This window comes from Streptomyces sp. NPDC001634, assembly GCF_040298185.1.
In the GTDB taxonomy this organism is placed as follows: Bacteria; Actinomycetota; Actinomycetes; order Streptomycetales; family Streptomycetaceae; genus Streptomyces.
Window position 1 is genome coordinate 1 of the sequence record NZ_JBEOZU010000059.1, and the last position, 56,252, is coordinate 56,252.

A 56,252-nucleotide genomic window follows, 5' to 3' on the forward strand; every position below is an offset into this window, starting at 1 on the left:
CCTGCTAGCGCGGGGGCTGGGCCGCCGCGTCCGTCCCCTGCGAGCGCGCGGGCTGGTTTGCCGGGTCCGTCCCCTGCGAGCCTGTGGGCTGGTTTGCCGGGTCCGTCCCCTGCGAGCCTGTGGGCTGGTTTGCCGGGTCCGTCCCCTGCGAGCCCGTGGGTTGGTTCGCCCGGTCTGCCGTCGGCGTGGCCGAGGTCTGCGCCGCCGCGCCCGCCGCCCCCCTGCCCGCAGGTCGCGCCGCCATGTCGGCCGTCCCCCTGCCCGCAGATCGTGCCGTTGCGTCCGACCTCCGTGAGGCGGTCGGCCCCGGGGCCGTGGGCCATGTCCCGGTCTGGGACGTCGCCTTCTCCACGGTCTCCCGGACGGTGGCCAGCTCTCGCTCCAGTTCGGCCGGTTCGGGGAAGTTGTCGTCGCGTTCCAGCAGGACGCCCGGCGGGGTGGTGCGGGACGCCAGGTCGGTCAGGATGTCGAGGACCGGTTGCGGCACCGGGTGGGCGTGGCTGTCGTGCCAGACGCCGTCGCGTTCGAAGCCGCCCGCGACATGGACGTACGCGATGGCCTCGACGGGCAGTTCGTCCAGCGCCCGGGCCGGGTCCTCGCCCCGGTTGACGTGGTTGGTGTGGAGGTTCGCGACGTCGATCAGCAGCCGTACACCGGTGCGCTCGACCAGCTCGTACAGGAACTGTCCCTCCGTCATCTCCTCGCCCGGCCAGGAGATCAGCGCCGCGATGTTCTCCACGGCGAGCGGCACGGGCAGTGCGTCCTGCGCGATACGGATGTTCTCGCACAGGACGTCGAGCGCGTCACGGGTGCGCGGGACCGGGAGCAGGTGCCCGGCCTCCAGCAGCGGCGACGCGGTCAGTGGCCCGCCCGCCCGTACGAACGCTATGTGCTCGGTGACCAGCGGCGAGCCCAGTGCCCGGGCGCGCTCGGCGAGCGCGCCCAGCCGCGCCTCGTCGGGGCGGTCCGCGCCGCCGAGGCCGAGGGAGACGCCGTGCGGGACGACGGTGACGCCGCGCTCGCGCAGGCGCAGCAGCGACTCGGGAAGGTGCCCGGGGCACACGTTCTCGGCCACGGCCTCGACCCAGTCGATGCCCGGCATGCGTTCCACGGCGTCGGCGATCTCCGGCCGCCACCCGATGCCCGTTCCCAGTCGATTCATCGTCCCCCTCCTTCACCGCGGATCCACCGGGACCCCGTCGTGAGGTCCACGGCCGTACCGGCCGTCCCCGGCCGACCCGGCCGCCCCCCGTCCGTCCTCGTCGACGGACCGTCGCTGCCGGTGTGACGAGTCATGGCCCCGGCCCCCGGTGCCGAACCCCTTCCCGGGGACGTTCAGAGCAACATTTGAGGTTCCGCCGGCGCGTACCCGGCCGGCCGTACCGGGCCACCTGTCGCCTACTGCAGCACCTTGTCCGAGTCGACGGGGTCCGGACGGTTGGTGTTGACCGTGCCCGGCTCACCCGGGGACGGGCTGGAGCTGACCTGGGGGTTGCCGCTCGCCTCCGCCGCGGGCGCGGAGGGTGCCAAGGCACCGGGGACGGGCGCCGGGGGCCCCGTCGGGCTGGACGTCATGCCGGCCGCCACGTCGTTGGCGATGGCGTCGAAGTCGACGTTCCCGGTCTTCTCCAGCACGGTGATGTGGTCGAGGACGGTCTGGTTGGCGTCCGACGCGAGCTGCCGCACCAGCGTGTTCCTCGTGCCGTTCCGGACGGCGCCGATCACCGGGAAGATCTTGCCGTGCGCGGCACGCAGCAGGTTCGCGAACTTGTACTGGTACTCCTGTCCGTTCGCCGCGCTCAACTCCTGCAGCCAGCCCTGCTGTTGCTCGTTCGGCTGATTGGGCAGCTCGACGCCGAGCTGGGCCGCCACGATCCGTACGCGCTTGTCGAGGTCGGTGTGCCCGACGACGAGGTGGTCGCCGGCCTCCTTGATCGCCTGGGTGGGCGCCCGCTCGATCGCCTGCTGTCCGGCCGGCAGTTCCCACAGTCCCGCCAGCCGGACCCGGACGATCAGATCGCGGTCCGAGGCGGTGAGCGGCCCCCACTTGGTGGCCACGGTGCCGGCGGCGACGTTCGCCTGTCCGGTTCCGGAGCGGTCGGCGTACGACCACACGGGGAACGCGAGCGCTGCGACGGTGGCAGCGAGGGCCGCCATGATCAAAGCCGTACCGTTGATACGCCGCAAGGGAGCCTCCCGGGGGAAACCAACTGGTCGTTGGGAATCGGTGCTTGGCCAGTGCCGGGAGGTACGTACGAGGCCGCCGTGGCGTTCAAGCACTCGGCAAGGTGTGCTGATAATTCGGCAAAAACCACTGGTCAGGGTCCCGTCCCAGCAGGCGCAGCGTCGCATCGAGCGGGCCCGCGCCGGGCGGTACGCCGAGCGGCGGCGCGAAGGCGAAGCCCGGTCCGCGTCGCGCCGGATCCGCCGGCGCGAGCATGGCGACGCCGAGTGCGGCCTCCAGTACGTCGGCGGGCAGCTCCGGCGTCCGGCCGAGCGCGGCGGCCACGTCCCAGGCGTGCACCACGTAGTCGACGAGGTGGAAGCCGAGGGCGATCCGCCCCGGCACCACCATGCCCAGCTCGGCCAGCTCGAACTCCCGCTCGACCGCGTCCGGTTGGGCGAAGGCGTCCAGCACGGCCCGCGCGGCGGCGCGGTAGGTGCGCAGGGGGTCACGCATGTCCTCGGGCTCCCGCCAGTGCGCCGGCTCGCTCCCCGCGCCCCGAGCGGCGGCGGCGAACCCGTGGTGCTGCGCGGCCATGTGCGCCACGAGTTGCCGCAGGGTCCACTCCGCGCACGGGGTGTCCCGCTCCCAGTCCTTCTCCTCTGCCAGTTGTACGAGCCGCACGGACTCGTGCACGGCGATCCGGTCGAGCCTGACGAGGTCCGGTTCGTTCGCTCCGGTGATGTCCATGGCGCCGAGCATAAAACTGTGCGAACGATCGTGCTAGTTGTTTGGCGTGGATCGACTGCAACAGGAAGTTCCCTGCCTGTCAGGGGACTTGGGGCAGTGAGGAAGGATCCGTTGCCGCCGCACGCAGCCGCGACACAATGGCGACCCGGGCCCTGCGATAGGCGGACTCCTCGTCGTGCAGCACCGAGACGACGTTGGCGGTCTCCATCAACGCAATGAGCTCGAAGGCGAGTTGGGGAACGTCGGTGTCGGCGCGGAGGTCGCGGGTGTCGTCGCGCGCCTCGCTGATCGTCCGCTCGACGTGGGCGGTCCAGCCGCGCTGGGCGCGGACGACGGCGTCGTGGACGGGACCGGACCGGGCGTCGTACTCGGCGATCACCCCGTAGAAGAAGCAGCCCCCGGGGAAGACGCGGCCCTGGGAGTAGTCGAGCCACAGCTCGCACAGCCGCCACAGCCGGGCGAGCCCGGGAGGGGTCTCCTCCGCCGGCCGTATGACCTGCTCGACGTAGATGCGGGACGCCTCGCGGACGGTGGCGAGCTGCAGCTCCTGCTTGGACCCGAAGAGGGCGAACACCCCGCTCTTGCTGAGCTGGAGTTCGGTCGCCAGCCGGCCGACGGACAGCGCGTCCAGCCCCTCGACGGAGGCGATGTCGACGGTCCGCCGGAGCACCAGCTGCCGGGTCCGGTTGCCCCGTTCGACCCTCCCGTCGAGCCGGGTCCCGGCCATGGCGACCTCCAGTCGTACGTGCTTCGAACGTGCGGAAAGGGTAGCCGGGCCTGCCCCCTCTCACGAGTTCAACCCCAACGGCGGAGCCTCCGCGCGCGATCTTCAGGAATACCTCCTTGCGGTGATCCTGCGCCGTGCCGGTCCCGGCGCAGGAATGAGGACCAGGAATGAGGACCAGGAGTCAGGACCAGGAGTGAGGAGCAGAGGATGAGTCGACACCGTCGCCTGCGCAGGCACCGTCCGCGCGCCGTCCTCTCCCTCGCACTGGCCGCCCTCATGGCGGCCCTCTTCGTGCCGCGGGCGGACGCCGCCGTCACGCCCTCCGAGGACGCCTGCCGCACCACCGGTGACGCGATGCCGCGCGGCGACTGCGGTCCCTTCCATCAGGTCTTCGCCGAGAACTTCGACGGGGACGTCGTACCGCTGGGCTCCTTCAGGGACTGCGACCACGACACCGACACCCCCCGCGCCTACTGCGGCGGCCTGACCGGCTCCTACCGAGCAGACTGGTGGGCCTACCCGCGCGGCTGGTACGACACCGCCAACCCGCGCAACCACTCCAACGGCAACGACCGCGTGCTCGGCGGCGAATACCGCGCCGACGACACCGTGTGGGTCGGGCCCGCCGACGACGGCGACGGCCGGATGCACATCCGGATGTACCGTCCCCGCTCCGGGGGCGACATCCATTCCGCTGCCGTCGTACCGAAGCGGATCATGAACCAGACGTACGGGAAGATCAGCGCCCGCGTCCGCGTCGTGAAGGCGGCCCCCGGCTACAAGTCGGCCTGGCTGTACTACGGCGGCACCTGCGAGATGGACTTCTACGAGCAGAACTGGACCGACACCGTCCACTTCTTCCACCACCCGTGCGACGGCCGCAGCCAGGGCCATGCCGACACCGGCAAGCCCTTCACCGACTGGCACACCGTGTCGTTGGAGTGGACGCCCGGCCATGCCCGCTACTACCTCGATGGCCACCTCTACCTGCACGACACCCGCGGCGTACCGAGCCGGCCGCTCAGCGCCGTCCTGCAGAACGAGTCCGCCCTGTACGGGGCGTATGCGGCGCCCGGTTCCTGGGCGCAGCTGGACATCACCTGGGTCACGGCCTACACCTACACGGGGCGGGCGTCGGCCGGGACGCCCAGTGCGTGACCAGCGCTTACTTGGATTCGAGTCGTCCGAGCGGGTCGGGGCCGGCCGTCAGCGCGTCACGTGCCGTCTGCCAGGCGGTATCCCCGGGGTAGAGCTCGGTGCGGAGGTAGGCCCAGGTGAGCCGTTGGACCACAGAGACTCGCTCGGGGTTCTCGTCCGTGGTCTCGGCGACGTCATATCCGGAGACCCCGCCGAGCCCGTGCTCTGCGTCGAACAGGGTGAGCAGGGACTTGGGGCCCGGGGCGAGGAAGTACGGATCGGCGTGCCAGTCCGGGCCCAGAACCGTCAGGTGGGAAGAGTCGTCCTTGTCGCCGGCGACCACGAGCGCGGGCGTCGTCATCTTGGAGAAGTCCGTGGTCAGGAAGAACGGCCAGTTCTCGGCCACGTGCCCGGTGAGGGCGTCGCCGCCTCTGCCTGGCGCGGCAAGCAGTACACCCGCCTTGATCCGGGGCTCGGCCAGGTCCACTTCCGTTCCGTCGTGCGGATCGGTGAGCCGGGCGCCCAGCAGCAGGCTCGCGGTGTGCCCGCCCATCGAGTGCCCGGCCACGGCGACCTTGCTCCGGTCCAGGCGCCCGAGGAGCTGCGGGACGGCGGCCTCGATCGCGTCGAGCCGGTCGAGGATGTGCGTCATGTCCTCGGCTCGTGAACGCCAGTACAGAGGCGCCCCGGGGGTGTCGGGATCCAGGCTCAGCGTCGTCGAGCTCAGATGGGTGGGCTGGATCACGACGAAACCGTGCGCCGCCCAGAAGTTGGCGAGGGGGGCGTAGCCGTTCAGCGAGGAGAGGTTGTTCGAGTAGCCCTGACCGTGCGAGAGGAGGATGACCGGCAGGTCGCTCCCGGTCACGGGCGCGGAGACCCGTATCTCCAGGTCCACGGCTCGGCCGGGCACTGACAGCACGACCGGACCGACCGAGAGGACGGGAACGGGTGGGCTTGAGATGCCGGCTGTGTAAGTCGATGCACTCATGATGTGTATGTCCCTTCAGTGGCCTCTGCTGCCGGTCTCATCCGGGCGGCGGAGGGTGGGGCGGTCGGCAGCGCCCGGCCTCGGCTACACTGAACCGGAGCGCTGTTCCGATTAATATACGGAGCGCTGTTCCGGTTCGTCAATGTTCGTCAATGACCGTAGGTATGGCCGTAGGAAGGAGAGCGTGGTGTCCACTGCAAGCCCGTCGGGGGATGTGCCGCCCCGAAGCAAGCGGGCCGACGCGCTGCGCAATCAGCAGACGCTGCTTGCCGCCGCCGCTGCGGTGTTCGCCACCTCCGGCGTCGATGCGCCGATCCGTGAGATCGCGGCCAGAGCGGGCGTCGGGATGGGGACGATCTACCGCCACTTCCCGACTCGGTCGGATCTCGTCGTCGCCGTATACCGCCACCAGGTCGAGGCATGCGCCGAGGCCGGCCCGAGCCTGCTGGCCGGCGCCGACTCGCCGCTCGCAGCACTCCGTCAGTGGGTCGACCTCTTCGTCGACTTCCTGGTCACCAAGCACGGACTCGCCAACGCGATGCAGTCGGACAGCAGCGGCTTCGACGCGCTGCACACCTACTTCCTGGACCGCTTGGTGCCCGTCTGCGCGCAGTTGCTCGACGCCGCAGTCAACGCCGGTGAAATCAGGCCCGGTACGCACGCCTACGAACTGATGCGCGGCATCGGCAACCTGTGCATCGGGCGTGACAGCGACCCCCGCTATGACCCCCGCCGACTGATCGAACTGCTCCTTCAGGGACTACAGCGACCTCAGTCGTCCTGAAAGCGCCGGATGGTCCGCCACCACCGTGCAGCTGCCCGGGGCGATCTCCGTGAAGCCCGCGTCCCTCACCAACGGAAGGCCCGACGTGGTGAGTTCGCCCCACCGGGACGGGGCCGCCGGGCGGACGGCGAGCGGGAAGCCCGCGTTCCGCCAGGCCGTGCGCTCCTCGTCCGCCAGCGCCCACCAAGCGAGCTGGGCGCCGTGGCCCGCCTGGGCCATCGCCTTGCCCGCCGACATCTCCAGGCCCGGGTTCAGCCACAGCACGGGGGTCCCGGGTCCGGCCTCCACCGGCGGCTCCGGGTCGTCGAGGTCCGTGCCCGACACCTGCAGCCGGGCCAGGTCCTTGGGCCAGCCGTCCAGCGGGACCGGAGGGAAGACGCGGACCTCCGCCGACTTGCCCGTGACCGTGATGCCCGGCAGCGCCTCGGCGCGACGCCACTCCGCGCTGCGCGCCCGCCGCACCACCTTGCGGATCCGTGCGTCCTGCCAGTCCCGCATCGCCCCGGCCCACTGACCCTCGCCCAGCGAGCGCTCGTCGCTGAGAATCGCGAGCACGGCGCGCGCCGCCGTCTCCAGGGCGTCCGTACGCGCCGGGGGAGCGGACCGCTCGATGCGCACGACGAGCGGCAGTACGAACTGCGGCGCCTCGTCGCGCGCGGTGCGCTCGGAGCGGAAGGGGCTGTTGTGGCCGTCCTGGCCGTCGTTCGGGGCGTCCGCCGGCGCGGCGGGAGTCTGGTCACTGCTCACGACGTCCAGTCTGCCAGGCGGAAGATCGGGAGGTTCCGGGACGGACGCCGGGCCCGCCGTCCGTATTCCGCTGCGTGCGTCCGCCCGGCCGCGCGAGGATGCCCGCATGGAACGTGATCTACGCCTGACGGGCGTCGGCCGCCGTTCCGGGCTCCGCGGTTCCTGGGTGCTGCACGGGGTCGACCTCACGGTGCCGCCCGGCTCGCTGATCCGTGTCGAGGGTGCCAACGGCAGCGGCAAGTCCACCCTGCTCCGCCTCCTTGCAGGTATCGACGCGCCCAGCGAGGGGCGTGTCACCGGGCGCCCGCGCACCGCGTACGTCCCCGAGCGTTTCCCGGCCGCCCTGCCCTTCACGGCCACCGGCTACCTCACCCACCTCGGCACCGTCCACGGGCTGTCCCGGCCCGCCGCCGCCCGCGCCGCCGACGCATGGCTCGAACGCTTCGGGGCCGCCGTCCACGCCCGTACGCCGATGGCGGAACTCTCCAAGGGAAGCAGCCAGAAGGTCGCCGTCGCCCAGGCCCTGCTCGCCGGGCCGGAACTGCTCCTCCTCGACGAGGCCTGGACCGGCCTCGACGCCGACGCCCGCGCCGAACTGGACCGCGCGGTGGCCGAACGGACCGCCGACGGTGCCGCGGTCGTCTTCGTCGACCACGATCCGCGTCGTCTCGCAGGAGCGTCCGACGCGGTGTACGGCGTCAGCGACGGCGGGCTCGAACTCCGTACGGACACACAGACACCCAAGTCCCCGGCCGGACCGTCCGTGCTCGTCGAGGTCCGGGGTCCCGCCGATGCCGAACCGCCCGCCGACGCGCGGGCGATGACCACCTCGGTGTCCCGGACCCCGTCCGGCACCCTCCGGCTCACCGTGCCCGCGAGCCACTCCGACATCCTGCTCCGCACCCTGCTCGGCGCACGCCCGCCTTGGCACGTGGTGGGCGTCGGCCCCGCCGAGCCCCTCCCCGCCCACCCCGCGCCCCACGAAACAGAGGCCGAAAGCCGCCGATGATCCCCCTCCTGCGCTACCAGGCGGCCCTCCTCGTCCGATCCCAGCGCCGGCTCCCCCCGTTCCTCCTGTACGCCGCCGTCCTCGCGATCGGCGTCCAGAACGGGCAGCCCGTGCTGGACTCGCTCGGATACGAGGCCGCCGCCGTGCTGCCCGTCGCCGCCTGGCTCGTCCGCATCTGCGCGACCAACGAGCCGCCCGCGGCCCGGAGTTGTGTCGGCGCGGCGGCCGGTCCCGGGCGTGCGCACCTGGCGTGCCTGCTCGTCGCGTTGGGCGCATCGGCGGCGTTCGGCACGGCCGCGACCGTCGCGGTGACGCTCATCAGCAGCCACACCGGCACCGATCACCGGACCCGCGTCTCCGCACTCCAGTCCGCGGGCGCAGGGCTGATCGCCACGCTCGTGTGTGTGCTGCTGGGCACGGCCGTCGGTGCGCTGACCGCCTGGCCGGTGCTGCGTTCGCCGGGGCGCGCCGTTCCGGCGCTGATCCTCGCGGCCCTGCTCGCGCTCGTGCTGAGCGGCTCACCGGCGCGTTCGGCGGTCACCGCACTGGTGACCGGCTCGCAGACGGCCAGGGTCCCGGCCCCGGTGCTGCCGCTCGTCCTCGCCGTGCTGCTCACGGCGGCCGCGACGGCCGTGGCGTGCGCGCTCACCACCCGCCGCGCACCCTGACGGACACCGTCACCCCGAGCAGGCCGTGCGCTGCGCCTCCTGCCACTGGCAGACCGGGCAGAGCGTGATCCCTTTGTGCGACTCCGGGTACTCGGTGGGTTCCCGGCACAGTACGCACTCGGCGAACGGCGGCCCGACCGCCTCGGGCGCCGGGTCCGCCGTCTCCGTACCGCAGTAGTCGCCAATGACCCCAGCGTAAGCCGCAGGCCGCGGGACACTTACCTCTGTCGGCCCGATGCGCCGATCATCTGCGAGACCTTGACGAAGCGGTAGCCCTGCCGGCGCAGCTCGGGCACCAGCGACCGGACCGCCTGCTCCGTCACCGGGGCGGCGCTGCGCGTGCAGTGCATGACGACCACGGAACCGGGCCGCACCCCCCTCATCACCTGCCGCATCACCGCGTCGGCGTCCGTCGCGAACGCGTCCCCGCTCACCACGTCCCACTCCACCGCGGTGACACCGAGCGGGCTGATCGCGCGCAGCGCCCGGTTGTCGTAGCAGCCGCCGGGGAAACGGAAGTACGGCATCGGACGCTCGACACCCGCCTTGCGGATCGCCGCGAAGGCGTGCTCCACGTCCGTGCGCATCCGTTTCTCCGGCAGGACCGGCAGTCCGAAGCAGCTGCCGGTGAAGGAGTAGTGGCTGTAGGAGTGGTTGCCGACCTCGAAGAGCGGGTCCTGCCCGATCGCCCGGGCCTCCTTGGGGTACTGGTCGGCCCAGCGGCCCGTCATGAAGACAGTCGCCGGTACCTTCAGCTTCCGCAGCGTGTTGATCAGATCCGGATTGTCGAAGTGCTCCCCGGCCTTCGCCCGGGTCCCTTGATCCGCGGTCATGTCCGCGTCGAAGGTGAGGGCGACGGTCTTCTCCCTCGTCCCGGTGTCCTTGAAGAAGAGGGGCGTCAGCCCCTGGGGTCCGGGCGCGAGCGTGGACGGCCCGGAAGTGGACACCGAGGCCGAGGTCAATGGGCGGGCCGGGTCCTGCGGAGCCTCGGACATGGCGCAGGCGGCGAGCGCCGTGCCGAGGACGCAGACGGCGACAATGTGCCGTACAGGAGGGATCACCGTACGAACGTAACGATGGAAATCGGATCAACTGCTCATATCGGGCGTGCGCCGGGCGGGAACGACCGCCACGTCACCCACCCGGCTGCCGTCGCGGCCCCTCAGCCCTCCTTGACCCCCCAGAGTTCGGTGCTCCGGCGGGCCACCAGGTCGCCGATGCGGCGCAGTGCCTCCTCGGCCTGTTGCGGTGCCAGTCGGCGGCCGTCGCGCAGCCGCAGCGCGACATGGTCCTCGGCGGCCTCCTTGGGGCCGATCACCGCCTGGTACGGGACCAGCCGGGCCGCCCGGATGCGTGCGCCCAGGGTGCCCTCGTCGGGGACGGCCGCCCGGGCCCGCAGGCCCGCGTCCAGACAGCGGCGCACCAGTCGCAGGGACGGCTCCAACTCGGCGTCCGAGACCGGCAGGACCACCACCTGGGTGGGCGCCAGCCAGGCCGGGAAGGCGCCGCCGTGCGCCTCGATGAGCTGGGCGACGGCCCGTTCCAGGCTGCCGATGATGCTGCGGTGGACCATCACCGGGCGGTGTCTGGCGCCGTCGGGGCCGATGTAGTGCAGGTCGAACCGTTCCGGCTGGTGGAAGTCGATCTGCACGGTGGAGAGGGTGGACTCACGGCCCGCCGGGTCGGCGATCTGGACGTCGATCTTGGGGCCGTAGAACGCCGCCTCGCCCTCCACGGCCTCGTACGCGATGCCGCCGCGGTCGAGGACCTCGCGCAGCATCGCCGACGCCCGGCGCCACAGTCCGGGGTCCGCGACGTACTTGCCGCCCGGGCCCGGCAGGGACAGCCGGTACCGGGCCGGGCGGATGCCGAGCGCCGCGTACGCCTCGCCGATCATCCGCAGCGCGTCCGCCGCCTCCTCGACGGCCTGGTCCAGGGTGCAGAAGATGTGCGCGTCGTTGAGGTGGATCGCCCGCACCCGGGTCAGTCCGCCCAGTACTCCGGACAGCTCCGAACGGTACATGCCGCCCAACTCCGCGATACGGAGCGGGAGTTCTCGGTAGCTGCGGGAGCGGGAGCGGTAGATCAGGGCGTGGTGGGGGCACAGGCTCGGACGCAGGACGACCTGCTCGCCGCCCAGGTCCATGGGCGGGAACATGTCCTCGCTGTAGTGCGCCCAGTGCCCGGAGAGCTCGTACAGCTCTCGCTTGCCGAGCACCGGCGAGTACACATGCCGGTAGCCCGCGCGGCACTCGGCGTCCCGTACGTACTCCTCCAGGGTGTGCCGGACGACGGCCCCGTCCGGCAGCCAGTACGGCAGGCCCGCGCCCATCAGCGGGTCGGTGTCGAACAGATCGAGCTCGCGGCCGAGGCGGCGGTGGTCGTACATCGTGGGTCTCCTCTCGACAGATGGGGTGCCCCCTGCTCGAGCGAAGTCGAGGGCTTGGGGGCGAGAGGGGCCACACGGCGAAGCCCCGGGGCACTCGCCCCGGGGCTTCGGACTTGGGTCAGCAGTCAGCGCGCCGGGACACTCTCCGGCGTCGTCGTGCACAAGGGGGCGCGCTGCATGCCGGGGACGTTAGCAGGGGGTGTGCGGGCGGCGCGCGGGATTTTCCGGCGGCCACGCGGTTCCCCCGTGGCCGCAGGGCCCACATGCTGGGCCCGGACGCACGACAGGCACCCCATCCGGAGGCAGGCATATGACGGCACCGCAGGAGGAACAGGAGAACGGGACGGACACCCCAGGAGCCGTCATCCGGCTGCTCGACTCGCTCGCCCAGCGGCTCGGCGGGCGTGCCGGTGTCGACGTCGTCTTCGGTGACGCCGTCACCCGGGACGGCGTCACCGTGATCCCCGTGGCGCGGGTGGGCTTCGGTTTCGGCGGCGGACTCGGGCGCGCCGGCTCCCGGACGATGAGCGGTGAGGGCGGTGGGGGCGGCGGAGGCGTCGAGGCACGGCCGGTCGGGTTCATCGAGCTGCGGGACGGCGGCGCCGTCTACCACCCGATCCGGGATCCGTGGGGCGATGTCGTGGCACCTCTGGCCGCGCTGTTCCTCGGCACGACCGTTCCGCTGCTGGCACGAGCGCTCCTGGGCAGGCTCGGCGGCCGGGGGCGGGTCAGTCGTCGCCGGTGAGGGAGGGCGGAGCGGTCTCCCGGGAGGGCGACGGTACGTCCTCGGTCGGGGCCGGCTCGGACCACAGCTCGGGAGGCGCCTCACCCGCCGGTGTCGACGTGGCCTGGAGCCCCGGCGCCGGTGAGGCTTCCTGTACGGAGGTCGGCGTGCCCTCGGACTCCGGTGTCCGCGCGGCCGGCGCCGAAGGCGACCGTGCCCCGTCGTGGCCTGCCGCCCCCTCCTGGGGTGCCGCCCGCTCCAGGAAGCGCAGCAGCTCCACCGGGAACGGCAGCACAAGCGTGGAGTTCTTCTCGGCCGCGACCGCCACCACGGTCTGCAGCAGCCGCAGCTGGAGCGCGGCGGGCTGTTCGGACATCACCCCGGCGGCCTCCGCCAGCTTCTTCGAGGCCTGGAGTTCCGCGTCCGCGTTGATGACGCGTGCCCGGCGCTCGCGGTCCGCCTCCGCCTGGCGGGCCATCGACCGCTTCATCGTGTCCGGCAGCGACACGTCCTTGATCTCGACCCGGTCGATCTGCACGCCCCAGCCGATGGCCGGGCTGTCGATCATCAGTTCCAGGCCCTGGTTGAGCTTTTCCCGGTTGGACAGCAAGTCGTCCAGGTCGCTCTTGCCGATGATCGAGCGCAGCGAGGTCTGCGCCATCTGTGAGACCGCGAACCGGTAGTCCTCGACCTGGATGAGCGCGTTCGCCGCGTCGACCACCTTGAAGTAGACGACGGCGTCCACGCGCACGGTCACGTTGTCCCGGGTGATGCCCTCCTGCGCGGGGACCGGCAGCGTCACGATCTGCATGTTGACCTTGTGCAGCCGGTCGACCATCGGAATGATCACGGTGAAGCCCGGTGGCCGCGGGGCCCCCATGAGCCGCCCGAAGCGGAAGACCACCCCGCGCTCGTACTGCTTGACGACCCGCGCCGCCGCGGAGAGATACACGAGTCCGGCGGCACCGGCCGCCACGATCGCACCCACCAACTCCGGAATCATGACGACCCCCTCGCAAGAGGCCCGGTATATCTGCACTTGCCACGATAGATCCGCCGGAACCCCGGAAGCGAGGGACGACCGCCCGCACGGCGAGGGCCCGCCGGTGCCGCACCGGCGGGCCCTCGCGTCGGGAGCCGTCCGGCTCCGCGTCATCAGCGGCCGGACGTCACCCGTACCGGCTCCTTCCCGGCTTCTCTAGGCCGCTCCGCCCAGTTCTCCAAGGCCGTGCGGCAGGCGTGGTCCAGGTGGTGCAGCCCGGACAGGTCCAGCTCGACCGGCCGGTCCTGCGGCAGCGCCTCCAGGCTGTCGAGGATCTTCGGCAGCCGCAGGAACGTCGCGTTGCCCGACAGATACACCTGCACCGGACCCGCGCCCTTGTCGATGACCTCCAGCCTGACGTGCGAGGCCTCCCACGCGGTCTTGACCACGGCCAGCGCGAGGCCGATGAGCACGCCCTCGAACATGCTGACCGCGACGATCGACACCGCGGTGACCACCAGGATCACCGCCTCTCCCCGGTGCTCGCGCCACAGTGCGACGATCTCCCGTACGGGGATGAGCTTGGCGCCGGAGTACACCAGGATGCCCGCGAGAGCCGGGATCGGGATGTAGGCCAGCACGGACGGCAGCAGCGCCGCGAACAGCAGCAGCCACACCCCGTGCAGCACCCGGGACGCCTTGGTCCGGGCGCCCGCCTGGACGTTGGCCGCGCTGCGCACGATCACCGCGGTCATCGGAAGCGCGCCGAGCAGCCCGCAGATCGCGTTGCCCGCGCCCTGCGCCATCAGTTCCTTGTTGTACTCGGTTCGCGGTCCGTCGTGGAGCCGGTCCACGGCGGCGGCGCTGAACAGCGACTCGGCGGAGGCGATCAGCGTGAACGCGACGATTGTGCCGAGCACGCCCGCACTCGCCAGTACACCGAAGGCGTCGACGGGCGGCGGCTGGATCGAGCCAACCAGCCCCTGCACCTCGACCGTGGCCACCGGAAGTCCGAAGACCACAGCGACGAGCGTGGCGAGGCCGACGGCCGCGAGCGGTCCGGGGACCGTCCGCACCGCACGCGGCAGGTGCTTCCACAGCATGAGGACGACGATGGTGCCCGCGCCGAGGGCCGTCGAGGCCGGTGCACTGCTGCCCGAGGCGGCGTCGGCGAGCGCCCCGGGCAGCCCGGCTATTTTCTCCAGGCCCGAGGCCGGGGCCTTGGCCCCCATCACGGAGTAGAGCTGTCCGGCGATCAGGACGAGGCCGATGCCGGCCAGCATGCCCTCCACGACGGAGACCGAGATGGCCCGGAACCAGCGCCCCAGCTTCAGGGCGCCCATGAGGAGCTGGAGCACTCCGGCGGCGAGCACGATCACGCCGAGCACCGGCAGCCCGAACTCCCGCACGGCCTCGAAGACCAGCACGGTCAGCCCGGCAGCCGGTCCGGAGACCTGGAGGCTGCTGCCGCGCATCAGGCCGGTGACGATGCCGCCCACGATGCCGGTGACCAGCCCGAGTTCGGCGGGCACACCGGAGGCGACCGCCACGCCCACGCACAGCGGGAGCGCGACCAGGAAGACGACGAGAGAGGCGGCGAAGTCCTGCTTGAGATAAGGGTATTTGGTCATCGCGCCGCTCACAGAGCCTCGAACGTGTCGGTGGCGGAGCGGTGTTCGCGAACCGCTCCGGTGTGCACCTCGTAGTACCAGCCGTGCAGGCGCAGCAGGCCCGCCGTCAGGCGCTGTTCGATGCACGGGTAGGACCGCAGGCGCAGCAACTGCGCGAGGACGTGGTTCTGCACGGCCTCCGCGACCGTAGGGTCGTCCGCGGCCGACGACCGCGGCTCGGGAGCGGCGTGCGCGAGCCAGTCACGCACGGCCGGTACGCCGGTCAGGTCGTCGCCGCGCACCAGTGCGCCGACGGCTCCGCAGTGGGAGTGGCCGCAGACGACGACGTCGCTGACGCCGAGCACCTCCACGGCGTACTCGATGGTGGCCGCCTCGCCGGTGGGGTGTTCGGAGGCGTAGGGGGGCACGATGTTGCCCGCGGTGCGCAGTTCGAAGAGTTCACCGGGCCGGGCTCCGGTGATCAGAGCGGGCACGACCCGGGAGTCGGAGCAGGTGATGAACAGGACCTGTGGGGACTGGCCCTCGGCCAGCCGGGCGAACTCGTCGGGGCGCTGTCCGTGCGCACGGGCGTGATCGATGAGGGGCTGCATTGTCAGTTCCTCCTGGCGCGCCTGTGACGGCGCGTCGGTGTACGAGAACGTGGCAGATGCGGGTACGGCGACACGACCCCACGTCGACGCGCTCGGCCGACGTGGCGTGGTGAGGGGAGGCCGGGTCAGTCCGTACCCGGTGAGCAGCTCAGCGGCGGAACACCTGAAGTGCCGCGGGGGTATGAGCGGTTGATGATCTGGATATGCGCAGCGAGGCGGGGCGGGCCGGTGGCCGCGCGGCCGTGCCGTCGTGTGCCAGGAGCACGAGGGCGGGGGGCTCCGGGACGGAGTCCGCCGCCGAGCGGTGGCGGTCACGGGTGCGCAGCGGGCCGGTGGGCCCCCCGAGATGTTCGATGTCGCCACAGGTGACGGTCTCGTCCACCTCGTCCGCGCGCTTGCTCGTGACCGCCTCCGGGGATGCGGCGGCGGTCACCTGGGTCCGGTGTGCGGAGGCGAAGGATGCCGTGGGCGCGAAGAGCTGCAGGGCCAGCAGGACGGCGGAGAGGATCGTCAGCACGAACCGGACCGTCGTACCCCGTACCATGCGCCTCCCTCCCTGCTGCGTGCGTCCGTCGTCAGTGCCTCGACGAACACGTTAACCCCGCTAACTTGTTTGCAGGGTTAACTTTACGTTTCAGGTAAAGAAGAGCCCAAAAACCGAGGTGGGAATGGCTGGAACTCGCCGCTGGGGTACGACTGTGGCGTACATCTGTTTGGGTCTGCTACGCCTTTTCGAAACGCCCGGATTCGAGGGGATCAGTCCTCGACGAGCCCCTTGGCGTCCCGGGCGAGAGCGGTGAGGCGGGAGATCGCACGGAAGTACTTCTTGCGGTAGCCGCCCTTCAGCATCTCCTCGCTGAACAGCCTGTCGAACGGCAGCCCGGCGGCGAGCACCGGCACCTCGCGGTCGTAGAGCCGGTCCGCGAGCACGACGAGCCTGAGGGCCGTCGACTGGTCCGGCACCGGCTGGACGTCGGTGAGGCAGACCGCCTTGAGGCCGTCGGTCAGCGCGCCGTACCGGCTGGGGTGCACACGGGCGAGGTGGTCCAGCAGGTGCGGGAAGTCGTCGAGCGAGGCGCCCTCGGTGGCGTATGCCGCCTTCTTCACCTGCTCGTCGGTGTACGGCGCCGGAGCCTCGGGCAGACCGCGGTGGCGGTAGTCCTCGCCGTCGATGCGCAGCGTGCGGAAGTGGGCGGACAGGCCCTGGATCTCGCGCAGGAAGTCGGCGGCGGCGAACCGGCCCTCGCCGAGCTTGCCCGGCAGGGTGTTGGAGGTGGCGGCGAGCGCGACGCCCGCGTCGACGAGCTTGCCGAGCAGGGTGGAGACCAGGACGGTGTCGCCGGGGTCGTCGAGCTCGAATTCGTCGATGCACAGGAGGCGGTGGCCGGAGAGCGTCTGCACCGTCTGCTGGAAGCCGAGAGCGCCCACCAGGTTCGTCAGCTCCACGAAGGTGCCGAAGGCCTTGAGCGCGGGCTCGGCCGGGGTCGCGTGCCAGAGGGAGGCGAGGAGGTGGGTCTTGCCGACGCCGTAGCCGCCGTCGAGGTAGACGCCGCGGGGACCGACGGGGGCCTTGGGGGCCTTCGCCTTCCCGAAGCCGAAGAGCGAGCGCCTGGCGGGCGCGGCGTGGGCGCCGCCGAGACCGGTGGCGAAGCCTTCGAGGACCCGGACGGCCTCGTTCTGGCTGGGCTGGTTCGGGTCCGGGATGTACGTCGCGAAGCGGACCGAGTCGAAGCGCGGCGGCGGCACCATCTCGGCGACGAGCCGGTCGGCGGGAACGTGCGGCTCACGGGAGCACAGGGACAGCGGGCCCGCTTCGGATATCTGAGCGATCCCTGAGGCGGCGGTGGAGGACGACACGGTTCACCACTCTAAAGGCCGTGCCACACTGCACGTCATGCGACGCCTGTTCCCTGTGACCGACGAAACAGTGGCCCGGCCCGGCGGTACGGCCCCGGACTCCGGGAAGGGGCCGGGCGCCGGGGCGGAGGCCGCCTCCGGAGCCGGTGGCCCGGTGGCCCTCTCCGGCGACCGTGAGTGGACGCTGGAGGAGCTGGCCGCCGCGTACGCATACCCCGAGCCCGGCCCCGGCGGCCCGCAGTCCTGGCTGCGCGCCAACATGGTCTCCACGCTCGACGGGGCGGCCCAGCACGAAGGGCGCTCGCAGCCCATCTCCGGCGCCGCCGACATGCGGATCTTCGGGACGCTGCGGGGGCTCGCGGACGCCGTGATCGTGGGAGCCGAAACGGTGCGGCAGGAGGGATACCGCCCGGCACGCACGCGTGAGGCCTTCGCGGCGCTGCGGGAGGCCGCCGGACAGGGCCCCGCGCCCGCGATCGCCGTGGTGAGCGCGAGCCTCGACCTGGACTTCTCGTGGCCGCTGTTCACCTCGGCCCTGGTGCCCACGCTCGTGCTCACCGGAGCCGCGGCGCCGCCGGACCGGGTGGCCGCCGCCGAGAAGGCGGGTGCCCGCGTGGTGGTCGCCGGGAACGGCAGGGGCGTGGACCCGGCGCGCGCGGTGGGGGCCCTCGCGGACCTCGGTATGACCCGGCTGCTGACCGAGGGCGGCCCTCGCCTGCTGGGCCAGCTGATCGCGGCCGGGGTGCTGGACGAGCTGTGTCTGACGGTCTCCCCGATGCTCACGGCGGGCGACGCGCAGCGGATCGCCGGAGGTCCCCCGGTCAAGGTGCCCCGGCGGTTCGCCCTCGTGTCGCTGCTGGAGGAGGAGGGGTTCCTGTTCAGCCGGTACTGCCGGACCTGACGCCCTGAGCCGCGGTCAGCACCCTTTGTGTGCCGGTTTGCCCTACTTGCTTCCATATTGCTCTGGAATCACCCGCTCCGGTTGGTCTCCGGCGGGCACACTGAAAGTCGCAGCCCTCGTGCGGTTACGGGGCAGGATGGTTTCCGCAGGGCCTCGACGGCCCACGGAGGAGTAAGAGGCCCCTCGGGGTCCTCTAAGGGCTCGAAGGAGAAGGGGCGCCTGTCGTGTTCACGAGCGTACTGATGATCGAGAAGGCCCTCACGTCTGCCGACGTGGAGTTCGTCACCACCTTGCACGGCGAGGAGCAGGTCTCCTTCCACGTCCTGCTGCAGCCCCGCGGCGACCAGGCCGACCGTCTGCTGCGGGCCATCGACGACATTGCCCTCGGCGAGCTGGACGAGGCGGCTCACGAGCGGGAGACCCCGGAGGGCAAGGACGCCGCGGCCCTCGGGCAGCAGGCCCTGGAAGTGTCCCTGTCCGCGCTGCGCACGGCGGGCAGCGACGCGGAGGGCCGCCTCATCGAGGACCATCCGCTGGACGCCCTCAAAACCCTCGTCGACGAGGTCGACGCGGACGAGGTGATCGTGCTGACCGACCCCCACTACGTGGAGGAGTTCTTCCACCGCGACTGGGCGTCCAGGGCCCGGCACAAGGTGGGCGTGCCGGTACTGAAGCTGTTCTCGCACAGCAGGGCGTGACGGACGCCGGTCGGTGTGCGTGGGCCCGGCCGCCAAGGCATAGGCTGGGCCGCTGAACGTACGCCGTCCCAGCAACAGGAGACACGCATGGCACCCGGCCTCCCCACCGCCATGGACCGACCGCACTTCATCGGCATCGGCGGCGCCGGAATGTCGGGCATCGCGAAGATCCTCGCGCAGCGCGGGGCCAAGGTGGCGGGCAGCGACGCCAAGGACTCGCCGACCGCCGAGGCCCTGCGCGCCCTGGGCGCGACGGTGCACATCGGCCACGCGGCCGAGCATCTCGCGGACGACGCCACCTGCGTCGTCGTCTCCTCTGCGATCCGCGCGGACAACCCGGAGCTGGCGCGCGCGGCGGAGCTGAACATCCCCGTGGTCCACCGCTCGGACGCCCTCGCCCGGCTGATGGACGGGCTGCGCCCGATCGCGGTCGCCGGCACCCATGGCAAGACGACCACGACGTCGATGCTGGCGGTGTCCCTGACCGAGCTGGGCCTGGACCCGTCGTACGCCATCGGCGGCGACCTGGACGCCCCCGGCTCGAACGCCCTGCACGGCGAGGGCGAGATCTTCGTCGCCGAGGCCGACGAAAGCGACCGCAGCTTCCACAAGTACGCGCCCGAAGTCGCGATCGTCCTCAACGTCGAACTGGACCACCACGCGAACTACGCGTCCATGGAGGAGATCTACGAGTCCTTCCAGACCTTCGCGGGCCGGATCGTCCCCGGCGGCACGCTGGTGGTCTCGGCGGACCACGAGGGCGCGCGCGAGCTGACGCGGCGGCTGGACGGCTCGGTGAGGACGGTGACGTACGGCGAGGCGGAGGACGCGGACGTACGGGTCCTGTCGGTCGTCCCGCAGGGCCTGAAGAGCGAGGTGACGGTGGACCTGGACGGCTCGGAGCTGATCTTCACGGTCTCCGTCCCCGGCCGCCACTACGCGCACAACGCGGTGGCGGCACTGGCGGCGGGCGTGGCCCTCGGCGTCCCGGCGGCGGAGCTGGCCCCGGCCCTGGCGGCTTACACGGGTGTGAAGCGCCGCCTCCAGCTGAAGGGCGAGGAAGCCGGCGTCCAGGTCATCGACTCGTACGCGCACCACCCGACGGAGATGACGGCGGACCTGGAGGCGATGCGGGCGGCGGCAGGCGACTCCCGCATTCTGGTGCTCTTCCAGCCCCACCTGTTCTCCCGCACACAGGAGCTGGGCAAGGAGATGGGCGAGGCGCTCGCCCTGGCGGACGCCTCGGTCGTGCTGGACATCTACCCGGCCCGCGAGGACCCGATCCCGGGCGTGACGAGCGAACTGATCATCGAGGCCGCGCGGGCGGCGGGCGCGGACGTACGGGCCGTCCACGACAAGGCGGAGGCCCCGGCGGTCGTCGCGGGAATGGCGAAGCCCGGTGATCTCGTTCTCACCATGGGCGCGGGCGACGTCACGGACCTCGGCCCGCGCATCCTTGACCGTCTGTCGAAGTAAGGGGCTGACATTCATGGCGTACGACGTCGAGAAGCCGGACGAGCAGTGGCGCGCGGAGCTGAACCCGGCGGAGTACGCGGTCCTGCGCCAGGCCGGCACGGAGCCCGCCTTCACCGGTGAGTACACGAACACCAAGACCAAGGGTGTCTACTCCTGCCGCGCCTGCGGCGCCGAACTTTTCACCTCGGACACGAAGTTCGAGTCCCACTGCGGCTGGCCGAGCTTCTACGATGCACGCAACGCGGACGCGGTGGAACTTCTGGAAGACCGTTCCCATGGGATGGTGCGGACGGAGGTCCGCTGCACGAGGTGCGGCTCTCACCTTGGGCACCTGTTCGAGGGCGAGGGATACGGTACGCCGACGGACCAGCGCTACTGCATCAACTCGATCTCCTTGCGGTTGGTCCCTGACGAGGGCTGACCGCACGGAGCGGGGTGCCTGCGGCGTCGGCCACGCTGCGCCGAACGCGACATTCATCTCTCCTCTCCGCTGGACGTCCTCGCGACAGCCGCGGACGTCGGACGGGTCGGCGTCCGAGGGGCTGTCCGCGACGGACGGTCAGGGTCGGTGCGGCGGTGGCGCGGCCGACGCACGGATCACCAGATCGACGGGCAGGAGCACCCTCTTGGGGACCGCGGTCCCGCGGTCCACGCGTTCCAGCTGGTCGAGCAGGAGCCGGGCCGCCTCCACACCGAGCTCGTGATGGGGGACGTGCACCGTCGTGAGCGGAGGCTGGAACTCGTCGACGAAGCGCATGTCGTTGAACCCGATGATCGACACGTCCTCCGGGCAGCGCAGGCCCCGTCGGCGCAGGGTGTGCAGGGTTCCCAGGGCGATGAGGTCGTTGCCGGCGACGATCGCCGTGATCGCCGGGGAGCGCTCCAGCAACTCCTCGGCGGCGGTCGCCCCGGCCGCTTCCGAGTAGGAGGGCGCGTCGACGACCGGGCATGAGCCGGGATTGATTCCGTGGGCGGCCAGAGCGGAGCGGAACGCCCGGGCGCGGACGGCGCCGGGGGAGAGGGTCCTGGGACCGGAGACATGGGCGATCGCCGTGTGCCCGAGGCCGACGAGGTGGTCCACGGCCAGGCCGATGCCGGTGGCGTCGTCCCCGGAGACGCAGGGGAACAGCGGCTGGTCCGTGGTGCGGTTGATGAGCACCACGGCGATTCCCGCCTCGTGCGCCTCGCGCAGCAGCGGGTGGTCCAGGCGGGCGGTCGCCACGATGAAGCCGTCCACCTGGCGGCCCGTCAGTGCCTGGAACAGGGTGCGCTCCTGCGCCTCGTCGTTGTCGGTGTTGGCCAGGAGCGCGGTGTAGCCGCGCGGCAGCAGCACGTCCTCCATGCCCCGCACGAGGGGCGGGAACAGGGGGTTGGTGAGGTCCGGGATGAGCACGCCGACCGTCCGGGAGCGACTCGTGCGCAGGCTCCGCGCGGCGGCGTTCGGGGTGTAGCCCAGTTGCTTGGCAGCGGCGAGGACCCTGCGGACCGTCTCCGGATTGAGCTGGCCGCTCGAGTGCGGGCTGAGGGCACGCGAGGCGGTGGCCTTGTGCACCCCGGCCGCGCGCGCGACATCGGCCATCGTTGGTCGTCTGCTCATGCTTCACCGTAGTGCGCCGCGATCAGTGCCTGCAACCGATTGCACCACTTCAACCGCAAGCAGATCTTGCATGTAGCAGTTCGTAGGGAAGGCCGCTGCGAGACCCGTTGACAAAGCCGGTCCCGTGGCGCATCTTCGTCGCAACCGATTGCAGAGACGCTCTTACCAGGGATGCCACAAGGCCATCCGGCTCCCCCTGCAACCGAGTGCATGTCTGCCGTTCAACCCGCCTCTCAGATGGAGCAGGCCATGCCCTACCTCAGCAAGGAACGCCCCACCGTGGGCTGGATCGGCGCCGGCCGGATGGGCCGCAGGCTCGCCGAGCGGCTGCTGGCCGCCGGATTCGACGTCGCCGTGTGCAACCGCACCCGGGCCAAGGCCGAACAGCTCGCCGAGCGGGGCGCCAAGGTCGTCGACCGGCCGTGCGAGCTCGCCGATCGCGACATCGTCTTCACGATGGTGTCCGCCTCCGCCGACCTGGAGGCCGTGACCCTGGGCGAGAACGGGGTGCTCACCGACCCGTCCGCCGCTCCGGGCCTGATCGTGGACAACTCCACCGTCTCGATGCAGGTGTCGGCGCTCGTGCGCGACGAGGCGGCCAAGCGCGGCACGGACTTCCTGGCCGCGCCCGTCAGCGGGAATCCCAAGGTCGTCGCCGCCGGGCAGGCGACGCTCGCGGTCTCCGGACCGCGCGGGGCCTTCGACGCCGCGCAGCCGCTCCTCGACCGCCTCGGCCGCGGCTGCACCTACGTGGGCGAGGGCGAGACCGCACGCCTGGTGAAGATAGCCCACAACGTCTTCCTCGGGGTCGTGATCCAGTCGCTCGCGGAGATCACCGTTCTGGCCCAGCAGGGCGGTGCGTCCCGCGCGGCCTTCCTCGAGTTCCTCAACGACTCTGTCATGGGCTCGGTCTTCACCCGGTACAAGTCGCCGGCCCTGGTCAACCTGGACTTCGCGCCGACCTTCACGATGCCGCTGCTGCGCAAGGACTTCGACCTCGGGCTCGCCGCCGCGCGCGAGCTGGAGGTGCCCATGCCGGTGGCCTCGGCGGCAGCGCAGCTCGTGGCGGCGGCGGTCGGTGCCGGACACCGCGAGGAGGACTTCGCGACGCTGATTCTGGAGCAGGCCCGGCGCTCCGGCATCGAGCTGACCCCGGAGAACGTCCCCGTCGACGACGGCCTGAGCCCGGCCGCCGCGCAGGAGGGCTGAACCCGATGGCCGACACCGCCGAGGCCACCCCGGCCCCGGCCCGCGCCCCCGCCTCTGGGCGGCCGATACCTGCCTACGGCCACAGCGCCGTCGACTACGAACAGCGCGTCGACTACGACCGCCTGCGCGCCTACCGCCTCTCCCGCGCCCGGGCGGCCCTGGAGTCGAGCGAATGCGGCGCCTTCCTGCTCTTCGACTTCTACAACATCCGCTACACCACGCAGACCTGGATCGGCGGGGCGCTCGGCGACAAGATGACCCGCTACGCGCTGCTGACCCGCGACGCCGGTCCCGTCCTGTGGGACTTCGGCTCGGCGGCGCGTCACCACCAGCTCTACGCGCCCTGGTTGGCGCCGGAGGACTGCCGGGCCGGCATGCTCGGGCTGCGCGGCGGCATCGCGCCGGCGGCCGGCCTCATGGCGGCGGCGGTCCGTGAGATCCGGGGCCTGCTGGAGGACGCGGGAGTCGCCGACCTGCCGGTCGGCGTCGACATCGTTGAGCCGCCGTTCCTCTTCGAGATGCAGCGTCAGGGGCTACGAGTGGTCGACGCCCAGCAGCTGATGCTCGACGCGCGCGTGATCAAGAACGAGGACGAGATCGCGCTGCTGTCCATGGCCGCGGCCATGGTGGACGGCGTCTACCAGGACATCGCCGAGGCGCTGAAGCCCGGCGTCCGGGAGAACGAGATCGTCGCGCTCGCCAACAAGCGCCTGTACGAGATGGGTTCGGACCAGGTCGAGGCGATCAACGCGGTCTCCGGGGAGCGGTGCAACCCGCATCCGCACAACTTCTCCGACCGCCTCATCCGCCCGGGCGACCAGGCCTTCTTCGACGTCATCCAGTCCTACAACGGGTACCGCACCTGCTACTACCGCACCTTCGGCGTCGGCAGTGCCACCGCCTCCCAGCGTGACGCCTACACCCGGGCGCGGGAGTGGATGGACGCGGCCATCGCCGCGGTGAAGCCGGGTGTCGGCACCGATGTCATCGCCCGGCTCTGGCCGCGCGCCGAGGAGTTCGGCTTCGGCGACGAGCGGGCGGCCTTCGGCCTCCAGTTCGGCCACGGGCTGGGGCTGGGTCTGCACGAGCGGCCGGTCATCAGCCGGCTCAACAGCCTGGAACACCCGGTCGAGCTCCAGGAGGGCATGGTCTTCGCCCTGGAGACCTACTGCCCGGCCGACGACGGCTTCTCCGCCGCCCGTATCGAGGAGGAGGTCGTCGTCACCGCTGCCGGCCCCCAGATCCTCACGAAGTTCCCCGCCCAGGAACTCTTCGTCGCCAACGCGTACTGAGTCCTCGGGGCCCGGCCCCTGTCCCCGCACGCCCGCGCGCACTGAACTCAAGGACGAGTCAGGAGAACGCACCATGAGACACCTCACCCACCCTCGCCTCACCCGCGCCGGCAGTCGCCGGCTGTCCCTCCTCGCGGCCTGCTGCGCCGCGCTCCTTGCCGCCGGCTGCGCGTCGCCCGCCGGCACCGGCTCCGGCCCGGCCGGGGGCGGACGGAGCAGCGACCCCCTCGTGATCGGCGCCTCCGTCTCCCTGACCGGCGACTTCGCCGACTCGGGGCAAGCCGTCGAACGCGGCTATCAGCTCTGGGTCGACCAGGTGAACGCCCACGGCGGCCTGCTCGGACGCAAAGTCAAGATCAAGATCGTCGATGATCTGTCCAGCCCCACCCAGGTCATCACCAACTACCAGAACCTCATCAACCGCGACCGCGTGGACCTGGTCTTCGGCCCCTTCTCCAGCCTGCTCACCGTCCCGGCCTCGCAGGTGGCCCGCCGCTACGGCTACGCCTTCCTGGAGCCGGCCGGCGGCGGACCGAAGGTCTTCGCCCAGCATCTGAACAACCTGTTCTTCGTGCAGCCCGCGCCCAGCGTCGAATCCGGCAAGGTCTTCGCCGACTGGATCCTCTCCCTGCCGGCCTCGCAGCGCCCGAAGACCGCCGCCTACGCCGAGCTCGACGACCCGTTCGCCGGCCCCATCGCGGAGAACATCCGCACGGCCTTCGAAGCCGCCGGCATCCGGACCGTCTACAAGCAGGTCTATCCGGCGGAGACACAGGACATGTCGCCGATCGTGTCGGGCATCGCGGCGGCCCACCCCGACGTGCTCGTCGCAGGTACGCAGAACAACGACGCCTACGCACAGGTCAAGAGCCTGGTGCAGCTCCGCTTCAACCCGAAGTTCGTCTTCATGTCGAACGGCGCCAACTCGCCCAAGGAGTTCCCCGACAAGGTCGGCGCCGCCAACACCACCGGCATTATGTCGGCCGGCGACTGGTTCCCCACCTCCACCGCCCCCGGCAGCAGCGACTTCGCCGCCGCGTACATCAAGAAGTACGGCGGCACCGTCGACACGATCGACAACACCTCGGCCGAGGCCTACGCCTGCGGCCAGCTCCTGGAGAAGGTCGCGCAGAAGACCGGCAAGCTCGACAACGCCACGCTCATCAGCGCACTCCACTCCGGCACGTGGCCCACTCTGCTGGGCAACCTCGCCTGGAACTCCGACGGCGCGCCCACCGGCTCCTTCGCGCTGGTCCAGTGGCAGAAGGGCAAGCTGATCCCGGTCTACCCGACCGGCGACGCACAGGCGCAGGCCGTCCACCCCAAGCCGGCCTGGGGCGGGTGATCGCGTGCATGCACTCGTCCAAGGCCTGATCCTGGGCCTGCTGACCTCCGGCGTCTACGCGTTGATGGCTTCCGGACAGACCCTGATCTTCGGCGTGATGAAGGTGGTCAACCTGGCGCAGGGAGCCATGGTGATCCTCGGCGCCTACCTCGCCTACCAGTTGTTCACCTCCTTCGGGATCGACCCCTTCCTCGCCATTCCGATCACCACGATCGCCATGTTCGTGCTCGGCACCGCGATCCAGTGGCTCTTCCTGCGGCCGCTCCGGCGCGAGGACCGCTCCGAGCTCAGCCTGCTGGTCACCTTCGCCGTGGCGCTGCTGCTCGAAGGCGTCATGAGCATCACCTGGCGCACCACCTACCGCAGCATCAACACCAGCTATGGCAACGACAGCTGGACGGTCTTCGGATTCCAGATCACGCTGGTAAGGCTCTGGGCCTTCCTGTTGTCGCTCGCGGCCCTCGGCCTGCTGTGGCTGCTGCTGGAGCGCACCCGGTTCGGCCGCGCCGTGCGGGCGACCGTGCAGAACCCGGAATCCGCTCTCCTGCTCGGCGTCGAGTCGGAGCGGGTGTCCGCGTTCGGATTCGGGCTGGGGGCGGCTACCGCCGCGGCGGCGGGCTCGGTGTACGGGCTGCTGTACTCCTTCAACTCGGGCAGCCACTACGACCTGATCTCCCGGCTGCTGTCCATCGTCATCCTCGGCGGGCTGGGCAGCATCGGCGGCGCAGTCGCCGGGGCGGTGATCGTGGCCACCTCCTCGGCGGTTGTGGCCGCGACGATCTCGCCGGCCTGGTCCGAGATGACGTTCTTCGTCCTGCTGCTCGCCATCCTGCTGATCCGGCCCCAGGGCCTGTTCGGCACGACCGCACGAGGTGCCCTGTGAGAGCACTCCGACACACCCGGGCCCCCGCCTTCTTCGTCGTCCTGGCCCTGCTGCCCGTCTTCGACCTCGCCCACTGGGCGCTCAACCTGCTGATCTTCACTCTCATGTTCGCGGTGATGTCCAGCGCCTGGAACCTGATCGGCGGCTTCGGCGGCTACCCGTCGCTCGGCCACGCGGCCTTCTTCGGTATCGGCGCCTACGCGGAGGCGATCTGGTTCGGACACCACCCCGTCACCACCGGCTACGAGCCGTTCCTGCTGCTGCCGGTCGTCGGACTGATCGGCGCGGCGGTCGGCCTCCCTATCGGGGCGCTGGCCATGCGCACCCGCGCCGACGTCTTCGCCATCGTCACCATCACGCTGCTGTTCGTGGCCCAGGGCCTCGCCTTCAACCTGCCCGGCGTCACCGGCGGCGCGCAGGGCCTCGCCATCCCGCCGGCACCGTTCTCCGCCGCGACCTACGACCGACCCTTCTACTACGTCCTGCTCCTCCTGCTCGCGCTGGCCATGGGCGTCACCTTCGCGGTGATGCGCAGCAAGATCGGCCTCGGACTGGCCACAGTGCGCGGGGACGAGGACAAGGCACGCGGGATCGGCGTCCGGGTCACCGGCATCAAGCTCCTCGCGTTCACCGTCAGCGTCGGTCTGACGACCATGGTCGGCGCGGTCTGGGCCTACTACGAGGGCTTCATCTACCCGCAGTTCGCCGTCGACCCCCTGATCACGATCGCGGTGGTGCTGATGACCTTCCTCGGCGGCCGCGCCACCCTCTGGGGTCCCGTGCTCGGCGCGTTCGTCCTTGAGTCCGCCCAGCAGTACCTCGCCTACCAACTCGGCGGGAGCCAGTTCTACCTGATCGCCTATGCGCTGGTCTTCCTGCTCATCATGCTGCTGCTCCCGCGCGGCATCCTGCCCACCTTCCAGGACCGGCTGCGGCAGCGCAGACGACGGCGCAAGGCCGACGGCGCGACCCGGACGGGACTGGCCCGCCCGAGCTCGGCCCTCGCCACCGGGACGATCGGGGCGGGAGGGGAGCGGCCGTGACCGCCATGCTCGAAGTCGACGGCCTCACCAAGGTGTTCGGCGGCCTGCGGGCCGTGGACGACTGCTCCTTCGAGGTCGCCGAGAACAGCGTGACCGCCCTCATCGGCCCCAACGGCTCCGGCAAGACCACGCTCTTCAACATGGTCACCGGCTACCTGCGTCCCGACGCCGGCCGGGTCCGCTTCCAGAGGCGCGACGTGACCGGCCTGGACAGCGGTCGTCTGTATCGCGCGGGACTGTCCCGCACCTTCCAGCAGGCGCGCGTCTTTCCGCAGTTGACCGTCGTCGAGAACCTCGTCGCGGCCGGAGGCTACAGCTGGCGGCAACTGCTGACCACGGCGCGGGTGGCGCGGGCCGACCGCGAGCGGGCCGGCCGGCTGCTGGAGGAGTTCCGGCTGGAACCGGTGGCCGACCTCGCGGCCGCCGAACTCTCCTACGGCCAGCGCAAGCTGCTGGAGTTCGCCGCGGTCCTCATGAGCGACCCGGCCCTTGTTCTGCTCGACGAGCCGACCGCCGGGGTCAACCCGGTGATGATCGAGACGATGGAGCGGCACATCCGCGAACGCCACGCCGCCGGCACCACCTTCCTCGTCGTCGAGCACGACATGCCCTTCGTGATGCGGCTGTGCGACCCCGTGATCGTGCTCGACCAGGGGCACCGGATCGTCACCGGCACGCCCGCCGAGGTCCAGGCCCACCCCGACGTCCTCGACGCCTACCTCGGGAGCTGACATGGAGCCGCTGCTCACCCTCACCTCGGTGGTGGCCGGCTACGGCGCGGGCGACATCCTCAAAGGAGTCGACCTGACCGTCGAGGCGGGCACCGTCACCTGTCTGATCGGACCCAACGGAGCCGGCAAGTCCACGGTCCTGAAGACCGTCAGCGGCCTGGTCCGGCCGCGTGAAGGCACGGTCGTCCTCGAGGGCCGCGACATCGCCCGGCTCTCCCCACGGGCCCGGCTGCACCTCGGTGTCGTGCACGTCCCGCAGGACCGCAGCCTCTTCCCGGCCATGACCGTCTGGGACAACCTGCTCATGGGCGGCTACACCCTCAAGGACCGCGCCCTGCTCCGCCAACGGGTCGACGCGGCCGTCGCGGCCTTCCCGCTGTGCGCCCAACGTGCTCGCGAGCACGCCGGATCGCTCTCCGGAGGCGAGCAGAAACAAGTGGAACTGGCCCGGGCCCTGGTGCTGGACCCCAAGCTGATCCTGCTCGACGAACCCTCGATCGGCCTGGACCCCAAGGCCCGCCGGCTGGTCTTCGCCAGCATCCGCGAACTCGCCGCCGCGGGCCGCACCGTGCTGCTCGTCGAACAGAACGCCCGCTCCGGACTCGCGGCCTCCGACGTCGGGGCCGTCCTCGAATCCGGCGTGGTCCGCCTCACCGCCAGCGGCACCCATCTGCTCGAGGACCCCGCCGTCGCCCGGCTCTACCTGGGCGCCGCCCGATGACAGCCCCTCACCCTCCCCTGGAGGCACCCATGACCACGGCACCAGCCGTGCCCGACACCGAGACCAGGCTGGAGCTCTACCGGCTCCAGGTGGAACTGCGCGCCTTCGAGAAACGCGCCCACGACCTCTTCCTGCAGAACCTGGTCAAGGGCACCAGCCACCTCTCCCTCGGCCAGGAAGCGATCGCCGCCGCCTTCGGCGTCGCGATGCGGCCCGGGGACTACACCTTCGCCACCTACCGCGGCCATGCCCACACCCTCGCCCGCGGTGTCCCGATGGGCCCCGTCCTGGCCGAACTGCTGGGGCGGGAGAACGGCCTGATGGGCGGCAAGGGCGGCTCCATGCACCTGACCAGTGTCGAGCACGGCGTGATGGGCTCCTATGCCATCATCGGTGCCCACCTCCCGATCGCCTGCGGCGCCGCCTGGAGCGCGCAGTACCGGGGCAGCGGCCAGGTGGCCGTCGCCTTCTTCGGTGACGGCACCACCAACATCGGCGCCTTCCACGAGGCGCTGAACTTCGCGGTGATCTGGAAGCTGCCGGTGGTCTTCGTGTGCGAGAACAACCTCTACATGGAGTACACCCGCACCAGCACCATCACCGCCGTGCCCCGCCCCGCCGCCGACCGGGCCCCGGCCTATGGCCTGGAGCCCATCACCGTCGACGGCAACGACGCCGACGCCGTGCACGAGGTCGCGGTCACGGCCCTTGAGCGGGCCCGCAGCGGTGAGGGCCCCACCATGATCGAAGCGCTGACCTACCGACAGGGCGGCCACTCACGGGCCGACCCGGGCAAGTACCGCCCCAAGGAGGAGGTCGAGGCGTGGCTCGCCAAGGACCCGGTGCCGATGTACCGGGCCCGGCTCCTCGCGGACGGGGTCCCGGCCGAGCAACTCGACGCGATCGACAAGGCCGCCCACGCGGCCGTGGACCTGGCCACCGAGCGGGCCAAGGCAGGCGCGCTGCCCGGCGCGGACCTGCTCATGAAGGACGTGTGGGCGGACGGAGGCTCGTCATGGCGGAACTGACCTACCGCGAGGCGATCGCGCGGGGCATCGCGCAGGAGATGCGACGGGACCAGGGCGTCCTGCTGCTGGGCGAGGACGTCGCCGAGGCCGGGGGAGTCTTCAAGGGCACCGTCGGCCTGCTCGACGAGTTCGGCCCCGTGCGCGTCCGGGACACCCCGATCAGCGAGCAGGCCATCCTCGGCGCGGCGATGGGCGCGGCGATGACCGGACTGCGCCCCATCGCCGAGATCATGTTCAGCGACTTCTTCGCGGTCTGCTGGGACATCGTCGTCAACGAGATCGCCAAGAGCCGCTACATGACCAACGGGCAGCTGTCCTTCCCGCTCGTCATCCGCTCCGGCAACGGCGGCGGCCTGCGCTTCGGCGCCCAGCATTCGCAGAGCGTGGAGAACTGGGCGATGGCCGTGCCCGGCCTCAAGGTCGTCGTGCCGTCGAACCCCCGCGACGTCGTCGGGCTGATGGCCGCAGCGGTACGCGATCCTGACCCGGTCATCTTCCTGGAGCAGAAGGCCCTCTACCCGATCAAGGGCGAAGTCCCGGACGGGGAGATCGTCGACACGCTCGGCACCGCCAAGGTGCTGCGGCAAGGCGCCGACGCGACCGTCGTCGCGCTCGGCTCGATGGTGCCGCGTGCGCTCGCGGCCGCCGGGCAGCTCGCCGCCTCCGGCATCGAGTGCACCGTCGTGGATGTGCGCTCGCTCGTCCCGCTGGACACCCGGACGATCCTCGGCGAGGCGGCCCGCACCGGCCGTCTGTTCACTGTCGAGGAGAACCCCAGGTTGTGCGGCTGGGGCGCCGAGCTGGTGTCCCTCATGGCCGAGGAGCGGTTCTTCGACCTCGACGCGCCACCGACGCGGATCACCACCCCGCACATCCCGCTCCCCGCCGCCGACAGCCTCGAGGACCTGGCGATCCCCTCCGTCGAGCGCATCACGCAGACCATCCAGAAAGCGCTGAGCCGATGACCGTCACCGCCCACAGCCCCGCCCTGGTCCACCTCGACACCCTGCCGACCGAGCTGTATCTCGCCGGGCGTCGCCGCGCCTCCAGCGACGACTCCTGGTTCGACGTCCTCGACCCGGCGACCGGGGCCGTCCTCACCCGGGTCGCCAACGCCACCGCCGAAGACGCCCGCGCTGCGGTCGACGCCGCGGACGCGGCATTGCCCCGGTGGGCGGCCACACCGCCCAGGGAACGCGGCGAAGTTCTCCGCCGCGCCTTCGAGCTGATGACCGGGCGGGCGGAGGAACTCGCCGAGCTCATCGTGCTGGAGAACGGAAAGGCCCTCACCGACGCCCGAGCCGAGGTGGCCTACGCGGCGGAGTTCTTCCGCTGGTACGCGGAGGAGGCCGTGCGCGCCGCCGGGACACTGCAGACCGCGCCGAGTGGAGCCAACCGAATCCTGGTACTGCGTCAACCGGTCGGCGTCTGTGTCCTGGTGACCCCGTGGAACTTCCCCGCCGCCATGGCGACCCGGAAGATCGGCCCGGCGCTCGCGGCAGGCTGCAGCGTCGTGCTCAAGCCGGCCAGCGACACGCCGCTCACGGCGCTGGCCCTCGCTGCCGTCCTGGAGGAGGCCGGTGTGCCGGCGGGTGTCGTGAACGTCCTGCCCTCACGTCGCTCCGGGCAGGTCGTCTCCGCAATGCTCGACGACCCGCGGGTGCGCAAGCTCTCTTTCACCGGCTCCACCGAGGTCGGCCGGGAGCTGCTGGCCATGGCCGCCCGGACGGTCGTCAACACCTCGATGGAGCTCGGCGGGAACGCGCCGTTCCTCGTCTTCGCCGACGCCGACCTGGACGAGGCCGTCGCCGGAGCCATGGTCGCCAAGATGCGCAACGGCGGCGAGGCCTGCACGGCGGCCAACCGCTTCTACGTGCAGGCCCCCGTGGCCGCCGAGTTCACCGCCCGACTCGCGGACGCCATGAGCAGCCTGACAGTGGGCCGGGGGCTGGCCCCGGGTGTCCAGGTGGGACCGCTGGTCAACGAGGCAAGCCGGGCCAAGGTCCACGAGCTCGTCCGCGGCAGTGTCGACGCGGGGGCCGGGGTCGTGACGGGCGGCCGCCCACTCGACGGCGACGGCTTCTTCTACCCGCCGACCGTGCTCGCCCACGTCCCGGCAGGGGCCCCGGTGCTGCACGAGGAGATCTTCGGACCCGTGGCCCCCGTGGTCACCTTCGACACCGAGGAAGAGGCGGTCCAGCTCGCCAACGACACCGAATACGGCCTGGTCTCCTACCTCTACACCAGCGACCTGGCCCGCGGCCTGCGCGTCAGCGAGTGCCTCGACAGCGGCATGGTCGGCCTCAACCGCGGGGTGGTGTCCGACCCCGCTGCGCCCTTCGGCGGCACCAAGCAGAGCGGCATCGGCCGCGAGGGCGGCCACGAGGGCCTGGTCGACTACACCGAGTCCAAGTACATCGCCTTGTCGTGGTGAGCCGACGGAGAGGAGCAGACCCATGGACGTGACAATGCCGCAGCTCGGCGAGACCGTCGCCGAGGCGACCGTCACCCGCTGGCTCAAGCAGCCGGGAGACGCGGTCGACGAGGGCGAACCGCTCTTCGAGGTCGCGACGGACAAGGTCGACACCGAAATTCCGGCCTCAGCCGGCGGGACGCTCAGCGAGATCCTGGTCGCGGTCGACCAGACGGTTCCGGTAGGCACGCGGGTGGCGGTGATCAACGGCCCGGGGGAGGAGCGCGGTCCGTCGGACAGCGCTCAGGCGGCGGTCACAGTGCCAGAGCCCCCGAGCGCGGCGCCGACGCGAGCAGCCCGCAACGGCTCGCTGAGCCCGCTGGTGCGCAAGCTGCTCGCGGAGCACGAACTGCGGCCCGACCAGGTGACGGGAACCGGCCCCGGTGGGCGCATCACCCGCGGCGACGTCGCCGCGGCCGTCGCGCGGCGCGGGAAGGCGGCGTCCGCCGGGAGCGACTCGACCGAACAGGCCAGGCGGCCGCCCATCCCACAGGCTGTCCCCGCCGTCCAGTCGACGCCTGCCGCGGCTGCGCCGACAGGGGAGGGGGCCGGCAGCCCGGACGGCACGCTGGTCCCGTTCACCTCGATCCGGCGGCGCACCGCCGAACACATGGTGCGGTCGAAGGCCACATCGGCCCACACGCTCATGGCGGTCGAGGTGGACTACTCCGCGGTCGACAGAGTCCGCAAGCGCCGGTCAGAGGAGTGGCGGCGCACCGAGGGCTTCGGCCTCAGCTACCTCCCGTTCGTGAGCCGGGCCGTGGTGGACGCGCTCGGTGCCTACCCGCACCTCAACGCGTCCGTGCACGGCGACGGACTGCTCCTCCACCGCGAGGTGCACCTCGGCATCGCCGTCGACCTCGACGCCGACGGCCTGGTGGTGCCGGTGATCCGTTCGGCCGGCGGCAAGCGGCTGCGCCGGATCGCGCAGGAGGTGAGCGAGTACGCCGCACGGGCGCGGGCCGGCCGACTGCGGGCCGACGAACTCGGGGGCGGCACGTTCACCATCAGCAACCCCGGTCCCTACGGCACCTCGCTCACTGTCCCCATCATCAACCAGCCCCAGGTGGCGATCCTGGCGACCGACAGCGTGCGACCGAGCCCGGTAGCGGTGCCCACCGGCAGCGGCGGCGAATACGCCCTCGCCGTGCGGCCCGTCGGCAACGTCGCCCTCAGCTTCGACCACCGAGCCGTGGACGGCGCGTACGCCGCCCGCTTCCTCGCCGAGGTTCGCAAGAACATCGAGGAGCGCAACTGGGACGCCGAGTTCTGAGCGCCACGCGTGAGTGCAGCCTCGAAGAAGAGATGGATACCGGCCGACAAGCCGAGCCACCGGTTTGCCGTTGCCTTCCAGGGCTGGAGCGTGGCCGGACGCCTTGGCGATGTCGATCGCCCACCCCGACCTCACGCAGGACGCCGGTGATCTCGCCCATGGCCGCGGCGAGTTCATCCTCGCCCATGGAGCAGGAGGTGTCGACGACGGCAACCCGGGGCAGCGGGCGGCGCAGGCCGCTCCACGGAGAGAAGACGTGCAGTGCTTGTGCGCCATGGAAACGGCCTCCGCGACGGCGGAGCCGGGTGCTTGCGTCCCCATGTCGTCCCGCTGTGATCCCTCGTGTCGCCGCCGTACCAAGAAGCGTGCATGCGTGAAGCGCGGCGGCTGGCCGTCCTTCTACGACCCGAAGGACAGCGACGCGGTGGAGCTTTTGGAGGACCGTTCCCACGGGATGGTGCGGACGGAGGTCCGTTGCGCGCGGTGCGGTTCCCACCTTGGTCACGTTTTCGAGGGGGAGGGGTACGGTACGCCGACGGATCAGCGGTACTGCATCAACTCGATCTCTTTGCGCATGATTCCGGACGAGGGCTGACCGCACCCGGGTCAACCGGCCGGGCTCGTTATCCGTGAAGGAACAAGGCCTCACCCAGGCGCAGGTCGCGGCGACGGTGGGCATCTCTCAGGCTCGGGTGTCCCAGATCGAGCGGGGCGAGATCCACAACCTGGAGACGATGCGCACGTATGCTGCCGCGCTGGGCGCTCGTATCACGGTGTCGATCGAGTACGGCGATCGAACCATCGGCGCCGCCCAGCAGGGAAACTGCCATGTCACGCGCCTGCGGCGCCCAAGGTGTTCCTTGATTGGGTGAGGACCTTCGGTGACGGGGGTGGCGAGCAGTTGTTCGCGCGCTCAACTGCTCAGCCCACGGATGCCTTCGACTCGGGCTCCGGTCGCTCCGGGTGCGGGTGGGACGGCTGTACGCGCAGCGGGCGGGCTACCCAGCCGGGCAGGTACCAGTTCCACGAGCCGAACAGGGACACAAGGGACGGAACGAGCAGCATCCGTACGATGGTTGCGTCCAGGAGGATGCCGATGCCGAGGCCGGTCGCCAGCGTCTTGAGGTCGGTGCCAGGACCGGAGGCGAGCGCGGCGAAGGCCAGGAAGAGGATCAGCGCGGCGCTGGTGACGAGCCGGCCCGTCCGGGCGACGCCCTCGATGACAGCGGCATCGGTCGAGCGCGCGGCGTCGTACTCCTCGCGCATGCGGGACAGAATGAACACCTCGTAGTCCATCGACAGTCCGAACAGGAACGCGAAGACCATGAGTGGGATCCAGAACGTAACGGCCCCGGTGGCTGCTATGTCGAAGATCGCCTCGGAACCGTGACCGTCCTGCCAGAAGATCACCATCAGCCCGAGCGTCGCCGCCAGCGAGACAAGGTTGAGCAGTACCGCTTTGAGCGGCAGGAGAAGCGAACGGAAGGCGCGGACAAGCAGCACGTAGGTCAGCAGCGCGATTATCGCCAGCATGAGCGGGAAGTTGCCGTAGACGGCGTGCAAGAAGTCGATCTGGGCCGCCCCGACACCGGCGACGCCAATAACCCCGGGGAGAGCCTCACCGGCGCTCTTGACCCGCTTGACCACGCCGACGCTCTTCGAGTTCACCGTCTCGTCGTCCGGGATGACCACGACGATGCTCTGTCCGTCCCGGTTGCCGGCCGGCCCGGAGGGCACAAACGCCCGGTTCACACCGTCGATCTTGACCAACTCGGCGGCGACCGGCTTCGCCCGGTCGGTGCGGACCAGTACCTCCATCGGGGTCAGCGCGCCGGTCGGGACACCGCCACGCTCCAGGGTCGTCAGGGTCTCGTAGGCCGGACCGCTCTTGGCCAGCGACTCCGACGAGGCAAGGCCGATCTTGATGCCGAGGAAGACACCGACCAGGGCCGCGAGCGCGGCCAGGGCGGTGCCGGCCGCGAGCCGACGGTGGCGCACCACGGCGGAGGTCCACTTGCCCCAGGCGCGGCTCGCCCGGTTCTCGTGGCGGATCTTGGGCCAGTCGACCCGTGGCCCGATACTGCCCAGGATCGCCGGCGTGAGAGTGAGCGTCGTCAACACGCTGGCCAGCGGGATGAGCGCCCCGCCGTACCCCATGCTGCGCATGAACGGGACCGGCAGCACGACGAGGGCGAGCAGGCCGATGGCCACCGTCACTCCGCTGAACACCACCGCATGACCGGCCCGTTCCATGGCGATCACGACCGCTTCGTGATTGTCCCGGCCGTGGTCGCGCTCCTCGCGCCAGCGGGTGACGAACAGCAGCGAGTAGTCGATCGCCACGCCGAGGCCGATGAGTGCGACCAGGAACTGCACGATGAACGACACATCGGTTGCATAGGTGAGCGGCAGCAGCATCACGAAAGTCGCGAGGATCGACACGGCGGCCACCACCAGCGGCAGCAGGGCGAGGAAGGAGGCGAACACGAAGGCGAGCACAGCGAGGGCGCCGACGGCACCGAGGAGCGTCTCCCCGAGCACCCCCGGCCCTCCACCGTTGTCGCCCCCGGAGGCCAGCGTGTCCTCGCCCGTCACCCCGACCCTCGCACCGGAGGGCTTGGCCTTGTCCGCCGCCGATTGGATCGGATCGGTCAGCAGCTTGTGACTCGGTGACGGGTTGAACGGGTAGAACACCAGGGCGTAGGCGGTGCGGTCGTCTTTCGTGCGGAAGGCCTTGTCGCCGGTGTTTGCCTCGTCGATCACCCGCACACTCGGGACCGCGTCGCCCACCGCCGCGAACACCCGGCCGACATCGGCCTCGTGACCGGTGATCGTCTGCCCCGCAGGGAGTGTGACCGCGACCAGATACGGGCTCGTGTCGCCGCCGCTGCCGAAGGCGTGCTCGATCTTGTGCGCCGTCACGGTGCCGGGCTGGCCCGGCAGCGAGAAGTCGATCGTCAGCCGATCCGCGGTCCGGCCGGCCAGCAGCACACCGGCGACCAGCACCAAGCCCCAGAACCCCACAACTGCCCTGCGATGCCGCAAGACGAACTCGGCCCAACGTCGCATGCCGGGACCTCCCCCACGCCGTAGGTTGCGCGAGTTTAGCCCTCCGCTCGCTTCCTCCGCTATCAGGCCGATGAGTACCTTTTGATCCACTCCGACGGCAGTGCGACGACTGCCGCCTCCCCGTGGCCACGGAGCGGGCCGACCTGCCGGGACCGGAGCACCCCCATACGCTGCGCATCCGCCACTCGCATGCCCGCTATGTCGGCGATGCAGACGATCCGGCACGGGCAGCACAGCTCGTGGGCCGACGTCGTCTGCAGCTGCGCCCGCGTGCTCTGACCAAGCCACCCCACTCGCTCAACAGCCGCCACTGGCACGCCCGTTACGTCGGGCAGGCCGGTGACCCCGCCCAGGCAGCACGGCTCATGGCCGAGGGCTGCCCGACGCCGACGGATCAGCGGTACTGCATCAACTCGATCTTGTTGCGATGTCGCCGCTCTCGGAGAAGATCCAGGCCAGGGCGCCGACGACCAGGAACAGGACGATCAGGGCCTTGCCCGCGTCGGACAGCAGCAGGGGGCGGGTGGCCGAGCGGGCCTGACCGGTGGGGTCGGGCTCGTCGCCGAACAGACGCTTGGGGTATGCCGCCGTGAGCATCATCAGATAGCCGCTCAGCCGCATTCCGTAGCGGGCCGTGGCGGCGGTTGCCTCGAACAACGGGCGCGGCATCCGGCCGAGGATCAGCACGACGAGCCACCAGATGAGGCAGATCACGTACCAGCCGTAGGTGACCAGGTACGCCACGAAGGCGGCGGGTATCAGCAGAATGCCGCGGAACAGGACGGCGAGGCGGTTGAGCTCGCCGGGGTGGACCTCGACCTGTACGGGATGGTCGGGTGCGTGGAAGGCGAACGGCGGGTAGGCGTCGACCAACAGCATCGCGTAGGCGTTGACGCGGGTCGCGTAGACGAGATAGCCGGACAGGAATGAGGCGATCGGTTCGGGCAGCCGTCTCACGATCAGGGCGGCGAACCAGCCGACGATCATGACGACGAACGCGGCGATCCCCAGGAACAGCATGGCGAGGTATTGGGGGACCAGCAGGAGCCAGCGCAGCAGTACGGTCCAGCGGCGCTGCCGGCCGGGCTCGGGGAGGTCCAACTCCGGGAGTACCTCCGAGGTCGGCCAGGGGGAGGGCCGAGGAGCCCAGCTCTGGTCTGCCATGGAAGGCTCCTGTCGAGTCCGTGACTGTCACTCGGTCACAGCCTCAGGATCACGCCGCGCGGCCCGATGTACGCGCCGTGGGGACCAAATGGATGACTGCCCGCAGTCCCGCCGCACAGCCGCAGTCCCACCGCACAGGGCCGCCCTCGCGGCCTGACCACCGCACCGAGGCAGCCCCCTCGGTGTCGTTGTCGAACGCCGGGTCCTCAGGGGGCCAGAGCGGAGCTGACCGCAAGGCCGAGTTCATCGAAGGCGCTCCGGGTCGCGGGAGCGAGAGCGGCGTGGTCGACCAGGCCGAGCTGGTGGACGGCGGTGTCGTACGGAATGGTGCACACGTTTCGCACTGTGTCGTCGAACTGTTCACCCGCCATTCGGGTATGGCCGTGCTCGGCGGAGCCGTCCACGTCCGACAGCACCACTGTCGCCGCGCGCACCAGCTGCTCGTAGCCGTGCTCGGACAGCCAGTGCAGCTGCCTTCGGACCGCGTCCAGGTGCTCCTGCCGCCCAGTGGTTGTGACGACCATGTGGTCGACGCCGCCGAGCAGGCTGCGCAGGGTGTCTCCCGGGGGCAGGAAGGTGCCGCCCGCATCCACGATCACCGTGCCGAACGACCTGAGCCAGTCGACCCCGCGTCGGACGGCCAAGGCGTCCAGAAGTACGGGAGTATTGGCGGGCACCAGCCCGTACAGAAAGTGCGCCCCCCGGGAGTCGGTGAGCGTGACCCATTCCCTGGCGTGGGACGGTGTGCGTCCGGGGCTGTGGGGGAGCCTGGCCGTGAAGGCCGAGGTTTCCGCGTCGAGCAGGCGGTAGCCGAAGACGCCCAGCCGCCGGTCCAGCGGCAGCATGACGACCGGCTTCCGCCTGCCGCGTGCCGAGGCCGCCCGGGCCGAAAGCGCGGACGCGAGCTGCACCGCGACGGTGCTGCGTCCTGAGCCGTGATGGGGGCTGATCACCGCGACGCAGTGGTCGGGCGGGCCCTCGTAAGGCTGGAGTGCGGCCGGCTGGGGGAGGCGGCGCGCGAGGCGCTTCAGCCCGCGTGGGGACGGGACGGATCCCGGAAGCAGCTGCCACTTGGGGGAGTTGGTGCCGACGGGGGACGGTCCCTCATGTACGGCCGGCTCCGGCCCCTCGATGGGAATCTGCGGCCCTTCTCGCCTGCCGGTGTGGCGCGGCGGCGTTCGCAGCAGCTCCGCGTCACCTGTCACCTCCAGCGCGGAGGGGGAGAGCCAGACCTGGAGCGCGGGATCGGTGGAGTCCTGGCGCGGCAGCCGGTCGCGCAGCAGCGCGAGGACGCCCACCGCCGTGGGAGGTGTGCCGTCCGGAGCCCGCAGGCAGCGGCCGATCAGAGCGTGGATCATCGGATCCACCGACCTGGGGGGCGAGGTGTCGAACCAGTCGGCCTCGTCGAGAGGATCGAGAGTGCCGGACGAGCGGTGGTAGGGGGACGCGGGCCAGTCGGTACCGAGCGCCGCGTGAGCCAGGATCGCCGCCAGGGCCTTGAGGTCGTCCTCGGGGCGCGCCGGGGCCCGGCCCGGCTGTGCCGGCTGCCCGTCGACGGTCGCACGGTGCCAGCCGATGATGACGGGGTTGTCACGGGTGAGCAGTACGTGCCGGGGCGAGAGGCGGCCGTGGACGACGCCGATGCTGTGGCTGTGCGCCAGCGCGGAGGCAAGGCGCCAACCTAGGGCGAGCGTGGCGTCGGTGCCGAGCGGCTCGGTCGCGGAGATCAGTTCCGCGAGATGCGGCGCTCTGCCTCCGGAACGGGTGGTCACCGGGGAAGCGGCGGTCCAGGGGCGGGGCGCATCCGCCTCGTGGTCGAACAGGGCCGGCAGACAGGGATGATCGAATCGGCTGAGCGCGGCCACCTCCACGAGCAGGAAGTGACGCGTGCTCTCGGAGCTGTCTGCCGGGCGGCGCACCGCAGCTGTGGCCCCATCGGAGTCGCGCCCGAGATAGACGTGGGTGGGACCCGAGGCCGGCGCCCAGCCGAGCAGCTCGTAGCCGCCGATCTGTTTGGGGTCCTGTGAGGAGAGCTGCTGCCAGGGGAACCTCGGCCGGACGACGGTCGAGTACCCCACGTAGGGCATGTGGAGGTAGAAGTCGTCCCGGGATCTGCGAGGTGCTTCCTCCTCCGGAACTCCCGGCGGCTGATCCCACTCCGGAACCGCCGGGCCCGTCAGACCGAGGCGCTGCAGCAGGGCGGAGCCGAGCCAGGCGAAATTCTGCGCGTGTTCCGGCAGCAGGTCGGTGCCGTCCGAGCGGTTCAGCCAGGCGGCGAACTCCGGTGCCTGCCCGATGAGTTCACCGATCAGGGCCGACACCTGGCGGGCCGTCTCGACGACCTCGGCGGCCGGCACCGCGTCCAGCAGGATGTCGCCGGCCTCGTCGGTGAACGAGAAGACCCGCTGGCTGTGCCGGAAACTCCGGGTGCCCTGCGGTGCGGCTGCCCTGGACGGCGTGTTCTCCGCCAGGCGCATCAGCCCGCCGAGGAAGACCTCCGACAGATGCGCCGTCGTGGCGCTCCAGGGAACGGCCTCCGCGACCAGACGCATCACCGGCACCGTGAGGGGCGCGATGGCGGCCAGGTGCGCCGCCAGCCGGTACGCCTCAGGAGACGCGGTCCGGCGGAACTGCCGTACCGCCTCATCACTCGACACCTCGGCCGGCTCGGCGCTCGTGCGGACGGCCCGCGGATCCCACAGCGGCAGCACGGTGCTCGACCCGCCGGCCACGGTCGTCCGCGCCCAGGCCGCCAGCTCGCGCGGCTTCGGTTCCAGGACCGGGATGGCGCTTCCGGTGAAGCGGCTGAGTTCGGGCGGCAACAGCGTGTCCCGGACGCGCCACTTGCTGTTGGCTGCTCCGGGGTGGGGGACGCGGACCGACCATCTGCGTACGGGCAGTGCCGAACCCGCCCACATCCGCGGGGGCAGAGCGTGGATCACGGCAGTGGGCCCGCACGAGGCCCACCGGGTGAGCAGCGCCTCCATCGCCCCTGTGCGCCATTCGGGGCTCGCCCCGTCCGTGATGACCAGGGTCATGGTGCGTTCCGACGGGTCGTCGAGGACGGAGGGGCGCAGCAGGCTCAGTGACGCCCCGAAGGGCCGAGGAGACAGCATCGGCGTCCGGCCGTCCTGCAGCCTCAGCCCCCAGGTTCGGATCTGCCGGAAGGCACCCAACCGCTCGAAGAGCGCGTGCAGTTCGGTGCAGAGCTGCTGCCACAGGAGCATCGATCCGCTGTCGTCCACGATGAGCGACAGATCCAGCCAGCGCTCGCGCCCGGGACGCGTGACGACATCCAGAACGCCCGTGTGCGCGATCCGGGCCGCCGTGGCGGCCTCGTCGATCTCGTGTCTGCGGTGGTTGGGCCGATGGCGCTTGAGTGGACGCAGCGCCCTGGCCGTCGACAGCGAACCGGACAGGGAGCGAGGTTGCGCGATACGGATGGACAGGGCTCTGGGCGGTTCCGGCGCGGGCTGGGACTCGGGAACGGGGCCTTCGCCCCGCGGCTCGTCGTCGGTACCGTCGTCCGACGGGGGGTCACCGTCGTCGTCCGGATCTCCCGCGGCGTCGGGCAGCTCAGGTGCCGCGTGGAGCTCCGCGGACGGCGTCTCCTCGTGCGAGGGCAACGGAGGCCGCGGCGAGGGCGCGGCCCTCGCATCGGACTTCTCCTCGGCCGGGGCAGCGGCATTCCCTGCCTTACGCGCCAGTGACAACGCGAGGGGCGCGCTTTCCTGCCGGGGGACGCGCTGAGCGAGCCACAACACGTCGGCCAGCTCATCGGCGGTCGGCTGCTCGCCGAAGAGCTGAAGGACGCGCAGCATCCGCTCGTGCATGCCTATACCGCTCCGCCCAGTTGGTGGAGCACTGCTTCGAGCAGTCCCTCGGCATCGAGATCGACCCCGCCGAGACGGAGGTATGCCGCGTTGAGCAGCTGATCGGTGGCCAGTTCGCCCGGGGCCCGGCGGGCCAGGAATGTCTGGATCAGATCGTCCACCTGCGGCACCGAGTCGGGGCCGAGGTGGGCGGCGACGATGGCGCGCAGTCGGCGCTCGTCGGGATCCGGCAGGTCGAGGCGTAGGCAGCGCCGCAGGAATGCGGGAGGGAATTCCCGTTCGCCGTTGCTGGTGATGACCACGACGGGGAACTCACGACAGCGCACGAAGCCGCCGACCACCGGTTGCGGGTCGCCGCCATGGGTGGTGTGCACGAGGGCCCGGTCCTGGCCGGCGGACAGCCGGGAGAGTTCAGGGATCTCGAACTCACCCTCCTCGAAGACGGTCAGCAGATCGTTGGGCAGATCGACGTCGCCTTTGTCGAGCTCGTCGATGAGCAGTACTCGGGGCAGGCCGCCCGGCATCAGTGCGGTGCCGAGCGGACCGAGCCGGATGAACTGCCCGATGTCCGGGGGCTGGTCGCCCCGGTCGCGGCTCAGGCTCGTCTCCCGCAACCTCCCCACCGCGTCGTACTGGTACAGCGCCTCGGTCAGCGTGGACCGGCTGTTCACCGGCCAGCGCAGCACCTTGCCGAGGGCCATCTCATGGGCGATGGCATACGCGAGCGATGACTTGCCCGTTCCGGGATGTCCCGTCACGAGCAGCGGGCGGCGCAGATGCAGGGCGGCGTTGACCACGTCGATCTGCGGCTGATCGATGAGATAGGGCCGGTGCGGGTCGCCCGGCACCGCACCGGGCTGCTGCTTGTCGGCATGGCCGAAGCGCCGCCAGGGAGGCGGGTCGGGCATGACGACCTGGTGTACCTGGCCGTCACCCCGGAAGAGACGCCAGCCGTCGCCATCCGCGATCTGCCGCGTGTCCGTCACTTCGGTCATGGGGCGGGCTCCTCGACGGTGGGATCGATCCAGAGGGGACGCGGGGGCGGGCGTGAGGCGTCGTCCCAGACCAGGGCCGGGGCGAGTGCGGCGGTCGCGGTCCCGTCGGTCTCGGCGAGCGCGCGGGCCCGGTGTCGGCGTACCCGGTGGGGCAGGCTCCGCACCGGCCCGTTGAGCAGCAGCGCGGTCAGTTGATCGCCGCGGGCGCCAGGTGGCTCCTGCCGGTCCCAGACGATCACAGGGACGCCGAGGGCCAGGCAGACGGCCCGCAAACCGGCCCGGTGCTGCGGCGCACAGTCGACGATGACACGGGACACCGCCAGATCGGCCTTCAGCAGCCCGTACACCTGGAGGGGCTTGGTGTGCCGGTGGTCGAGGCGCAGCAGTCTGCCGCGGTCGATCTCCGCCCAGCGCGCCTGCCAGTGCTGCAGGTATTCCGGCGCCCGACGGCGTGCTTCGGGGCAGCGCACCACCACGGCGTACTCAGCCCCCAGGACGACCGGGACCTCGTGGGGCGAGGCCTCGTTGTCCCACTGGTCGACAGGAACATCCAAATCCTCTGGATCGAGCAGGACTTCGACAAGAGGGATCACGGCGCGAGGCCCGGCCGATGCTGTCTCGCGGACGAGAATGCGATGCAGCAGCCGGACCAACTCCGCGGGCTCGTACGGCTCGTCGTCGGCGAGCACCTGCCGCTCGCTGCTGCTGCTTCCCGTTCCGGGGTCGTACCAGGCCTCACAGCGGTACGTGTTCGCCGAGCAGCGGGTGAGCCGTACCGTCAGCCTCGGGCTGGGCGGCCCTGTGCGCTCGCGCCGTCGCCGCGCCCAGTCGGCCGCGTCCTCCCGGCGCTCGCTCAGCGCTTCCCTTGCCACTCCGAGCCGGTGGGCCACCTGCTCGGACCACTCCCAGAAGTCGCGCCTCTGCTGTGGTACGCAGGTGGCGGCCAGATACTCCACCGCACGCAGCAGGGCCGGCACGCGCGGTGATCCGTCGGGCACGGGCGCGCTGTCACCCCAGAACTCTTCGAGTGCCGCGATCAGCCGGCCTGCTTCTGCATCGCGGACGGCGTCCGCGGCCGCTGGGTCCGCGGCCTGCGGCGGCAGGTGTCCCAGCAGGGACGGTTCGTCGAAGAGTGTCGTGTGCGGGAGTGCCTCGCGGGCCGCTTCCGGGAAAAGGTCCCGTACTTCCTTGGACATCAGGTCCAGGAGCCAGGTGTGCTCGCGGACGGACAGCAGCCCCGGGATGAGGGCTGCCCGGCCGAAGGCAAGCAGCTTCTGTGCCTCGGCCCGGTCGCGGGGCATCAGCCCTTCCACGAACGTGGCGATGGCCCGGTGCCGGGTGAGCAGGATCTCGACGATGTCGTCGACGGAGGGCACGGCATGTGTGACGTCCAGATCCAGTTCCTCGGCCAGCCGAAGCCCTTGCTCGGAGCGCTTGCCGGGATCGGCCAGCAGAGCGTCGACCAGAGCGGTGAGGCTGTGCCGGGCGGCGGGGGTCACGGGGGCGAGGGGCCGTTCGTCGTCGCGGCGCGGGGCGCTGCCGACTGGGAAAACGTCGTGCGCGGCCACGGCGCGCTGTGTGCCGGCGGCGCTGAGCTCGGCCTGAATGGCCTGCCACGGAAGGACGATGGTCCGGCGCACCACCTGCTCGGAGCCGAAGGAACCCGCAGGCGGTTCCATGACGCCCAGGACGATGCCCACTGCCGCCCCTTCGTCCTCGCACCAGAGCGGGCCGCCGCTGTAGCCGGGGCCGATGGCCGCTCCCCGCAGCATGGAGTCGACGAAGCCGAGCAGTTCGTCGCAGGACTGCACGGATCCATCGGCGTACGTGAAGGGCTGGCCGCCCCCGTACCACGCCCGTACTTCCTGGCCCTGGGCCATCTTGGCCCAGTCCATCGGCCGTACGGACCCCGGCGCTTCGCCGGTCAGCTCCAGGAGCGCGAGGTCGCCGTACCAGGTGGGGTCCCCGGTCCGTGCGGGCTGGGGAGCACCGCCCCAGACCGGACGGCGAGCGGGTATCCAGGCGATGGGGCGGGCGGCGATCGGAGCACGGGAGTCGGCGTGTGGAAAGGCCACCGTGACAGGCGGTCCGTTCGGTTCGTCCTGGGCGAACAAGTCGCGGCCGAGCGCGTCGTTCACCACGTGGGAGCAGGTGAGGAGGCGGCCTTCACCGAGGTAGACACCACTGCCGACGACCTCGCCGCGAGCAGTGCCGAGTACCGAGACAAGGGACGACCGTGCCCCGGAGCCGGCGCCTTCCCCCGTACGCAGCCAGCGGCGGCCCTTACCCCGCATCAGCAGGCCGGGGCAGACGCCAGTTCGCGCTGATCGTCATGGTGGCCTCGCCGGTGGTGCCGACCACACCGAGCTTCAGGTCCTGTCCGACCCGCAGCCCGAAACTCACCGACAGTTCGTCGGGGGCGTCCGGCACGGCGGCGACGGTGTCGTGGACGCGCTGCAAAAGGGGGACCAGCGGAGCGAGCAGTGCGCTCAGCGCGCTCTCGGTGGCGGCCACGACCCGCGCGCCCCTCGCCACCGGACGGGACCTTCCGAACCCGGGCACGCTTTCGTTGTCGTCGGCCTCGTGCTCCCGCCCGGCCGGCGCGGACGGGAGGGGATCGAAGACCTGCAGGGCGAGAAGTGTCCCGTCATCGAAGGCGAATTCGACGAAGTCTGCCATTCCGTCAGTGTGCCCGAAGAGCCCCGGCCGGTGGGGCGGTCCGCGAGATTTGATCGTCTTCCGCTCCGGCAAGCCGCAGCAGGTGCCTCGCCGCCGGATCGACGGCGGCCCGGCCTTCGTGCTCGGCGTCGCCCTGTCCGAGTTGTTCCCTCCTGCGGGTGACGCCGGTACAGTCCAGCTGTGACGGACACCGGTCTGCGGCGCCGTGAATTCGCCTGGCTTCCGGTCGGGTTGGTGGCCGTCGCGGTGATGGCGCTGCTGACGGTGGTCGCCTCGCGGTACGGCTATCACCGCGACGAGCTGTACTTCAGGGTCCTGGGCCGGCATCCGGCATGGGGATACGTCGATCAGCCGCCCGCCACTCCGCTGATCACCCGTGCGTCCATCGCGCTGTTCGGTGACACCGTGCGCGGGCTGCGGGTACCGGCGATCCTGGCGGCGGGCATGGTGGCGTACCTGTGCGCGCAGATCGCCCGCGAGACGGGCGGCGGCCCCGGTGCACAGGTTCTCGCGGCCGTGGCCGCCTCCGGAACGCTCGTGCTGACGTTCGGGCATCTGTTCCTGACGACATCGTTGGACATGGTCGTCTGGCTGGCGGTCGTGCTGTTCGCCTTCCGGGCGCTGCTGCGCGACAGACCGCACTGGTGGCTCGCGGTCGGCGCGGTGGTCGGCGTGGGGCTCTACAACAAGCTGTTGGTCCTGTTGCTGCTGGGTGCGCTGGGCGCCGGACTGTCGGCGGTCGGACCGCGACGGGTGCTGTTCTCATGGTGGCCGTGGGCCGGAATGGGGCTGGCGGCGCTGATCGGGGCGCCGAACATCGTCTACCAGATCACCCACGGCTTTCCGGTGCTGACGATGGCCCATGCGCTGCGGGCGGACAAGGGCGCGCTCGGCGGGGTGCTGAACGTGCCATTCCTCTTCCTGGTGGTCGGACCGCCTCTGGCGTATGTCGGTGTGATGGGTCTGCTGCGGGTCCTGCGGGATCCGGTGCTGCGGCCGGTGCGTGCCTTCGGCGCCGGGTACCTGCTCCTGCTGGGGCTGCTCGTTGCCGTTGCCGCGCAGCCCTACTACACCATCGGCCTGGTGCTCGCCCTGCATGCGGTGGGCTCGGTGCCGGTGGCCCGGGCGCTGGCCGAACGGCGGCACAGCCGGGCACTGTTCGCGGTGCTTCTCGGGCTCAATCTGGCGGCCTCGACGGCCTTCGCGCTCCCGGTGTTCTCCCTCGGCACTCAGCAGAGCCTGCATCTGGCAGAGGCCAACCAGGGCTTGAGCGACGAGATCGGCTGGCCGCGCTATGTCTCGCAGATAGCGGCCGCGTATCGCCCGGATGCGATCGTCATCACCGGCAACTACGGCGAGTACGGCGCCGTCGACCGCTACGGCACGGCATACGGAATCCCCAAAGGGGTGCTCTACAGCGGCCAGAACGCCCTTCGTACCCTGGGCACCCCACCGGACTCCGCCCGCACGGCGGTCGTCGTCGGTTACGACCGCCAGTCCTGGCTGTACGCCCAGTTCGCCGACTGCCGCGTCGAGGGCCACCTGGACAGTGGTTACCGCATCGCCAACGAGGAACAGCACCGCGCCGTATACCTCTGCCACGACCCGGTGAAGCCGTGGCACGTGCTGTGGCACCGCTTCCTTCACTTCGACTGATCCTTGCGCGAGGTTGACGGGGCGTCACACGGCAGCACGGGTCAACGTGACCGTGATCTCGGACGCCGCCCCGGACGGAGAGTTGTGACGGGTCCAGCCACGGCTCGAAGCGGTGCTGGTCCACTGGCGGTTGTCGAAGGTCACGGATGCGATGTGCAGTGCGGTGGCATGAGTGACCATCCACAGTGCGAGGGCCCATCCCGTCTTCGTGTCGGTCGTCGGACAGGTGAGCCACCGGCCGCACCGCGGAACTGGTCCTTGTGCTGGGCGCCTTGCTCATCTGCGGTTTCGGCTACGCCGAGACGGGTCCGGCCGCCGGCGGGAGGCTGACGTCCGGCCTGTTGTGCCACTTCGCGGGCCTGGCCGCGCCGCCGCTGGTGTGCCATCTCGTGGTGCGCCGGTTCGCCCGCCCATGCCGACCCGCTGATCCTGCCCGTGGCGAGGTTGCTCAGCGGTCTCGGGCTCGTCCCCATCCACCGCCTCGACATCGCCTACCGGGGCCATGACGGATCGGCGGCCGCGGACCCGCGCCAGCTGCTGTGGTGCGTCATTGCGGCAGCGGTCTTCGCCGGGACGGTGGATCTGCTCAGGGACCACCGCAGGCTGCAGCGGTACCCGTTCCCTGGCCCCCTTCGCGGTCTACTGCGCCCTCGCCGGGCTAGGCAGCCTCGCCTGCTTCACCCTCGCCTGACCACGCCTTCGTCCGCGAGGGCGGGTCGGAACGGTAGCTGGATCGGATGAATTCAAGACCGCCGTGCGGGGCGCAGTTCCCGCACTGATCATCACAATGCGGCGGCAACAGCCCACTACGAACGGTTGGTCACTTGACTACCGGCCGTCACACACGATTTGCTCCGGCTCGGCGGGAGCCACCGAGCCGGGGTACGCCCCTCCGGCTCCCTACGCTCTCCCCGTTTCTCCTGCCGTTCTTGCTCGGCTGCACAGCGAGGTGCCGCACCCCCATGAAGACTCCTCCTCCACCGCATGCGTCCCGCAGATCCGTGCCCGGGACGGTCCTCACCGTCGTCGCCGCCTGCCTGCTCGCGGCCGGCTGCTCGGGCTCAAGCGACACGCACTCCGGGCCGGACGCGAAGGCGTCCGTCGCCGCCCGGATCAAGATCGCCATGGTGACGCACGGAGCCAAGGGCGACTCCTTCTGGGAGCGGGTCCAGAAGGGCGCCGAGGCGGCCGCGGCCAAGGACGGCGTCGAGTTGACGTACACCAGCGACTCCGACGCCGCGGGGCAGGCGGAACTGGTGCGGGACGCGATCCGGGACCGGGTCGACGGCATCGCGCTGACGCTGGCCAAGCCGGATGCGATGAAGGGCCCGATCGCCGAGGCCAGGGTCGCGGGCATACCGGTGGTCGGGTTCAACTCCGGTATCGATGCCTGGAGTTCCGAGGGCGTCCTGGAGTACGTCGGCCAGGACGAGAGCGTCGCGGGCCGGGCCGTCGGCAAGAAGCTGGACGACCTGGGGGCCAAGCACGCCCTGTGCGTCATCCACGAGCGGGGCAACGTCGCCCTGGAGGCGCGCTGTGCGGGGGTGAAGAAGGCCTTCGCCGGCGACACCGACCTGCTCTACGCGGACGGCACCGACGCGAACGCCCTGACCGACGCGGTCGAGGCCCGGCTGCGTCAGGACCCCGGCATCGACGAAGTGGTCACGATGGGCGCGCAGTTCGCACTCGCCGCGGTCAAGTCCGTGCAGCAGTCGGGCAGCAAGGCGCACATCGCCACCTTCGACATCAACAAGGACCTGGTCAAGGCCGTGCAGGACGGCGACGTGCAGTTCGCGGTGGATCAACAGCCCTATCTGCAGGGATATCTCGCCGTGGACGCGCTGTGGCTCTACAAGTCCAACGGCAATCTCAGCGGCGGGGGCGTCGCTCCGGTGCTCACCGGACCCGCGTTCGTGACCAGGACCAACGTCGCATCGGTGGCGCGGTTCGCGGACAGCGGCACCCGTTGAGCGGACGCCTCGTACGCGATGTCGTCAACTCTTCGGTCCGTCTCGGTGCGTTACCTCTCATGTGCGGATAGCATCCTGCGAACCCCCTGTGCAATACCGGACACGCAGGCACCCCTGGCGCACGTCCTCCACTCCCCGTTCCTCTGTTCGCCCTAGGACGACGATGTCTCGACGGACACCGACGAATCCCCGGCGCCGTCTCGGCTCCATACGTCTCTCCTTGATCCTCCTGGCACTGGTTCCCAGCGTCACCCTCGCCGCCATGTGGGCTGTGACGACGACCCAGATGTTCTCGGAGGGGCTGCGGCTGCGTGCGCAGACGGGATTGAGCAGGTCCACCGGTGCCATGGGCACCGAGGCCGCGCTCGCGCTGCAGCAGGAGCGCAGCCTGTCGGCGGCGTGGCTGGCCTCGCCGCGCGGCTCCCGGGCCGCGCTGGACGCACAGCGGAGGAAGACGGACTCCGCGGTGGCCCAGCTGGCGGACCAGGCCGACGCGATCAAGAAGGCTCCCGCCCGCATCAAGGACCGGATGTACTCGGTCGTCGCGTCGGTGGCCAGCCTGGAGTACTACCGGGGTCAGGTGGACCACCCGACCGACATCACCGCCGGGCAGGCCCTGGACCAGTACACCGCGATCATCGACGACCAGATCCACGCCTTCCAGGAGCTCTCCCAGGTCGACGACGGCGACCTCACCTCGCAGGCCGGCCCGCTCGTGGCGATCGAGCACGCCGCGGAGCTGGTCTCCGAGGAGGACGCACAGCTCACTCAGGCGTGGCCGTCCGGGCACATGGACGACAAGACGTGGGACCGGTTCGCTCAGCTCGTCCACGCCCGCCGCTGGCTGGTCGAGGACCAGATCGTCCCCTTGCTCGAAGGCGGCACGAAGACGCAGACCGACCGGATCCTGCAGTCGGCTCAGTGGCGGACCCTGCAGGCCGTCGAGGACCAGGTGCTCGCGGCCCGGGCGAAGTCCGGCGGCTCGCACGGGATCGCGCTGCCGGACGCGCGGCAGCGGTGGAGCGCCGCACTGGCCGAGCTCTCCGACCAGTACTCGGCGCTGATCCGGCAGCAGACCGCGCTGCTGCTCGACCGCACCGCCGACCGGGCACACGGGCTGCTCGTCAAGGCCGGCTCCCTGAGCGCCGGCGGTCTGGCCGCCCTGCTGCTGTGCGTCGGTATGTCCTGGCGGATCACCCGGTCCCTGTCCCGGCGGCTGCGGGGGCTGAGGATCGCCACGCTCGGACTGGCGCAGGAGCGGCTGCCCGATGTGGTGGCCCGGCTGGACCGGGGCGAGAAGGTCGACGTGGAGTCCGCCACGCCGCCACTGGACTACGGCAGCGACGAACTCGGCCAGGTCGCCCAGGCGTTCAACACCGCACAGCGCACGGCCGTCCACACCGCCGTCGAACTCGCCGACACCCGGCGCGGTTTCCAGAAGGTGATCCTGGGCATCGCCCGGCAGAGCCAGAACCTGGTCAACCTGCAGCTCAGCAAGCTCGACGCGCTGGAGAGGCGGCACCAGGACCCGGATGTCCTCCAGGGCCTGTACGAGCTGGACTCCACGGCGAGCCAGCTGCGCCGCTACGAGGAGAACCTCGTCATCATCAGCGGCGAGCAGCCCCGGCGCAGCTGGACCGAACCGGTCGCGCTGATCGACATCCTGCGCAGCGCCGTCGGCGAGGTCGCCGAGTACCAGCGGGTGGAGGTGCACACGGAAGAGGACCTGTACCTGTCCCCGCCCGCGGTGGCCGATGTGATCCACCTGCTGGCCGAGCTCATCGACAACGCGACCGTGTACTCCCCGGCCCCGAGCCCCGTCGGGGTGCGGGCGGCGGTGGTGGCCAAGGGCCTCGCCGTCGAGATCGAGGACCGCGGCCTCGGCATGTCGGAGGACGACTACGACCAGCTCAACGCCCAGCTGGCGGTGCCCCCGCAGTTCGACGTGGTGGCACTCGCCGACGACCTGCGGCTCGGCATGTTCGTGGTCGCCCGCCTCGCCCACCGGCACGGCATCGCCGTGACACTGCGCCCCTCGCCGTACGGCGGGACCACGGCGATCGTGCTCGTCCCGCACGACATCGTGGTGCGCGAGACCCCCGGCTCCGCGGAGGCGCAACCCGAGCAGCCCGCGGAGTCCGTACGGGGGCCCCGGCCCGCAGTCCCCGCACCGGCCACCGAGGCCACCGTCCCGGTCCTCCAGGCCCGGCAGAGGAAGTCCCCCCGGAAGGAGGCGGATTCCCGCGCCGGGGAAACCCGGAGCGAGACACACAGCACGCGTGCGGAAGGGCTCTCCCCGCTGCCGCGCCGGGTGCCGCAGACCAGCCTGGCCGCCGAACTGCGCACGGAGGCCGCATCCGTGAAGGAGGAGGACGTCCTCCCGGACGACTTCACCGCGGAACGCGCCGCCTCCTCTCTCGCCGGTTTCCAGCGCGGCACGCTCCAGGCGCGTGACGACGGCGCGCAGGAGCAGTACGACCGGGAGGAAGCCGTCGCACCGGACGGCCTCGGTGCACCAGTCCCCGCCGCAGACACATCCTCGACTCCGTCCGCCGACCGCTCGTGAAGGACACCGCCATGACACGCCCCATCCCCGCCACCCACACCCAGCTCGATCAACTGCTGACCGGCCTCGTGGACCGGGTCGCCGACGTCCGGCACGCCGTGGTGCTCTCCGAGGACGGACTGGTCGTCAGCAAGTCCACGGGATTCCCGCGCGACGACGCCGAACGGCTGGCGGCCACCGCGTCCGGTCTGATGAGCCTCAGCAAGGGCGTCAGCATGGACTTCGGCGGCGGCCCGGTGCGTCAGGCGCTCATCGAGCTGGCGCACAGCTTTCTGATCCTCACCTCGGCCGGACCCCGCGCCCATCTCGTCGTCCTCACCGGTCCGGGCGCCGACGTCGGTGTGGTGGCGTACCAGATGAACATGCTGGTGAAGAAGATCGGCGAGCATCTGAGTGCGGGACCACGCGCGGGCGTCGTCATGTCCGACAGCGGCGAGTGAGGTGAGCGGAGGCGATTCGGCGGGCCGGCTCGTACGGCCGTTCACCCTGACCGGCGGACGGACCCGGCCCAGCCGCGCCGACTTCACCCTCATCACGACGGTGACGGCCGTGGATCCGCCGCCGGCGTGGGCCGCCCGGCCGCAACCCGAGCACGTACGGATCCTCAAGCGGTGCGCGGAGCCGATCGCCGTGGCGGAGCTGGCCGCGCATCTCGACCTTCCGGTGAGCGTGGTCGTGATCATGCTCTGCGATCTTCTGGAGGCGGGGCGGATCACCGTCCACCCGCCGCACTCCGCCACCCGTACCCCGGACCTGGACATGCTGCAGAAAGTGAGGGACGGCCTTGGTCGGCTCTGACACCGCCGTTCGGCCGGCATCGGCCCCCGACACGGTGAAGATCCTGATCGCCGGGGGTTTCGGCGTCGGCAAGACCACCATGGTCGGGTCGGTCAGCGAGATCGTCCCGCTGCGCACCGAGGAACCGCTGACCGCCGCGGGCCTGGACGTCGACGACCTCGACGGCATCGAGGAGAAGCGGTCCACCACCGTGGCCCTGGACTTCGGCCGGATCACGATCAGCCAGGACCTCGTGCTGTACCTCTTCGGCACGCCCGGCCAGCAGCGGTTCTGGTTCATGTGGAACGACCTGGCCATCGGTGCACTCGGCGCCGTGGTCCTGATGGATATCCGCCGGCCGGAGTCCAGCTTCGCCGCCATCGACTTCTTCGAGCGCCGACGCATCCCCTTCGTCGTGGGCGTCAACGGCTTCCACGGGAACCATCCGTACCCGCCTGAGGAGATACGGGACGCCCTGGCACTGCCCGAGCACGCCCAGGTGTTGCTGTGCGACGCCCGCGAGCGCGAGTCGTGCCGGGACGTCCTGCTCGCCCTGCTCGACCAGCTGATCGCCTCGGCGCGCCGGGCCCAGCCTCTCCCTCCCCGGGGCCGGTGACCGTTCGCCTCGGGTGCGACCGGCCGCAAGAGCAAGTCTGAAAGGTTCGTCACCCTTGTAGGTGCCGGTAATTCGCATCGCTTCGGCTGGCATGTGCGTTTGATCGAGGCCGTTGGCCGGGTACCGTCCTTCGGGAGGTGGTGGCCCATGAGCCAGTCCCTGACCGAACCGGTCGCCGACGCCGGAACGCCGCCGGAGCTCGTGCTGAGCGGGGACCTCGCGCGTCCGGCCCGGCTGACCGTGCCCGACCTCCTTGCCTGGCCCCAGCACCGCGTACGGGTCAGCTTCGAGTGCGCCACCAGCGGCGTACGCCACCACCGGTTCACGGGCCCGCTGTTGTACGACGTCCTGTCCGCCGCGCGTCCCGGCTTCGACCCCGCCCGGCGCAAGGACCGCCTGCGCTTCCTGATCGCCGTGACGGGTGCGGACGGCCACCACGCCCTGCTGTCCTGGGCCGAGATCGACCCCGACTTCGGTCGTGCGCCGGTGCTGCTCGCGGCGAGCATCGACGACACGCCGCTCGACCGCTGCGGACCCCAGTTGGTGCTGCCCCACGACCGCTGCGGGGCGCGGTACATCAGCGGCATCAACGCGATATGGGTGGACGGCCGATTCGATCCAGGGGGACGGCGACCGTGAAGACCGTGGCTCCGGGTTCGCTGCTCAGCTCGATCGTGCCGCCGTGCGCCGCCACCAGTGAGCGCGCGACCGGCAGGCCCAGGCCGCTGCCGCCACGGTCACGGCTGCGGGCCTTGTCGACGCGGTAGAAACGGTCGAAGACGCGGTCCCTGTCGGCGGCGGGAATCCCCGGGCCGGCGTCGGCGATCCGTACCAGTGCCGCATCGGACGACACGGAGACCGCGACGGACACCGCCGTCCCGGCCGGGGTGTGCACCGCGGCGTTGGTGAGCAGGTTGTCCAGCACCTGACGGATGCGTACTGGGTCCAGGCTCAGCCTCAGCGGGCCGGGGCCGGGCGTCACCGCCAGCGGGTGGTCCGGATGGGCCGCGTGGAAGGCGTCGGCGGCCCCGCGCACCAGCTCCACCAGGTCGGCGTCCTCCAGCCGCAGGGGTGTCTCCACCTCGGCGGCGTCCAGGCGGGCGAGCAGCAGCAGGTCGTCCAGGAGTACGGCCATGCGGGCGGCCTCGGCGCGCAGCCGGGCCAGATGCCTGTCGCGTTCCTCGGGGGCGTTGGCGGCCGCGTACTGGAAGAGGTCCGCATACCCCCGTACCGACATCAGGGGAGTGCGCAGCTCGTGCGAGGCGTCCGCGACGAAGCGGCGCAGCCGCTGTTCGGCCTCCGCACGGACCGCGAGCGACTCGTCGATGTGCTCCAGCATGGTGTTGAACGCGGTACGCAGTTCCTCGACCTCGGGGCCGCCATCCCTGCCGTCGGCGCGCAGTGGCAGCCGTGCCGCCGATTCCGTCAGGTCGTGCGAGGCGATCCCGTGCGCCGTGTGCGCCATGTCGCTGAGCGGTTTCAGGCCCCGGCGCAGCAGCGCCCGCCCGAACACCACGAGGCCCAGCAGCGCCAGGACGAAGGTGACGACCTGGACCGTGATCAGCTGCCGTACGGTGCCCCCGATCCCGTCCATGGGCGCGCCGCTGACCAGGACCACGCCCGGTTCGACCTCGCAGGCGCGCAGCCGGTACTGGCCGTCGCCCTTGAGCTCCTCGGTACGCAGCACCTCGTTTCCCGCGGCGGTCTGCGCCCTGGCCAGGGCGGTGAGGGCGTCGACGTCCTGCGGCACGTCGGCGGGGTCCTCGGGCTTGCGGAGCACCGGGGTGCCGTCCGACACGTCGTACACGGCGTAGTACCAGCGGTAGTACTTCTTGCCGGCCAGCGTCCCGTACGTCGCGATGCTCTTGGACTGGGCGACCTGGGCGAGCCTCAGCTGGTCGTTGAGCTGGGCCGACAGATAGTCCCTCATGTAGGTCGTCAGAGCCGTGCCGACGACGGCGAACACCACCAGGGCCAGCGCCCCGAGTCCCAGGGCCAGCCGGGTGCCCAGGCGCAGCCTGCCGTACATGCGGCGGAACCGGCCGATCACTCGGCCGCCCGCCGGATCACGTACCCGAACCCGCGCACGGTGTGGATCAGCGGTGTGCCGGTCGCGTCCAGCTTGCGGCGCAGCCGGCTGACGACCAGCTCCACGACATTGGAGCGGCCCCCGAAGCCGTACTCCCACACATGGTCGAGGATCTGCGCCTTGGTCAGCACGGTCGGCGACTTGCGCATCAGGTAGCGCAGCACCTCGTACTCGGTCGGGGTCAGCGTCAGCTGATTCTCGCCGCGCCGCACCTCGCGGGTGTCCTCGTCCATCGTCAGGTCCGCCACCCGCAGCACGGAGCGCTGGAAGCCGGGTCCCGCACTGCGCCGCAGCACGGTCCGCAGCCGTGCCATCAGCTCCTCCACCGCGAACGGCTTGACCAGGTAGTCGTCGCCGCCCCGGGTCAGGCCCGCGACCCGGTCGGCCACCCCGTCGCGGGCCGTGAGGAACACCACCGGCACCATCGTCCCGGAGCGGCGCAGCCGGTCCAGGACGCCGAACCCGTCCACGTCGGGCAGCATCAGGTCGAGCACCACGATGTCCGGATGGAACTCGGCGGCCCGGCGGAGCGCCTCCTCACCGGAGTTCGCGGTGACAGCGTCCCAGCCCTCGTACCGGGCGACCGTGGCCACGAGATCGGCGATGGGCGGGTCGTCGTCCACGACGAGGAGTCGTACTTTTTCCACCCGCTCATACTGCTTCACACGTCCGAGGGCGCCAGACCCGCCCGGCCCCGGTATCCACATCGATAACTACTTGAAAGTCGCCCGACAGGAAAACGACAGCTCCCGCCGGCGAAGCTCGGTCTTCTGAGGACCCGATCAAGGAGCTGCCGTCCGTGACGACCGTCCAATCGCCTCCCGCGCCCCCCACGGCGATACGCCCCAGGGTGGTGGCCCGCACCGGTCTGTACGCCGTGCTCGCCGCGAACGCGGCGGTGGTGACCTTCTTCTTCGTCCAGGCCGGGTCCGGCTCGAACGCACTGATCGCGCTGGGCCGGCTGGCCGGGCTGTACGGCGCGCTCCTGATGGCCTTTCAACGCGTCCTGCGTACGGCGGGA

52 protein-coding genes and 1 pseudogene (1 of these 53 running past the window's edge) are annotated in these 56,252 nt (G+C 70.9%); 30 read left to right on the forward strand and 23 right to left on the reverse strand.

Translation table 11 applies throughout. The features are described from left to right. Positions 1–4: 4 nt before the first annotated feature. The 4 genes from ABT186_RS31605 to ABT186_RS31620 form a co-directional block, all read right to left on the reverse strand. Positions 5–1,162: an MbnB/TglH/ChrH family RiPP precursor modification enzyme gene (locus tag ABT186_RS31605; protein WP_351927964.1), complete on the reverse strand. Its 1,158-nt coding sequence runs from the start codon at positions 1,160–1,162 to the stop codon at positions 5–7. Positions 1,163–1,398: 236 nt separating this feature from the next. Continuing rightward, positions 1,399–2,187, reverse strand: a complete 789-nt coding sequence (locus ABT186_RS31610; protein ID WP_351234391.1) for a DUF4142 domain-containing protein — start codon at positions 2,185–2,187, stop codon at positions 1,399–1,401. 85 nt (positions 2,188–2,272) lie between these two features. After that, positions 2,273–2,914, reverse strand: coding sequence for a TIGR03086 family metal-binding protein (locus tag ABT186_RS31615; protein ID WP_351927966.1), 642 nt, complete (start codon positions 2,912–2,914; stop codon positions 2,273–2,275). Positions 2,915–2,993: 79 nt separating this feature from the next. Next, positions 2,994–3,641, reverse strand: coding sequence for a TetR/AcrR family transcriptional regulator (locus tag ABT186_RS31620; RefSeq protein ID WP_351927968.1), 648 nt, complete (start codon positions 3,639–3,641; stop codon positions 2,994–2,996). A gap of 207 nt (positions 3,642–3,848) precedes the next feature. Between ABT186_RS31620 and ABT186_RS31625 the strand changes: the two genes are divergently transcribed. Further along, entirely contained in the window at positions 3,849–4,799 is a 951-nt protein-coding gene (locus tag ABT186_RS31625) for a glycoside hydrolase family 16 protein (RefSeq protein ID WP_351234397.1), read from the forward strand. Positions 4,800–4,806: 7 nt separating this feature from the next. Here ABT186_RS31625 and ABT186_RS31630 read toward each other — a convergent pair whose 3' ends face one another. Next, the gene (locus tag ABT186_RS31630; protein ID WP_351927970.1) at positions 4,807–5,766 is read right to left on the reverse strand and encodes an alpha/beta hydrolase family protein; all 960 of its coding nucleotides are present in this window, start codon (positions 5,764–5,766) and stop codon (positions 4,807–4,809) included. Positions 5,767–5,953: 187 nt separating this feature from the next. Between ABT186_RS31630 and ABT186_RS31635 the strand changes: the two genes are divergently transcribed. Next, entirely contained in the window at positions 5,954–6,550 is a 597-nt protein-coding gene (locus ABT186_RS31635) for a TetR/AcrR family transcriptional regulator (protein WP_502973379.1), read from the forward strand. On the opposite strand, the gene ABT186_RS31640 is transcribed toward ABT186_RS31635, so the two are convergent. Further along, on the reverse strand, positions 6,527–7,297 hold the full coding sequence (locus ABT186_RS31640; RefSeq protein WP_502973380.1) for a peptidyl-tRNA hydrolase: 771 nt from the start codon (positions 7,295–7,297) through the stop codon (positions 6,527–6,529). The genes ABT186_RS31635 and ABT186_RS31640 overlap by 24 nt on opposite strands. Before the next feature lie 106 nt (positions 7,298–7,403). Here ABT186_RS31640 and ABT186_RS31645 point away from each other — a divergent pair, with 106 nt between their 5' ends. Both ABT186_RS31645 and ABT186_RS31650 read left to right on the forward strand, forming a co-directional pair. Further along, positions 7,404–8,306: an ABC transporter ATP-binding protein gene (locus ABT186_RS31645; RefSeq protein WP_351927972.1), complete on the forward strand. Its 903-nt coding sequence runs from the start codon at positions 7,404–7,406 to the stop codon at positions 8,304–8,306. Continuing rightward, positions 8,303–8,974, forward strand: coding sequence for an ABC transporter (locus tag ABT186_RS31650; RefSeq protein WP_351927974.1), 672 nt, complete (start codon positions 8,303–8,305; stop codon positions 8,972–8,974). Before ABT186_RS31645 ends, ABT186_RS31650 begins: the two co-directional genes overlap by 4 nt. Positions 8,975–9,192: 218 nt before the next feature. On the opposite strand, the gene ABT186_RS31655 is transcribed toward ABT186_RS31650, so the two are convergent. Beyond that, entirely contained in the window at positions 9,193–10,035 is an 843-nt protein-coding gene (locus ABT186_RS31655) for a polysaccharide deacetylase family protein (protein WP_351234407.1), read from the reverse strand. A 101-nt stretch (positions 10,036–10,136) separates the two neighbouring features. Beyond that, the gene (gene thrS, locus ABT186_RS31660) at positions 10,137–11,363 is read right to left on the reverse strand and encodes a threonine--tRNA ligase (RefSeq protein ID WP_351927976.1); all 1,227 of its coding nucleotides are present in this window, start codon (positions 11,361–11,363) and stop codon (positions 10,137–10,139) included. Between the two features lie 310 nt (positions 11,364–11,673). Here thrS and ABT186_RS31665 point away from each other — a divergent pair, with 310 nt between their 5' ends. Continuing rightward, entirely contained in the window at positions 11,674–12,108 is a 435-nt protein-coding gene (locus ABT186_RS31665; RefSeq protein WP_351234411.1) for a spore germination protein GerW family protein, read from the forward strand. On the opposite strand, the gene ABT186_RS31670 is transcribed toward ABT186_RS31665, so the two are convergent. The 5 genes from ABT186_RS31670 to zapE form a co-directional block, all read right to left on the reverse strand. After that, positions 12,092–13,090 (reverse strand): SPFH domain-containing protein, encoded by a 999-nt coding sequence (locus ABT186_RS31670; protein WP_351927978.1) that lies wholly within the window; start codon positions 13,088–13,090, stop codon positions 12,092–12,094. The genes ABT186_RS31665 and ABT186_RS31670 overlap by 17 nt on opposite strands. Before the next feature lie 152 nt (positions 13,091–13,242). Beyond that, positions 13,243–14,700 (reverse strand): SulP family inorganic anion transporter, encoded by a 1,458-nt coding sequence (locus ABT186_RS31675; protein WP_351927980.1) that lies wholly within the window; start codon positions 14,698–14,700, stop codon positions 13,243–13,245. An 8-nt stretch (positions 14,701–14,708) separates the two neighbouring features. Further along, positions 14,709–15,290 (reverse strand): carbonic anhydrase, encoded by a 582-nt coding sequence (locus tag ABT186_RS31680; RefSeq protein ID WP_351223648.1) that lies wholly within the window; start codon positions 15,288–15,290, stop codon positions 14,709–14,711. Between the two features lie 148 nt (positions 15,291–15,438). Next, positions 15,439–15,834: a hypothetical protein gene (locus ABT186_RS31685; RefSeq protein ID WP_351223650.1), complete on the reverse strand. Its 396-nt coding sequence runs from the start codon at positions 15,832–15,834 to the stop codon at positions 15,439–15,441. Positions 15,835–16,046: 212 nt separating this feature from the next. After that, a complete protein-coding gene (gene zapE / locus ABT186_RS31690; protein ID WP_351223652.1) occupies positions 16,047–17,147 on the reverse strand; it encodes a cell division protein ZapE in 1,101 nt (366 codons plus the stop codon). A 37-nt stretch (positions 17,148–17,184) separates the two neighbouring features. On the opposite strand from zapE, the gene ABT186_RS31695 reads away from it, so the two are divergent. From ABT186_RS31695 to msrB, 4 genes are all read left to right on the forward strand, one after another. Further along, positions 17,185–18,048, forward strand: coding sequence for a pyrimidine reductase family protein (locus ABT186_RS31695; RefSeq protein ID WP_351223654.1), 864 nt, complete (start codon positions 17,185–17,187; stop codon positions 18,046–18,048). Positions 18,049–18,272: 224 nt separating this feature from the next. Continuing rightward, positions 18,273–18,746, forward strand: a complete 474-nt coding sequence (locus ABT186_RS31700; RefSeq protein ID WP_351223656.1) for an indole-3-glycerol phosphate synthase — start codon at positions 18,273–18,275, stop codon at positions 18,744–18,746. Between the two features lie 87 nt (positions 18,747–18,833). Continuing rightward, positions 18,834–20,222: a UDP-N-acetylmuramate--L-alanine ligase gene (murC, locus tag ABT186_RS31705; RefSeq protein WP_351223658.1), complete on the forward strand. Its 1,389-nt coding sequence runs from the start codon at positions 18,834–18,836 to the stop codon at positions 20,220–20,222. 13 nt (positions 20,223–20,235) lie between these two features. Beyond that, complete coding sequence (gene msrB / locus ABT186_RS31710) at positions 20,236–20,643, forward strand: peptide-methionine (R)-S-oxide reductase MsrB (protein ID WP_351927982.1); 408 nt, start codon at positions 20,236–20,238, stop codon at positions 20,641–20,643. A 138-nt stretch (positions 20,644–20,781) separates the two neighbouring features. Here msrB and ABT186_RS31715 read toward each other — a convergent pair whose 3' ends face one another. Next, positions 20,782–21,819, reverse strand: coding sequence for a LacI family DNA-binding transcriptional regulator (locus tag ABT186_RS31715; protein ID WP_351927984.1), 1,038 nt, complete (start codon positions 21,817–21,819; stop codon positions 20,782–20,784). Between the two features lie 249 nt (positions 21,820–22,068). Here ABT186_RS31715 and ABT186_RS31720 point away from each other — a divergent pair, with 249 nt between their 5' ends. The 13 genes from ABT186_RS31720 to ABT186_RS31780 all read left to right on the forward strand — a co-directional run bounded on the left by ABT186_RS31720 (position 22,069) and on the right by ABT186_RS31780 (position 34,689). Next, complete coding sequence (locus ABT186_RS31720) at positions 22,069–23,028, forward strand: NAD(P)-dependent oxidoreductase (protein ID WP_351223664.1); 960 nt, start codon at positions 22,069–22,071, stop codon at positions 23,026–23,028. 5 nt (positions 23,029–23,033) lie between these two features. Then, on the forward strand, positions 23,034–24,320 hold the full coding sequence (locus tag ABT186_RS31725) for a M24 family metallopeptidase (protein WP_351927986.1): 1,287 nt from the start codon (positions 23,034–23,036) through the stop codon (positions 24,318–24,320). Positions 24,321–24,393: 73 nt separating this feature from the next. After that, entirely contained in the window at positions 24,394–25,665 is a 1,272-nt protein-coding gene (locus tag ABT186_RS31730; RefSeq protein ID WP_351223668.1) for an amino acid ABC transporter substrate-binding protein, read from the forward strand. A gap of 4 nt (positions 25,666–25,669) precedes the next feature. Further along, positions 25,670–26,548, forward strand: a complete 879-nt coding sequence (locus tag ABT186_RS31735; protein ID WP_351223670.1) for a branched-chain amino acid ABC transporter permease — start codon at positions 25,670–25,672, stop codon at positions 26,546–26,548. Continuing rightward, complete coding sequence (locus ABT186_RS31740; protein WP_351223672.1) at positions 26,545–27,591, forward strand: branched-chain amino acid ABC transporter permease; 1,047 nt, start codon at positions 26,545–26,547, stop codon at positions 27,589–27,591. The genes ABT186_RS31735 and ABT186_RS31740 overlap by 4 nt, the downstream gene beginning before the upstream one ends. A gap of 5 nt (positions 27,592–27,596) precedes the next feature. Further along, positions 27,597–28,322: an ABC transporter ATP-binding protein gene (locus ABT186_RS31745; RefSeq protein ID WP_351928016.1), complete on the forward strand. Its 726-nt coding sequence runs from the start codon at positions 27,597–27,599 to the stop codon at positions 28,320–28,322. 1 nt (position 28,323) lies between these two features. Continuing rightward, positions 28,324–29,043 carry an ABC transporter ATP-binding protein gene (locus ABT186_RS31750; RefSeq protein WP_351223676.1) on the forward strand — a complete coding sequence of 240 codons (720 nt, stop codon included), beginning with the start codon at positions 28,324–28,326 and terminating at the stop codon, positions 29,041–29,043. Between the two features lie 29 nt (positions 29,044–29,072). Next, positions 29,073–30,071, forward strand: coding sequence for a thiamine pyrophosphate-dependent dehydrogenase E1 component subunit alpha (locus ABT186_RS31755; RefSeq protein WP_351223678.1), 999 nt, complete (start codon positions 29,073–29,075; stop codon positions 30,069–30,071). Further along, a complete protein-coding gene (locus ABT186_RS31760; RefSeq protein ID WP_351223680.1) occupies positions 30,059–31,036 on the forward strand; it encodes an alpha-ketoacid dehydrogenase subunit beta in 978 nt (325 codons plus the stop codon). Before ABT186_RS31755 ends, ABT186_RS31760 begins: the two co-directional genes overlap by 13 nt. Next, positions 31,033–32,505 carry an NAD-dependent succinate-semialdehyde dehydrogenase gene (locus ABT186_RS31765; protein ID WP_351927988.1) on the forward strand — a complete coding sequence of 491 codons (1,473 nt, stop codon included), beginning with the start codon at positions 31,033–31,035 and terminating at the stop codon, positions 32,503–32,505. Before ABT186_RS31760 ends, ABT186_RS31765 begins: the two co-directional genes overlap by 4 nt. A 22-nt stretch (positions 32,506–32,527) precedes the next feature. Further along, positions 32,528–33,817, forward strand: coding sequence for a dihydrolipoamide acetyltransferase family protein (locus tag ABT186_RS31770; RefSeq protein ID WP_351927990.1), 1,290 nt, complete (start codon positions 32,528–32,530; stop codon positions 33,815–33,817). A 109-nt stretch (positions 33,818–33,926) separates the two neighbouring features. Further along, positions 33,927–34,412 carry a peptide-methionine (R)-S-oxide reductase gene (locus tag ABT186_RS31775; RefSeq protein ID WP_351927992.1) on the forward strand — a complete coding sequence of 162 codons (486 nt, stop codon included), beginning with the start codon at positions 33,927–33,929 and terminating at the stop codon, positions 34,410–34,412. 34 nt (positions 34,413–34,446) lie between these two features. Further along, entirely contained in the window at positions 34,447–34,689 is a 243-nt protein-coding gene (locus ABT186_RS31780; RefSeq protein ID WP_351927994.1) for a helix-turn-helix domain-containing protein, read from the forward strand. A 49-nt stretch (positions 34,690–34,738) separates the two neighbouring features. Here the strand turns inward: ABT186_RS31780 and ABT186_RS31785 are convergent, their stop codons facing one another. The 6 genes from ABT186_RS31785 to ABT186_RS31810 all read right to left on the reverse strand — a co-directional run bounded on the left by ABT186_RS31785 (position 34,739) and on the right by ABT186_RS31810 (position 45,557). Beyond that, entirely contained in the window at positions 34,739–36,886 is a 2,148-nt protein-coding gene (locus ABT186_RS31785; protein WP_351927996.1) for an MMPL family transporter, read from the reverse strand. A gap of 408 nt (positions 36,887–37,294) precedes the next feature. Beyond that, positions 37,295–38,050 carry a DUF4389 domain-containing protein gene (locus ABT186_RS31790; protein WP_351223698.1) on the reverse strand — a complete coding sequence of 252 codons (756 nt, stop codon included), beginning with the start codon at positions 38,048–38,050 and terminating at the stop codon, positions 37,295–37,297. Positions 38,051–38,256: 206 nt separating this feature from the next. After that, the gene (locus ABT186_RS31795; protein ID WP_351223700.1) at positions 38,257–41,883 is read right to left on the reverse strand and encodes an SAV_2336 N-terminal domain-related protein; all 3,627 of its coding nucleotides are present in this window, start codon (positions 41,881–41,883) and stop codon (positions 38,257–38,259) included. Between the two features lie 2 nt (positions 41,884–41,885). Continuing rightward, on the reverse strand, positions 41,886–42,878 hold the full coding sequence (locus ABT186_RS31800) for an AAA family ATPase (protein ID WP_351223702.1): 993 nt from the start codon (positions 42,876–42,878) through the stop codon (positions 41,886–41,888). Then, entirely contained in the window at positions 42,875–45,172 is a 2,298-nt protein-coding gene (locus tag ABT186_RS31805; protein ID WP_351223704.1) for a VMAP-C domain-containing protein, read from the reverse strand. Before ABT186_RS31805 ends, ABT186_RS31800 begins: the two co-directional genes overlap by 4 nt. Further along, positions 45,162–45,557: a CU044_2847 family protein gene (locus tag ABT186_RS31810; protein ID WP_351223706.1), complete on the reverse strand. Its 396-nt coding sequence runs from the start codon at positions 45,555–45,557 to the stop codon at positions 45,162–45,164. The genes ABT186_RS31805 and ABT186_RS31810 overlap by 11 nt, the downstream gene beginning before the upstream one ends. Before the next feature lie 180 nt (positions 45,558–45,737). On the opposite strand from ABT186_RS31810, the gene ABT186_RS31815 reads away from it, so the two are divergent. After that, positions 45,738–47,213: a glycosyltransferase family 39 protein gene (locus tag ABT186_RS31815; RefSeq protein ID WP_351223708.1), complete on the forward strand. Its 1,476-nt coding sequence runs from the start codon at positions 45,738–45,740 to the stop codon at positions 47,211–47,213. A gap of 24 nt (positions 47,214–47,237) precedes the next feature. Here ABT186_RS31815 and ABT186_RS48075 read toward each other — a convergent pair. Beyond that, a pseudogene (locus tag ABT186_RS48075) lies at positions 47,238–47,417 on the reverse strand (hypothetical protein); the annotation flags it as partial. A 758-nt stretch (positions 47,418–48,175) separates the two neighbouring features. Here ABT186_RS48075 and ABT186_RS31820 point away from each other — a divergent pair. The 6 genes from ABT186_RS31820 (at position 48,176) to ABT186_RS31845 (ending at position 53,781) form a co-directional block, all read left to right on the forward strand. Next, positions 48,176–49,183 (forward strand): sugar ABC transporter substrate-binding protein, encoded by a 1,008-nt coding sequence (locus ABT186_RS31820; RefSeq protein WP_351223710.1) that lies wholly within the window; start codon positions 48,176–48,178, stop codon positions 49,181–49,183. A 163-nt stretch (positions 49,184–49,346) separates the two neighbouring features. Next, complete coding sequence (locus ABT186_RS31825) at positions 49,347–51,749, forward strand: sensor histidine kinase (RefSeq protein WP_351927998.1); 2,403 nt, start codon at positions 49,347–49,349, stop codon at positions 51,747–51,749. Between the two features lie 11 nt (positions 51,750–51,760). Continuing rightward, complete coding sequence (locus ABT186_RS31830; RefSeq protein WP_351223714.1) at positions 51,761–52,189, forward strand: roadblock/LC7 domain-containing protein; 429 nt, start codon at positions 51,761–51,763, stop codon at positions 52,187–52,189. A gap of 1 nt (position 52,190) precedes the next feature. Further along, positions 52,191–52,547 (forward strand): DUF742 domain-containing protein, encoded by a 357-nt coding sequence (locus tag ABT186_RS31835; protein ID WP_351223716.1) that lies wholly within the window; start codon positions 52,191–52,193, stop codon positions 52,545–52,547. Further along, on the forward strand, positions 52,534–53,142 hold the full coding sequence (locus tag ABT186_RS31840) for a GTP-binding protein (RefSeq protein ID WP_351223718.1): 609 nt from the start codon (positions 52,534–52,536) through the stop codon (positions 53,140–53,142). The genes ABT186_RS31835 and ABT186_RS31840 overlap by 14 nt, the downstream gene beginning before the upstream one ends. A 147-nt stretch (positions 53,143–53,289) precedes the next feature. Beyond that, positions 53,290–53,781, forward strand: coding sequence for a molybdopterin-dependent oxidoreductase (locus tag ABT186_RS31845; protein ID WP_351928000.1), 492 nt, complete (start codon positions 53,290–53,292; stop codon positions 53,779–53,781). Here the strand turns inward: ABT186_RS31845 and ABT186_RS31850 are convergent. Next, positions 53,729–55,192 carry a sensor histidine kinase gene (locus tag ABT186_RS31850; protein WP_351928002.1) on the reverse strand — a complete coding sequence of 488 codons (1,464 nt, stop codon included), beginning with the start codon at positions 55,190–55,192 and terminating at the stop codon, positions 53,729–53,731. The two genes, ABT186_RS31845 and ABT186_RS31850, sit on opposite strands and share 53 nt — an antisense overlap. Further along, positions 55,189–55,878 (reverse strand): response regulator transcription factor, encoded by a 690-nt coding sequence (locus tag ABT186_RS31855; RefSeq protein WP_351928004.1) that lies wholly within the window; start codon positions 55,876–55,878, stop codon positions 55,189–55,191. The genes ABT186_RS31850 and ABT186_RS31855 overlap by 4 nt, the downstream gene beginning before the upstream one ends. 152 nt (positions 55,879–56,030) lie before the next feature. Here ABT186_RS31855 and ABT186_RS31860 point away from each other — a divergent pair, with 152 nt between their 5' ends. Continuing rightward, on the forward strand, positions 56,031–56,252 hold the 5' portion of the coding sequence (locus ABT186_RS31860) for a hypothetical protein (RefSeq protein WP_502973382.1). The gene runs 27 nt beyond the window's last position; the window shows 222 of its 249 coding nt (coding positions 1–222); it begins with the start codon at positions 56,031–56,033; its stop codon lies beyond the right edge, outside the window.

Bases quoted from the DNA above. Each gene is read 5' to 3' on its own strand.
- ABT186_RS31745 (WP_351928016.1), top strand. From the start codon at position 27,597: ATGCTCGAAGTCGACGGCCTCACCAAGGTGTTCGGCGGCCTGCGGGCC.
- ABT186_RS31605 (WP_351927964.1), bottom strand. From the start codon at position 1,162: ATGAATCGACTGGGAACGGGCATCGGGTGGCGGCCGGAGATCGCCGAC.
- ABT186_RS31795 (WP_351223700.1), bottom strand. From the start codon at position 41,883: ATGCACGAGCGGATGCTGCGCGTCCTTCAGCTCTTCGGCGAGCAGCCG.
- ABT186_RS31670 (WP_351927978.1), bottom strand. From the start codon at position 13,090: ATGATTCCGGAGTTGGTGGGTGCGATCGTGGCGGCCGGTGCCGCCGGA.
- ABT186_RS31680 (WP_351223648.1), bottom strand. From the start codon at position 15,290: ATGCAGCCCCTCATCGATCACGCCCGTGCGCACGGACAGCGCCCCGAC.
- ABT186_RS31720 (WP_351223664.1), top strand. From the start codon at position 22,069: ATGCCCTACCTCAGCAAGGAACGCCCCACCGTGGGCTGGATCGGCGCC.
- ABT186_RS31755 (WP_351223678.1), top strand. From the start codon at position 29,073: ATGACCACGGCACCAGCCGTGCCCGACACCGAGACCAGGCTGGAGCTC.
- ABT186_RS31845 (WP_351928000.1), top strand. From the start codon at position 53,290: ATGAGCCAGTCCCTGACCGAACCGGTCGCCGACGCCGGAACGCCGCCG.
- ABT186_RS31685 (WP_351223650.1), bottom strand. From the start codon at position 15,834: ATGGTACGGGGTACGACGGTCCGGTTCGTGCTGACGATCCTCTCCGCC.
- ABT186_RS31820 (WP_351223710.1), top strand. From the start codon at position 48,176: ATGAAGACTCCTCCTCCACCGCATGCGTCCCGCAGATCCGTGCCCGGG.
- ABT186_RS31765 (WP_351927988.1), top strand. From the start codon at position 31,033: ATGACCGTCACCGCCCACAGCCCCGCCCTGGTCCACCTCGACACCCTG.
- ABT186_RS31775 (WP_351927992.1), top strand. From the start codon at position 33,927: ATGTCGATCGCCCACCCCGACCTCACGCAGGACGCCGGTGATCTCGCC.
- ABT186_RS31630 (WP_351927970.1), bottom strand. From the start codon at position 5,766: ATGAGTGCATCGACTTACACAGCCGGCATCTCAAGCCCACCCGTTCCC.
- ABT186_RS31830 (WP_351223714.1), top strand. From the start codon at position 51,761: ATGACACGCCCCATCCCCGCCACCCACACCCAGCTCGATCAACTGCTG.
- thrS (WP_351927976.1), bottom strand. From the start codon at position 11,363: ATGTACGACCACCGCCGCCTCGGCCGCGAGCTCGATCTGTTCGACACC.
- msrB (WP_351927982.1), top strand. From the start codon at position 20,236: ATGGCGTACGACGTCGAGAAGCCGGACGAGCAGTGGCGCGCGGAGCTG.
- ABT186_RS31770 (WP_351927990.1), top strand. From the start codon at position 32,528: ATGGACGTGACAATGCCGCAGCTCGGCGAGACCGTCGCCGAGGCGACC.
- ABT186_RS31650 (WP_351927974.1), top strand. From the start codon at position 8,303: ATGATCCCCCTCCTGCGCTACCAGGCGGCCCTCCTCGTCCGATCCCAG.
- ABT186_RS31730 (WP_351223668.1), top strand. From the start codon at position 24,394: ATGAGACACCTCACCCACCCTCGCCTCACCCGCGCCGGCAGTCGCCGG.
- ABT186_RS31760 (WP_351223680.1), top strand. From the start codon at position 30,059: ATGGCGGAACTGACCTACCGCGAGGCGATCGCGCGGGGCATCGCGCAG.
- ABT186_RS31665 (WP_351234411.1), top strand. From the start codon at position 11,674: ATGACGGCACCGCAGGAGGAACAGGAGAACGGGACGGACACCCCAGGA.
- murC (WP_351223658.1), top strand. From the start codon at position 18,834: ATGGCACCCGGCCTCCCCACCGCCATGGACCGACCGCACTTCATCGGC.
- ABT186_RS31750 (WP_351223676.1), top strand. From the start codon at position 28,324: ATGGAGCCGCTGCTCACCCTCACCTCGGTGGTGGCCGGCTACGGCGCG.
- ABT186_RS31615 (WP_351927966.1), bottom strand. From the start codon at position 2,914: ATGGACATCACCGGAGCGAACGAACCGGACCTCGTCAGGCTCGACCGG.
- ABT186_RS31800 (WP_351223702.1), bottom strand. From the start codon at position 42,878: ATGACCGAAGTGACGGACACGCGGCAGATCGCGGATGGCGACGGCTGG.
- ABT186_RS31825 (WP_351927998.1), top strand. From the start codon at position 49,347: ATGTCTCGACGGACACCGACGAATCCCCGGCGCCGTCTCGGCTCCATA.
- ABT186_RS31810 (WP_351223706.1), bottom strand. From the start codon at position 45,557: ATGGCAGACTTCGTCGAATTCGCCTTCGATGACGGGACACTTCTCGCC.
- ABT186_RS31725 (WP_351927986.1), top strand. From the start codon at position 23,034: ATGGCCGACACCGCCGAGGCCACCCCGGCCCCGGCCCGCGCCCCCGCC.
- ABT186_RS31785 (WP_351927996.1), bottom strand. From the start codon at position 36,886: ATGCGACGTTGGGCCGAGTTCGTCTTGCGGCATCGCAGGGCAGTTGTG.
- ABT186_RS31675 (WP_351927980.1), bottom strand. From the start codon at position 14,700: ATGACCAAATACCCTTATCTCAAGCAGGACTTCGCCGCCTCTCTCGTC.
- ABT186_RS31620 (WP_351927968.1), bottom strand. From the start codon at position 3,641: ATGGCCGGGACCCGGCTCGACGGGAGGGTCGAACGGGGCAACCGGACC.
- ABT186_RS31625 (WP_351234397.1), top strand. From the start codon at position 3,849: ATGAGTCGACACCGTCGCCTGCGCAGGCACCGTCCGCGCGCCGTCCTC.
- ABT186_RS31695 (WP_351223654.1), top strand. From the start codon at position 17,185: ATGCGACGCCTGTTCCCTGTGACCGACGAAACAGTGGCCCGGCCCGGC.
- ABT186_RS31645 (WP_351927972.1), top strand. From the start codon at position 7,404: ATGGAACGTGATCTACGCCTGACGGGCGTCGGCCGCCGTTCCGGGCTC.
- ABT186_RS31805 (WP_351223704.1), bottom strand. From the start codon at position 45,172: ATGCGGGGTAAGGGCCGCCGCTGGCTGCGTACGGGGGAAGGCGCCGGC.
- ABT186_RS31715 (WP_351927984.1), bottom strand. From the start codon at position 21,819: ATGAGCAGACGACCAACGATGGCCGATGTCGCGCGCGCGGCCGGGGTG.
- ABT186_RS31790 (WP_351223698.1), bottom strand. From the start codon at position 38,050: ATGGCAGACCAGAGCTGGGCTCCTCGGCCCTCCCCCTGGCCGACCTCG.